At 74.3% G+C, this 56,078-nt stretch carries 53 protein-coding genes (1 of these 53 cut by a window edge); 27 read left to right on the plus strand and 26 right to left on the minus strand.

From position 1 onward, the window contains the following. A protein-coding gene (locus O7609_RS23415; protein ID WP_443072201.1) for an N-acetylglucosamine kinase crosses the window boundary here: on the minus strand, nt 1–160 show its start. 863 nt of this gene lie to the left of the window's left edge; only the first 160 of its 1,023 coding nucleotides appear in the window; its start codon is at nt 158–160; its stop codon lies beyond the left edge, outside the window. A 90-nt stretch (nt 161–250) separates the two neighbouring features. On the opposite strand from O7609_RS23415, the gene O7609_RS23420 reads away from it, so the two are divergent. After that, on the plus strand, nt 251–928 hold the full coding sequence (locus O7609_RS23420) for a uracil-DNA glycosylase (protein ID WP_269735013.1): 678 nt from the start codon (nt 251–253) through the stop codon (nt 926–928). A 107-nt stretch (nt 929–1,035) separates the two neighbouring features. Here the strand turns inward: O7609_RS23420 and O7609_RS23425 are convergent, their stop codons facing one another. Both O7609_RS23425 and O7609_RS23430 read right to left on the minus strand, forming a co-directional pair. Then, nucleotides 1,036–2,142, minus strand: coding sequence for a WD40/YVTN/BNR-like repeat-containing protein (locus tag O7609_RS23425; RefSeq protein WP_269744199.1), 1,107 nt, complete (start codon nt 2,140–2,142; stop codon nt 1,036–1,038). 158 nt (nt 2,143–2,300) lie between these two features. Next, on the minus strand, nt 2,301–3,383 hold the full coding sequence (locus O7609_RS23430; protein WP_269744200.1) for an NADH:flavin oxidoreductase/NADH oxidase: 1,083 nt from the start codon (nt 3,381–3,383) through the stop codon (nt 2,301–2,303). 100 nt (nt 3,384–3,483) lie between these two features. Between O7609_RS23430 and O7609_RS23435 the strand changes: the two genes are divergently transcribed. Continuing rightward, nucleotides 3,484–3,846: an ArsR/SmtB family transcription factor gene (locus O7609_RS23435; protein ID WP_269735010.1), complete on the plus strand. Its 363-nt coding sequence runs from the start codon at nt 3,484–3,486 to the stop codon at nt 3,844–3,846. 12 nt (nt 3,847–3,858) lie between these two features. On the opposite strand, the gene O7609_RS23440 is transcribed toward O7609_RS23435, so the two are convergent. From O7609_RS23440 to O7609_RS23460, 5 genes are all read right to left on the minus strand, one after another. Beyond that, nucleotides 3,859–5,226: an FAD-dependent oxidoreductase gene (locus O7609_RS23440; RefSeq protein ID WP_269744201.1), complete on the minus strand. Its 1,368-nt coding sequence runs from the start codon at nt 5,224–5,226 to the stop codon at nt 3,859–3,861. A 172-nt stretch (nt 5,227–5,398) separates the two neighbouring features. Beyond that, nucleotides 5,399–6,115, minus strand: a complete 717-nt coding sequence (locus O7609_RS23445; RefSeq protein WP_269735008.1) for a TetR/AcrR family transcriptional regulator — start codon at nt 6,113–6,115, stop codon at nt 5,399–5,401. A 227-nt stretch (nt 6,116–6,342) separates the two neighbouring features. Further along, nucleotides 6,343–7,296, minus strand: coding sequence for a M56 family metallopeptidase (locus O7609_RS23450; RefSeq protein WP_269735007.1), 954 nt, complete (start codon nt 7,294–7,296; stop codon nt 6,343–6,345). 83 nt (nt 7,297–7,379) lie between these two features. Further along, complete coding sequence (locus O7609_RS23455) at nt 7,380–7,895, minus strand: DUF5134 domain-containing protein (protein WP_269744202.1); 516 nt, start codon at nt 7,893–7,895, stop codon at nt 7,380–7,382. 107 nt (nt 7,896–8,002) lie between these two features. After that, nucleotides 8,003–8,395, minus strand: a complete 393-nt coding sequence (locus O7609_RS23460; protein ID WP_269735005.1) for a VOC family protein — start codon at nt 8,393–8,395, stop codon at nt 8,003–8,005. 84 nt (nt 8,396–8,479) lie between these two features. Between O7609_RS23460 and O7609_RS23465 the strand changes: the two genes are divergently transcribed. Beyond that, nucleotides 8,480–9,034 carry a GNAT family N-acetyltransferase gene (locus tag O7609_RS23465; RefSeq protein ID WP_269735004.1) on the plus strand — a complete coding sequence of 185 codons (555 nt, stop codon included), beginning with the start codon at nt 8,480–8,482 and terminating at the stop codon, nt 9,032–9,034. Here the strand turns inward: O7609_RS23465 and O7609_RS23470 are convergent. Next, nucleotides 9,018–9,701, minus strand: a complete 684-nt coding sequence (locus O7609_RS23470) for a glycerophosphodiester phosphodiesterase (RefSeq protein WP_269735003.1) — start codon at nt 9,699–9,701, stop codon at nt 9,018–9,020. The genes O7609_RS23465 and O7609_RS23470 overlap by 17 nt on opposite strands. A gap of 302 nt (nt 9,702–10,003) precedes the next feature. Here O7609_RS23470 and O7609_RS23475 point away from each other — a divergent pair, with 302 nt between their 5' ends. The 4 genes from O7609_RS23475 to O7609_RS23490 all read left to right on the plus strand — a co-directional run bounded on the left by O7609_RS23475 (nt 10,004) and on the right by O7609_RS23490 (nt 13,874). Further along, entirely contained in the window at nt 10,004–11,437 is a 1,434-nt protein-coding gene (locus O7609_RS23475; RefSeq protein ID WP_269744203.1) for a DUF6421 family protein, read from the plus strand. Nucleotides 11,438–11,513: 76 nt separating this feature from the next. Next, nucleotides 11,514–12,287, plus strand: coding sequence for an SDR family NAD(P)-dependent oxidoreductase (locus tag O7609_RS23480; RefSeq protein WP_269744204.1), 774 nt, complete (start codon nt 11,514–11,516; stop codon nt 12,285–12,287). Continuing rightward, on the plus strand, nt 12,266–13,381 hold the full coding sequence (locus O7609_RS23485; RefSeq protein WP_269744205.1) for a threonine aldolase family protein: 1,116 nt from the start codon (nt 12,266–12,268) through the stop codon (nt 13,379–13,381). The genes O7609_RS23480 and O7609_RS23485 overlap by 22 nt, the downstream gene beginning before the upstream one ends. Before the next feature lie 58 nt (nt 13,382–13,439). Then, nucleotides 13,440–13,874 (plus strand): transglutaminase domain-containing protein, encoded by a 435-nt coding sequence (locus tag O7609_RS23490; protein ID WP_269744206.1) that lies wholly within the window; start codon nt 13,440–13,442, stop codon nt 13,872–13,874. Here the strand turns inward: O7609_RS23490 and O7609_RS23495 are convergent. Beyond that, nucleotides 13,787–14,497, minus strand: coding sequence for a lysophospholipid acyltransferase family protein (locus O7609_RS23495; protein WP_269734998.1), 711 nt, complete (start codon nt 14,495–14,497; stop codon nt 13,787–13,789). The genes O7609_RS23490 and O7609_RS23495 overlap by 88 nt on opposite strands. A 223-nt stretch (nt 14,498–14,720) precedes the next feature. Between O7609_RS23495 and O7609_RS23500 the strand changes: the two genes are divergently transcribed. From O7609_RS23500 to O7609_RS23525, 6 genes are all read left to right on the plus strand, one after another. Next, entirely contained in the window at nt 14,721–15,074 is a 354-nt protein-coding gene (locus O7609_RS23500; protein WP_443072203.1) for a TlpA family protein disulfide reductase, read from the plus strand. Nucleotides 15,075–15,193: 119 nt separating this feature from the next. Beyond that, nucleotides 15,194–15,724: a flavin reductase family protein gene (locus O7609_RS23505; protein ID WP_443072204.1), complete on the plus strand. Its 531-nt coding sequence runs from the start codon at nt 15,194–15,196 to the stop codon at nt 15,722–15,724. A 200-nt stretch (nt 15,725–15,924) separates the two neighbouring features. Next, complete coding sequence (locus O7609_RS23510; RefSeq protein WP_269734996.1) at nt 15,925–16,710, plus strand: electron transfer flavoprotein subunit beta/FixA family protein; 786 nt, start codon at nt 15,925–15,927, stop codon at nt 16,708–16,710. A 49-nt stretch (nt 16,711–16,759) separates the two neighbouring features. Further along, a complete protein-coding gene (locus tag O7609_RS23515) occupies nt 16,760–17,722 on the plus strand; it encodes an electron transfer flavoprotein subunit alpha/FixB family protein (protein ID WP_269744207.1) in 963 nt (320 codons plus the stop codon). A 221-nt stretch (nt 17,723–17,943) separates the two neighbouring features. Further along, nucleotides 17,944–19,275, plus strand: coding sequence for a DUF6986 family protein (locus O7609_RS23520; RefSeq protein ID WP_269744208.1), 1,332 nt, complete (start codon nt 17,944–17,946; stop codon nt 19,273–19,275). Between the two features lie 163 nt (nt 19,276–19,438). Then, nucleotides 19,439–20,461, plus strand: coding sequence for an NUDIX hydrolase (locus O7609_RS23525; RefSeq protein WP_269734993.1), 1,023 nt, complete (start codon nt 19,439–19,441; stop codon nt 20,459–20,461). Between the two features lie 58 nt (nt 20,462–20,519). On the opposite strand, the gene O7609_RS23530 is transcribed toward O7609_RS23525, so the two are convergent. After that, complete coding sequence (locus O7609_RS23530) at nt 20,520–21,977, minus strand: dipeptidase (RefSeq protein ID WP_443072205.1); 1,458 nt, start codon at nt 21,975–21,977, stop codon at nt 20,520–20,522. A gap of 233 nt (nt 21,978–22,210) precedes the next feature. On the opposite strand from O7609_RS23530, the gene O7609_RS23535 reads away from it, so the two are divergent. Beyond that, nucleotides 22,211–23,383, plus strand: a complete 1,173-nt coding sequence (locus O7609_RS23535) for a geranylgeranyl reductase family protein (protein ID WP_269737139.1) — start codon at nt 22,211–22,213, stop codon at nt 23,381–23,383. A 69-nt stretch (nt 23,384–23,452) separates the two neighbouring features. Here O7609_RS23535 and O7609_RS23540 read toward each other — a convergent pair whose 3' ends face one another. Continuing rightward, nucleotides 23,453–23,962: a DUF4442 domain-containing protein gene (locus tag O7609_RS23540; protein WP_269734992.1), complete on the minus strand. Its 510-nt coding sequence runs from the start codon at nt 23,960–23,962 to the stop codon at nt 23,453–23,455. 175 nt (nt 23,963–24,137) lie between these two features. On the opposite strand from O7609_RS23540, the gene O7609_RS23545 reads away from it, so the two are divergent. Both O7609_RS23545 and O7609_RS23550 read left to right on the plus strand, forming a co-directional pair. Then, nucleotides 24,138–25,370 (plus strand): ROK family protein, encoded by a 1,233-nt coding sequence (locus tag O7609_RS23545; protein WP_443072207.1) that lies wholly within the window; start codon nt 24,138–24,140, stop codon nt 25,368–25,370. Continuing rightward, entirely contained in the window at nt 25,370–25,909 is a 540-nt protein-coding gene (locus O7609_RS23550; protein WP_269734990.1) for a GNAT family N-acetyltransferase, read from the plus strand. Before O7609_RS23545 ends, O7609_RS23550 begins: the two co-directional genes overlap by 1 nt. Here the strand turns inward: O7609_RS23550 and O7609_RS23555 are convergent. The 3 genes from O7609_RS23555 to O7609_RS23565 all read right to left on the minus strand — a co-directional run bounded on the left by O7609_RS23555 (nt 25,875) and on the right by O7609_RS23565 (nt 27,773). Beyond that, nucleotides 25,875–26,657: an alpha/beta fold hydrolase gene (locus O7609_RS23555; RefSeq protein WP_269734989.1), complete on the minus strand. Its 783-nt coding sequence runs from the start codon at nt 26,655–26,657 to the stop codon at nt 25,875–25,877. The genes O7609_RS23550 and O7609_RS23555 overlap by 35 nt on opposite strands. A gap of 85 nt (nt 26,658–26,742) precedes the next feature. Then, the gene (locus O7609_RS23560; protein ID WP_269744209.1) at nt 26,743–27,291 is read right to left on the minus strand and encodes an ATP-binding protein; all 549 of its coding nucleotides are present in this window, start codon (nt 27,289–27,291) and stop codon (nt 26,743–26,745) included. A gap of 110 nt (nt 27,292–27,401) precedes the next feature. Continuing rightward, nucleotides 27,402–27,773, minus strand: coding sequence for a hypothetical protein (locus O7609_RS23565; protein ID WP_269734987.1), 372 nt, complete (start codon nt 27,771–27,773; stop codon nt 27,402–27,404). A 120-nt stretch (nt 27,774–27,893) separates the two neighbouring features. Here O7609_RS23565 and O7609_RS23570 point away from each other — a divergent pair, with 120 nt between their 5' ends. After that, a complete protein-coding gene (locus O7609_RS23570; protein ID WP_269744399.1) occupies nt 27,894–29,057 on the plus strand; it encodes a PLP-dependent cysteine synthase family protein in 1,164 nt (387 codons plus the stop codon). A gap of 219 nt (nt 29,058–29,276) precedes the next feature. Continuing rightward, on the plus strand, nt 29,277–31,766 hold the full coding sequence (locus O7609_RS23575) for a hypothetical protein (protein ID WP_443072208.1): 2,490 nt from the start codon (nt 29,277–29,279) through the stop codon (nt 31,764–31,766). Between the two features lie 60 nt (nt 31,767–31,826). Here O7609_RS23575 and O7609_RS23580 read toward each other — a convergent pair whose 3' ends face one another. Further along, nucleotides 31,827–34,286, minus strand: a complete 2,460-nt coding sequence (locus tag O7609_RS23580; protein ID WP_269744210.1) for a right-handed parallel beta-helix repeat-containing protein — start codon at nt 34,284–34,286, stop codon at nt 31,827–31,829. A 477-nt stretch (nt 34,287–34,763) separates the two neighbouring features. Here O7609_RS23580 and O7609_RS23585 point away from each other — a divergent pair, with 477 nt between their 5' ends. Continuing rightward, nucleotides 34,764–36,185, plus strand: a complete 1,422-nt coding sequence (locus O7609_RS23585; protein WP_443072209.1) for a family 2B encapsulin nanocompartment shell protein — start codon at nt 34,764–34,766, stop codon at nt 36,183–36,185. 49 nt (nt 36,186–36,234) lie between these two features. Next, nucleotides 36,235–37,611 (plus strand): family 2B encapsulin nanocompartment shell protein, encoded by a 1,377-nt coding sequence (locus O7609_RS23590; RefSeq protein WP_269734985.1) that lies wholly within the window; start codon nt 36,235–36,237, stop codon nt 37,609–37,611. A 57-nt stretch (nt 37,612–37,668) separates the two neighbouring features. Here the strand turns inward: O7609_RS23590 and O7609_RS23595 are convergent, their stop codons facing one another. Further along, nucleotides 37,669–40,056 (minus strand): phosphoketolase family protein, encoded by a 2,388-nt coding sequence (locus O7609_RS23595; RefSeq protein WP_269744211.1) that lies wholly within the window; start codon nt 40,054–40,056, stop codon nt 37,669–37,671. 155 nt (nt 40,057–40,211) lie between these two features. On the opposite strand from O7609_RS23595, the gene O7609_RS23600 reads away from it, so the two are divergent. Continuing rightward, complete coding sequence (locus tag O7609_RS23600) at nt 40,212–40,661, plus strand: Crp/Fnr family transcriptional regulator (RefSeq protein WP_269734983.1); 450 nt, start codon at nt 40,212–40,214, stop codon at nt 40,659–40,661. Between the two features lie 71 nt (nt 40,662–40,732). Here O7609_RS23600 and O7609_RS23605 read toward each other — a convergent pair whose 3' ends face one another. Both O7609_RS23605 and O7609_RS23610 read right to left on the minus strand, forming a co-directional pair. Next, on the minus strand, nt 40,733–41,560 hold the full coding sequence (locus O7609_RS23605; RefSeq protein ID WP_269744212.1) for an MOSC domain-containing protein: 828 nt from the start codon (nt 41,558–41,560) through the stop codon (nt 40,733–40,735). Nucleotides 41,561–41,619: 59 nt separating this feature from the next. After that, on the minus strand, nt 41,620–42,114 hold the full coding sequence (locus tag O7609_RS23610) for a DUF6643 family protein (protein ID WP_269744213.1): 495 nt from the start codon (nt 42,112–42,114) through the stop codon (nt 41,620–41,622). 278 nt (nt 42,115–42,392) lie between these two features. Between O7609_RS23610 and O7609_RS23615 the strand changes: the two genes are divergently transcribed. Both O7609_RS23615 and O7609_RS23620 read left to right on the plus strand, forming a co-directional pair. Next, nucleotides 42,393–43,175, plus strand: a complete 783-nt coding sequence (locus O7609_RS23615; protein WP_269744214.1) for a glutamate racemase — start codon at nt 42,393–42,395, stop codon at nt 43,173–43,175. A gap of 36 nt (nt 43,176–43,211) precedes the next feature. Continuing rightward, nucleotides 43,212–43,718: an NUDIX hydrolase gene (locus tag O7609_RS23620; protein WP_269734979.1), complete on the plus strand. Its 507-nt coding sequence runs from the start codon at nt 43,212–43,214 to the stop codon at nt 43,716–43,718. Here the strand turns inward: O7609_RS23620 and O7609_RS23625 are convergent. The 4 genes from O7609_RS23625 to O7609_RS23640 form a co-directional block, all read right to left on the minus strand. Further along, the gene (locus tag O7609_RS23625; protein WP_269744215.1) at nt 43,715–44,122 is read right to left on the minus strand and encodes a PTS-dependent dihydroxyacetone kinase phosphotransferase subunit DhaM; all 408 of its coding nucleotides are present in this window, start codon (nt 44,120–44,122) and stop codon (nt 43,715–43,717) included. The genes O7609_RS23620 and O7609_RS23625 overlap by 4 nt on opposite strands. Continuing rightward, the gene (gene dhaL, locus O7609_RS23630; protein WP_269744402.1) at nt 44,115–44,753 is read right to left on the minus strand and encodes a dihydroxyacetone kinase subunit DhaL; all 639 of its coding nucleotides are present in this window, start codon (nt 44,751–44,753) and stop codon (nt 44,115–44,117) included. Before dhaL ends, O7609_RS23625 begins: the two co-directional genes overlap by 8 nt. A gap of 37 nt (nt 44,754–44,790) precedes the next feature. Next, nucleotides 44,791–45,783 carry a dihydroxyacetone kinase subunit DhaK gene (gene dhaK, locus O7609_RS23635; RefSeq protein ID WP_269744216.1) on the minus strand — a complete coding sequence of 331 codons (993 nt, stop codon included), beginning with the start codon at nt 45,781–45,783 and terminating at the stop codon, nt 44,791–44,793. Nucleotides 45,784–45,848: 65 nt separating this feature from the next. Further along, nucleotides 45,849–46,577 carry a leucine-rich repeat domain-containing protein gene (locus tag O7609_RS23640; protein WP_269744217.1) on the minus strand — a complete coding sequence of 243 codons (729 nt, stop codon included), beginning with the start codon at nt 46,575–46,577 and terminating at the stop codon, nt 45,849–45,851. Between the two features lie 12 nt (nt 46,578–46,589). Here O7609_RS23640 and O7609_RS23645 point away from each other — a divergent pair, with 12 nt between their 5' ends. Then, nucleotides 46,590–46,988 (plus strand): ACT domain-containing protein, encoded by a 399-nt coding sequence (locus O7609_RS23645; protein WP_269734975.1) that lies wholly within the window; start codon nt 46,590–46,592, stop codon nt 46,986–46,988. 22 nt (nt 46,989–47,010) lie between these two features. Then, complete coding sequence (locus O7609_RS23650) at nt 47,011–47,511, plus strand: hypothetical protein (RefSeq protein WP_219089337.1); 501 nt, start codon at nt 47,011–47,013, stop codon at nt 47,509–47,511. Nucleotides 47,512–47,559: 48 nt separating this feature from the next. Here O7609_RS23650 and O7609_RS23655 read toward each other — a convergent pair whose 3' ends face one another. Further along, nucleotides 47,560–49,551, minus strand: coding sequence for an N-acetylmuramoyl-L-alanine amidase (locus O7609_RS23655; RefSeq protein ID WP_443072211.1), 1,992 nt, complete (start codon nt 49,549–49,551; stop codon nt 47,560–47,562). 158 nt (nt 49,552–49,709) lie between these two features. Then, nucleotides 49,710–50,834 (minus strand): aminoglycoside phosphotransferase family protein, encoded by a 1,125-nt coding sequence (locus O7609_RS23660; RefSeq protein ID WP_269734974.1) that lies wholly within the window; start codon nt 50,832–50,834, stop codon nt 49,710–49,712. A 255-nt stretch (nt 50,835–51,089) separates the two neighbouring features. Here O7609_RS23660 and O7609_RS23665 point away from each other — a divergent pair, with 255 nt between their 5' ends. Continuing rightward, nucleotides 51,090–52,574: a DNA-binding protein NsdB gene (locus O7609_RS23665; protein WP_269734973.1), complete on the plus strand. Its 1,485-nt coding sequence runs from the start codon at nt 51,090–51,092 to the stop codon at nt 52,572–52,574. A 170-nt stretch (nt 52,575–52,744) separates the two neighbouring features. Here O7609_RS23665 and O7609_RS23670 read toward each other — a convergent pair whose 3' ends face one another. Beyond that, the gene (locus O7609_RS23670) at nt 52,745–54,187 is read right to left on the minus strand and encodes a PP2C family protein-serine/threonine phosphatase (RefSeq protein ID WP_269734972.1); all 1,443 of its coding nucleotides are present in this window, start codon (nt 54,185–54,187) and stop codon (nt 52,745–52,747) included. A gap of 324 nt (nt 54,188–54,511) precedes the next feature. Between O7609_RS23670 and O7609_RS23675 the strand changes: the two genes are divergently transcribed. Next, nucleotides 54,512–56,002 (plus strand): HEAT repeat domain-containing protein, encoded by a 1,491-nt coding sequence (locus O7609_RS23675; protein ID WP_269744218.1) that lies wholly within the window; start codon nt 54,512–54,514, stop codon nt 56,000–56,002. The last annotated feature ends 76 nt before the right edge of the window (nt 56,003–56,078 follow it).

A 56,078-nucleotide genomic window follows, 5' to 3' on the forward strand; every position in this document is an offset into this window, starting at 1 on the left:
GAGCGGTGACCACGCGGCCGAGCGGTACGGGGCGGTCCGCGCCGACCTCCGTCAGCGCGACCCGCAGACCGGAGCCGCCGGAGTCGACGCCGAGGGCCAGCCCGCCCGCGACCGGTCTCGCTCGCGTGACGGTCCGTCTGCCGGGCTCGAAGCTCTCCACGAGCAGGAGGGTAGCGCCGGGCGCGGCCCCCGCGCGCCGCCTCGGCCGGAGTTCCGGGGACGCGGGGGTGGACCAGTAGAGTGACGCGTCGTGGCACCACGACCCTTGCATGAAGTTGTCGAAGCAGGCTGGGCGAAGGCCCTGGAACCCGTGGGCGGGCGCATCGCCGCCATGGGGGACTTCCTCCGCGCCGAGGTCGCGGCGGGCCGTACGTATCTTCCCGCGGGGAAGAACGTCCTACGCGCGTTCCAGCAGCCGTTCGACGAGGTCCGCGTTCTGATCGTCGGTCAGGACCCCTATCCGACGCCGGGGATGGCGATCGGTCTGAGCTTCGCCGTCTCGCCGGAGGTCCGTTCCCTGCCCGGGAGTCTGGAGAACATCTTCCGGGAGCTGCACACCGACCTGGCTGTGCCCAGGCCGTCCAGCGGGGACCTGACGCCGTGGACGGAGCAGGGCGTGCTGCTGCTCAACCGGGCGCTGACCACGGCGCCGCGCAAGCCCGGCGCGCACCGCGGGAAGGGCTGGGAAGAGGTCACGGACCAGGCCATCCGGGCCCTGGCCGCACGCGGGAAGCCGCTGGTGGCGATCCTCTGGGGCCGGGACGCGCGCAGCCTGCGCCCGCTGCTGGGGGACGTTCCGGTCATCGAGTCCGCCCACCCTTCCCCGATGTCGGCGGACCGGGGCTTCTTCGGCTCCCGCCCGTTCAGCCGGGCCAACGAGCTGCTCGCACGGCAGGGCGCCCAGCCGGTCGACTGGCGGCTGCCCTGAGACGGCGCCCCACGAGACGGCGCCCCACGAGACCGGGCTGTACACGACGCGGCGTGCAGGCCCCGGCCCTGGGCGCGCCGAAGCACGGCCGCCGGGCGGGAGACGGCTCAGGCGAGCGCGGCCCGCACGCACAGGACGTCCGGGAGGTGGGCGGCGACCTGGTGCCATGACTCGCCGTCGTCCGCGCTGGCGTACAGCTCGCCGTTCCGGTTGCCGAAGTAGACGCCCGCGGGGTCGTTGCCGTCGGTACACAAGGCGTCCCGGAGCACCGCGCCGTGATGCTCGGCGGTGGGCAGCCCGGCCGTCAGCCCCGTCCAGGAGCGGCCGGCGTCCTCCGTCCGGTACACGCGGCAGCGGCGGCCGGCCGGTACGCGGTCGGAGTCGGCGTTGAGCGGGAAGAGGTAGGCGGTGTCGGGGCGGTGGGGGTGTGCGAGCACCGGAAAGCCGAACGTGGACGGCAGGCCCGCCTCGATCGCCGACCAGCGACGGCCGCCGTCGTCGCTGCGGAAGACGCCCCAGTGGTTCTGCAGGTAGAGGCGGTCCGGGTCCACCGCGTCCCGGGCGACCTTGTGGACGCACTGCCCGAACTCCGGCTCCTGGTCGGGCAGGAAGACGGCGGACACGCCCGCGTTCGACGCCGCCCAGCTCGCGCCGTCGTCCTCGGAGCGGTACACGCCCCCGGTGGAGACGGCGACCGTCACCCGGCGCGCGTCGCGCGGGTCGAGGAGGACGGTGTGCAGACCGAGCCCGCCACCGCCGGGAGTCCACTGCTCCCGGTGGGGGTGCTCCCACAGCGGGCGGACGAGCTCGAAGGACTCGCCGCCGTCCAGCGAGCGGAACAGCGCGGCGGGCTCGGTGCCGGCGTAGAAGACGTCGGGTTCCACGGCGCTGCCCGGGGCGAGCTGCCAGAGGCGTTCCAGGGAGGCCCCGGTGCCGGCCGGGAACCTGACCGCGGGGCGGCCGGGCTCGTGCCACGAGGCGCCCAGGTCGGTGGAGGAGAACACGGACGGCCCCCAGTGCGCGCTGTCCCCGCCGACCAGCATCCGGGGACGGCCGGAGCGCGTGTCGAGCGTCAGGGCCGAGACCGCCTGGTCGGTGAAGTGCGTGCCGATCCGCTGCCAGCCGCCGCCCGCTGGGACCGGCCCGGCGCCGGCCCGCCGTCGGAAGAGGAACAGGCCTTTGCGCGTGCCGACGGCCAGTAGTACGTCAGTCATGCGAGGACACCTCCGGGACGCCGTCGTCCGTTCACCTTCGGCAGCCGAAGGCGCACCGTGCTAACGCGCGGAGCGCACCTCGGTCGCGCAGCGCGAAACGTGTCGTCGGTGTGCACCCGGCCACTGACAACGGCGCCCCGGGCGGGTGTCCGGGCAGGTCAGGCGGCGCGCCCGTACTGGACGGGTCCGGTGACGTGGCCGGCGCCGAGCTCGCGGGCCGCGCGGCGGGGCCACGAGGGCTCGCGCAGCAGCTGACGGCCCAGCAGGACCGCGTCGGCCTCGCCGCCCGCGACGATCTTCTCCGCCTGGCCCGGCTCGGTGATCAGCCCGACGGCCGCAACCGGCAGCCCGGTCTCGGACCGCACCCGCGTGGCGAAGGGGACCTGGTACCCGGGGCCGGTGGGGATGGACACGTTCGGTGCGTTGCCGCCGCTGGAGACGTCGAGCAGGTCCACGCCGTGCTGCCGCAGCAGGGCCGCGAGGCGCACGGTGTCCGCCACGGTCCAGCCGTCGGGCTCCAGCCAGTCCGTCGCGGAGACGCGGAAGAACAGGGGTAGGTCCTCGGGCCACACCGTGCGGACCGCGTCCACCACCTCCAGCGCGAAGCGGACGCGGTTGTCGAAGCTGCCGCCGTAGGCGTCGGTGCGGTGGTTGCTGTGCGGGGAGAGGAACTCGCCGATGAGGTACCCGTGGGCGCCGTGGATCTCGACGACCCGGAACCCGGCGGTCAGGGCCCGGCGTGCGGAGTCGGCGAACTGCCCGGCGATCTCCTGGATCTGCTCGACGGTCAGCTCGTGCGGCACCGGGTGGTCCTCGTCGAAGGGCACGGGGCTCGGGGCCGAGGGGAGCCACCCCTCCGCGTCCGGCCCGAGCGGTGCACCGCCGCGCCACGGGCGGTCGGTGGAGGCCTTGCGGCCGGCGTGGGCGAGCTGGATGCCCGGCACGGTCCCCTGCTCGGTGAGGAAGTCGGCGATGCGCCGCAGTCCCGCCGTCTGCTCGTCGTTCCACAGGCCGAGGTCGGCGGGGCTGATGCGGCCCTCGGGGCTGACGCCCGTGGCCTCGAGGAGGATGAGACCCGTCCCGCCCGTGGCGCGGGCGGCGTAGTGGGCGAAGTGCCAGTCGCCCGCCACGGACGTCAGCGGGCCCTGGGCCGGGGCCGAGTACTGGCACATCGGAGCCATCCAGACCCGGTTCGGGATGGTGAGGGACCGCAGGGTGCAGGGCTCGAACAGGGCGCTCACGAAGACTCCTCAGGACGGTGTCGCGCTGGGTGGATGCTCGTACGATAAGCATCGTAGTACGCCAGGTGTCAAACTACGATGGCTTTCGTACTATGGAGACGTGACACCGACTTCCTCCCCACCCTCACCGCCCCCCGGCCGCGAGCTGGACCACCCGGACCGCACGGAGATCCGGCTGGAGCACGTGCTGCACGCCTTCGCCGACCCGATGCGGCTGGCCGTCGTCCGCCAGCTGGCGGACGGACCCGCGGAGCAGAGCTGCTCCGCGCTGGAGCTGCCGGTGTCGAAGTCCACCAGCACGCACCACTTCCGCGTCCTGCGGGAGAGCGGGGTGATCCGACAGACCTATCGGGGCACCGCCAAGCTCAACCGGCTGCGCCGCGACGACCTGGACACGCTCTTCCCGGGCCTCCTCGACAGCGTGCTGGCGGCCGCCGGGGCCAACCCGCCGCGGGAGGCCTGAGCGGACGCGCCCTCAGGTGCTCTGCCGGGCTGCCTTCAGCAGCCCGTCCCAGTCGGGGATCTTCGCGGTGGTACGGGCCAGGGAGCTCCCGAGCCGCGCCTCGGCGGCCTCGATGTCCAGCCAGCCCGACCACGGCACCGGATGACGCCCTTCCGCGCTCAGCCGCACGAGCGGGTCCTCCCCGGCGACGGGGCGGGCGGCGAGGGCCTCGGCGTCGGCCATCAGCGCCGTCACCGTCTCCTTGGCGCACGGCCGGTTGGTGCCGATCACGCCGGTGGGACCGCGCTTGATCCACCCGGCCACGTACTCGCCCGGGGAGGGAGCACCGTCCCGGAGTACGCGCCCGCCCGCGTTGGGGACGGTGCCGCTCGCCGCGTCGAAGGGCAGCCCCGCGAGGGGCACGCCCCGGTATCCCACCGAGCGGAGCACCCACTGGGCCTCGATGTCCTCGAACTCGCCGGTGCCGGTCACCCCGCCGTGCCCATCCGGGGCGGTGCGTTCGAAGCGCACGGCGCGCACCGAGCCGCCCGCGGTGCCGAGCACCTCCACCGGCCGCAGGAAGAAGCGCAGGTCGATCCGCGGGCCGGTGGGGAGCGCCGCCGGGTCGTCCGGCCGGCTCCAGCTCTCCAGTACCGCCAGGTTCCGCCGCGCGGCGGCCGGCAGGTCCCCGGGATCGCCGACGGCGGGGTCGCGGGCCAGTTCCGACGCGTGAGTCGTGGTCCGCACGCCGGGCAGCGTGCCCAGCTCCCTCAGCTCCTTGGTGGTGAACTTGGCCTGCGAGGGGCCGCGCCTCCCCACCATGTGCACCGTCCGGGCCGGTCCGGCGGCGAGCGCGTCCAGAGGCGCCTGCGGCATGTCCGTGGTGTGCAGCTCGGCCGCGCCGCGCACCAGCATCCTGGCCACGTCCACGGCCACGTTGCCGACGCCGATCACCACGACCGAGCGGGCGGTGAGGGGGAAGCCGTCCCGGGCGTCGGGGTGCCCGCTGTACCAGGAGACGAAGTCCGTCGCCGAGCAGCTGCCGTCCAGGTCCTCGCCGGGGATGCCGAGCCGCCGGTCGGTGGCCGCGCCGACGCAGTACACCACGGCGTGGTAGAGCCGGCGCAGCTCCTCGGGCGCCACGCCGCCCTCGCCGACGGGCACGTTCCCGATGAACCGCACCCGCGAATCCTCCAGCACGCGCCGCAGGTTGTTCTGGAGCGACTTGATCTTCTCGTGGTCGGGCGCCACGCCGTAGCGGACGAGGCCGTAGGGGCACGGCAACCGGTCCAGGACGTCCACCGCGAGCGTGGACGTGGGGTCCTGGTCCAGCAGCGCCTGCACGGTGTAGACCCCGCTGGGCCCCGAGCCGACGACGGCAACGCGCTGGAGAGTACTCACGGCCGCGGTCTCCCTTCGCCTGGATACGTCCAGCATGGCACCGCGAACGGCCGGTCGGGAGACCGCTCGCGGCGCGGGAAACGGGCTTCGAGACTCCGTCGCGGCCCGCTCCACCGGAATCCGGGCGCGCTTCGTGGTGGCCGCGGGCGCGGGCGCCGGGGAGAGCCGCCGACTACCGCCGGGGTGCGTTCTGCGGCGGGCCGCCGGTGCCATCGCGGGCACCCGGTTCCTCGCAGCGGCAGTCGCCGCGCACCAGCCGCAGCGGGCGGGACCCGCCCGGCGGTTCGTCGCCCGGCGGGTATCCGAGCCGCCAGTCCAGCCCGTACCGGCTGAACAGCTCGGCACGCAGCCGGGGCAGGGGCATCGGGATGCCGGGCAGCAGTGCGGCGACGACGGCGCCCATCAACAGGGCGCGCAGCAGCGGGTAGTCGGTGTCCAGGTCCGTCGAGCCGTAGCCCTCCATCGCGCGGCGCAGCTCGGCCGCCAGGCGCTGCTGCTCCTCGCACTGCACGAAGCCCTCCTGCTGGAGTATGCCCGCCATGTGCGTGCGCATCAGGGTGGGATGCGTGCGGGTGAGCCCGAGGACGGCGTCGATCGCCCGTGCGAGCATCTCGCGGCCCGCGTCGGGCCCGCTCGGCCGCGGCTGCGCGTCCAGGGCCGCGCTGAGCGTTCGGTGCATCAGACGGTGCACGGCGGACTGGAGCAGCTGGCGCTTGCCGGGGAAGTAGTACGAGATCAGCCCGCGCGCGGCTCCGGCGCGGCCCGCGATGTCGCCGAGCGTGGTGGCCTCGTAACCCCGCTCGCCGACCAGCTCCACCGTCGCCTGGAGCAGCCGCTCGCGCGAGCGTCGGCGCAATTCTTCGTTGACCGAAGCGCTCCGAGGGGACATCCTGTAACTCCTGCGTTGACTGGCTCCCAGCCAATATACTCAGCCAGGTGCGGGAGCATGCCTGGTCGGGTCTGCTCCCCGGGGGTTGGTCTCGGGCGACGCGGGGGATCGCCCGAGACCGGCCCCCGCCTTTCGTGTGCTCGCCGTGTGCCGCCGGGGCTTCCGGCCGGCTTTCCGTCGCCGCCCCACCACCGCCGTCCGCTGCGGCGCGGCCGCTCAGCCCGGCCTCAGCCCAGCGCCCGCAGCCCGGGCACGAACGTCACCAGCAACGGGACGACGGGGATCATCGAGGCCAGCGCGCTCACCCGGATCCGCCGGGCGACCGAGAGCCGTTCGGCAGGGCCGAGCAGCCGGTTCACCCGGTGCGGCAGGTGGCCGTGGTGCCCGGGTCCGCCGTGACCGCCGGCGGTGAACACACCCCGGTCCTCGTTGAGGCCCACCAGTGCCAGCGCGGTGGTCAGCCGCCCGCAGCGGCGGGACGCCACGTCGTCGGCCGCCAGCTCCACCAGCCGGTGCATCTGCTGCCGGAACGCCTGGTAGACCGGGACCCGGGGAAAGGCGGAGGCGAGCGCGGAGGAGCAGTACAGCAACCAGTCGTGCCGGGCCCGCACATGACCCTCCTCGTGAGCCAGGACGGCGGCCAGCTGCCGCCCCTCGAGACGCCGCAGGGCCCCCGTCGTGACCACCAGCCGGGGGTCCGTGCCGGGCAGCCACCAGGCGTCGGGCCGCTCGGCCTCCAGCACCGTCAGCTGTCCGCCGCCGGTCTCCTCTTCGCCCGGCAGCCGCGGCGAGCGGGTGCGCAGCTCCGCGCGCCGGGCGCGGCGGGCCGCCCGGGCGCCGAGCACCTCGCGCGTGAGCATCGCCGCCGTCCAGGCGCCGCACGCGAAGAGGGCGATGGCCAGCGTCGCCGCCCAGGGGTCGCCCTCGCCGGAGAGCGCGTACGCCTCGATCACCTGCTGCGGGGCGGGGGCGAACACATGCCCCCTGACCGCCTGCCAGGCCTCGGCGCCGCACAGCGCCATGGCCAGGACGCAGCACAGGAGGACGGCCGCCACGACGCACTGCCACACCCACAGCGCGAGCACCGGTTCACGGTCGGCCCAGGAGCTGCGGGCGAGGAGCCGCGGAGCCAGGGCTGCGGTCAGACCACCCAGCAGGATGAGCGCGAGCGCGACCGTCATGGGCACAGGGTAAGACCGCGCGCTACCGCCCGGTACGGCGGTGTCCCCGAAGTGACGTACACCTCACGGGCTCTGGTGGCCGCTCACCCCAGCACCATGGCGCACATGGCCACCGTGAGCATCAGCCGGCAGGCCTCCGCCACCTCGGCCGTGCCCGAGCCCGGAGGGCCGGCGGCGGGCAGCAGCCGCACGCCGCCGAGCACGGCACGGGCGCAGAAGTAGACCAGTAGCGCACCGGTGACCGCGGGCGGACCGCCGCCGTGTCCCGCGCCGAGCGGCAGCATGAGCCAGGCCATCGCGACGGCCTCGACCAGGTGGTGGAACTGGTGCGGGACGCCGCGCAGCCCCAGGGCGAGCGCCCACAGGGCCAGGGCGCCGAAGACGGCGACGTGGGCGGCGTCGGGCAGCACGCCGCCCGGTATCGCCATCAGGGCCATGGCGAACCCCATCACCGCCTCGGCGGCGGCGGCCTCCGTGGGACGCCGGCCGGCTTCCCGGGCGCCGCCCCGCGCCGCCTGCCGGGCGCGGACGAGGCAGAGCGCACCGGCGAGCGCGCAGACGCCGGCCAGCAGCCAGCCGACCTGTGCCGGGACGTGCATGCCCACCGCTCCCTCCCCGTCCCGGGAAGGTTGCCCGGCACGAGACCGGCACGCGGGGAGCGCACCGGAGCACAAGGGGGCGCTGGGCGGGAACGGCAGGGCGGGCGTCAGATGCCCGGCCGGTAGCGCAGGGGGTGGTCGTCGGGGATCTGGACGACGCACAGCCGCACCTCGTCCGGGGCCGCGACCCACATCTCCACCAGGCCCCAGGGTTCGCGCACCGGAGGGCGCAGGATCTCCACGCCGCGCCCGGCCAGTTCCTCGTGCGCCCCGGCGGCGTCGGCCACCTGGAGCCACAGCCGCAGGCCCGGCGCGGACGGCTGCCCGGCACGACCGGAGACCTCCAGGAAGCCGCCCCCGAGGAAGTACACCGTGCCGCGCTCCGGGCCGGTCCCGAACTCCCGTTGGACGGTGAGTCCGAGCCGGCGTCCGTAGTAGTCGCGGGCCTCTTCCGGGTCGGTCGGCCGCAGCAGCACCCTGCTGCTCAACACATGCACCATGCGGCGACTCTAGGGCCGCGGGCCCCGGTAGCGGGTCAGCCGCGGGCCCGCGGCCTCCCGGCGCGCCGGTTAGGCTCTCCGGTCATGGATGCCGCACACTCCGCCCCGCTCGCGTTCCGGGAGGCCACCGAGGACGACGTCGAGCCGCTGGTCGCCCTCGTCGAGTCCGCCTACCGTGGCGAGGCCAGCCGGGTGGGCTGGACGACCGAGGCCGACCTCCTGGACGGTCAGCGCACCGACCCGGACGGGGTGCGTGCGGGGCTCAAGGACCCGGAGAGCCGGGTGCTGGTGGCCGAGGCGGGCGGAGAGCTCGTCGCCTGCTGCCAGCTGGAGCGCCGCCCGGGGGCCGAGGGGGTGGCGGTCTACTTCGGGATGTTCGCGGTCCGGCCCGGCCTGCAGGGCGGCGGGCTGGGACGCCGGGTGCTGGCCGAGGCGGAGCGCACGGCGGCGGAGCTGTGGGGCGCCCGCGCCATGGAGATGACCGTCATCACGCAGCGCGAGGATCTCATCGCCTGGTATGTGCGCCGCGGTTACACCAGGACGGGCCGGATGAGCCCGTTCCCGTACGGCGACGAGCGCTTCGGCCTGCCGCGCCGTCCCGACCTGCGCTTCGAACTGCTGGTCAAGCCTTTGCGCTGACCGCCTGCCGGATGTCCGGCAGATCGGTGACCACACCGTCCAGGCCCAGCTCGCGGCCGCGGGCGAGCTCTTCCGCGGTGTTGACGGTCCAGCTGATCACCTTCAGGCCCGCGGCGTGGCACCGCTCCACCGTCTCGGCGGTCAGGCGCGGGAGCTCGCAGGAGACCATCGCCGCGCCGAGGCCGACGGCCCGCTCGGGCGCCGTCGGCGTGGACGCGCCGGTGACGAGGGCGACGGGGATGTCCGGGAGGCGTTCGCGGGTCTCCCGCAGGGCCTCGTCGTGGAAGGAGATGACCCAGATCCGCTCGTGCAGCCGGCGGCGCTCGATGAGGTCGGCGAGGACCCGGGCGGCGGCCGCGTCCTTGATCTCGGCCTGCATGGGGACGTCCACCGCGTCCACGACCTCCTCGAAGACCGGCACCCGTTCGCCCAGCCCGGCGTCCAGCCCGCGCAGCTCCGCCAGGGTCATGTCGCCGACCAGCCCCGAGCCGTCCGTGGTGCGGTCCACCTGGGCGTCGTGCATGACGACCAGCTCACCGTCCTTGCTGAGGTGGAGGTCGAGTTCGATCATGTCGAACCCCTCCGCCTCCGCGCGGCGGAAGGACCGCAGCGTGTTCTCCGGCTCGACGCCCATCACCCCGCGGTGTCCGACGGTCAGCAGTGCCACGTGCGCTTCTCCTGTTCGCGTGCCCGGTCCGGCCGCCGGTCAGCCTAGCCGCAGCCCGGCGCGGAACCCCTGAGAGGGCGAACGGCATGAAACGGGCTGTTCTGGTGAACACGGCATAACGGCATCTACTCCTGCGATCTCGGCATACGTGCGTGAAATTCCTGGGGTTCGCAGGGGTGTGACGGAAGAAACCTGTGTTTCCCCCGGTTGTGCGGGAAGATTTCCTGCGTCTCCACTTGAGATGGTCGCGTGACTATGCCTACGGTGAGACTGACAAGATTTTCTTCCGTGGAGGGACGGTTATGGCGGAGATTCTTTCGCGGGTCGGTGTCGAGGATGGTGTTCGTCCTGTGAGTGCCGGGATATCCGCATCGGTGAGCGAGACCGAGCGGATCGTCGAGCGGCCCGAGTGGGCGGCGCTGAAGGAGGCGGTGGAGCGCATCCGCCCCTGGCAGTCCAAGGACGGTTCCATCGACTTCGCCGCCGACGAGGCGCCCACCCGGGAGGCAGCCTCCGCCGAGGTCGGGCGCGTCATCGCCGCCGTCGAGCGGCTGGCCCCCCTGCTGCCGCACAACGAGGCCTACCACCAGGCGCTCGTCGCCGACCTGCGTCGCTGGGCCGACGGCGGCTTCGAGGTGCCGGACTTCCTCGACTCGCTGCTCGCCTTCCAGCCGGCCGGACAGCGTGTCGACGGCCGCCAGCACCTGGTCGTCTTCCCCATGTACACGCAGAACGGCAATCCCGACCGCAACCTCGAGGCCGTCGTCCTGCGCATGGTCTGGCCCGACTGGCTGGCCGAACTGGAGCGCACGCGCTACGACAACCCGCTCTTCCTCGGCATCACCTTCGAGGACTTCACCAGCGGCTACGACACGCACTCCGCCGTCCTCTTCCCGGAGACGATCGCCGTGCGCGAGGCGCCCGAGCGCTTCAGCTGGGGCGGCATCTTCTGTGACCGCGAGGCCGCCCGGTTCCGCCGCGTCGTGCGGGCCGCCTGCGACGTGACCAGCCTGGAGCTTCCCGAGGAGGCCCTGGAGCTGCTCGGCGACCAGGAGCGCACCCAGCAGACCTTCGTGCTGTGGGACATGGTGCACGACCGCACCCACAGCCACGGCGACCTGCCGTTCGACCCGTTCATGATCAAGCAGCGCCAGCCGTTCTGGATGTACGGCCTGGAGGAGCTCCGCTGCGACCTGACCGCCTTCCACGAGGCCGTGAAGCTGGAGGCCGACGGCTTCCCGCAGGGCCGGGACGTGCAGTACGCGGTCATTCTGGAGCGCCTCTTCCGCTTCCCCGTCACCGGTGGGCGCAACCGCAACTACGACGGTCTGGGCGGTCAGCTCCTCTTCGCCTACCTGCACCAGAGCGAAGCGCTGCGCTGGCGCGACAACAAGCTCAGCATCGACTGGGACCGGGCCCGCGAGGTCACCGTGCGGCTCCGCGAGGAGATCGAGACGCTCTACCGGCGCGGCATCGACCGTCCCAAGCTCGTGCACTGGTTCAAGGCCTACGAGCTGGTCTCCACCTACCTCGCCCCGCACCCGGGCTCGACCTGGGCCAAGGGCCCCGACGCCCTGGACCTCACCCTGCCGCCGCGCAAGCTGGTCGACGAGGTGCACCCGGACGAGTTCCCGCTGAGCATGTTCTACGAGGCGCTGGCCAAGAAGCTGCGTGGTGTGATCGCCTCCACCGAGGGCATTCGCGGGAACGCCGCCACCGTTCCCGTGGCGGCGTGAGGACGCCCCACCGGGCGGTGCGAGGGCAGTGGAAGACGGCTCAGGCCGACAGGCAGGCACAGTGGAGGCGAACAGTATGACGAGCGGTACCGCCGGCAACGGAAGTGGTGCGGGATCACTGGAGGGCGCGGTCGTGGCGGTGGCCGGGGCTGGCGGCCCGGCGGGGCACGCCGTGCTGCGGCGGCTCGCCGAGGCGGGAGCCGTCGTGGTGGGCGCGGACGCCGACCCCGAGCGGCTCGCCCAGGGGGTGGACGCCGCCCGCTCCGCGCACGGCGGGGCGACGGTCACCGGTGACACGGTCGACCTGCTGAACCTGGAGGAGACCAGGGAGTGGGCCCGGCGCACGGAGAAGGAGTTCGGCCGGATCGACGGACTGATCCACCTCGTGGGCGGCTGGCGCGGCTCCGCGAGCTTCGCCGACACCGACCTGGCCGACTGGGACGTGCTGGAGCGGCTGCTGGTCCGGACGGTCCAGCACACCTCGCTGGCGTTCGAGGCCGCCCTGAACCGCAGCGGCCGGGGCCGGTACCTCCTCGTGAGCGCCGCCGGGGCCAGCAGGCCGACGGCGGGCAACGCCGCCTACGCGGCGGCCAAGGCGGCTGCCGAGGCGTGGACGCTCGCCCTGGGCGACGCCTTCCGCAAAGCCGGGGGCGAGAGCGGTCCGCAGGCGGCGGCTGGGATTCTGGTGGTCAAGGCCCTGGTGCACGAGGCCATGCGCAAGGAGCGGCCGAACGCCAAGTTCGCCACCTTCACCGACGTCACCGAGCTGGCGGAGGCCATCGTGGACACCTGGACGACGCCCACCGAGGAAGTGAACGGACAGCGCCTGTGGCTCACCCCGAAGCCCTGACGGACGCCGGCTCCGGCCGGATCGACACCCGGACCGAAGCCCGGCGGCACCACGACCCCCTGACGCGCGGTTTCGCCAGCGACAACTACGCGGGCGCGCACCCCGAGGTGCTGGCCGCGATCGCGCTGGCGAACGGCGGCCACCAGACCGCCTACGGCGGAGACGTGTACACCGAGCACCTGCAGCACGTCATACGCCGGCACTTCGGCCCCCGGGCCGAGGCGTTCCCCGTCTTCAACGGGACGGGGGCCAACGTCGTCGCGCTGCAGGCGGTCACCGACCGGTGGGGCGCCGTCATCGCCGCGGACACCGCGCACATCCACGTCGACGAGTGCGGAGCCCCCGAGCGGGTCGGCGGCCTCAAGCTGCTGACGGTCCCCACCGAGGACGGCAAGCTCACCCCCGAGCTGATCGACCGGGAGGCCTACGGCTGGGACGACGAGCACCGGGCCATGCCGCAGGTCGTCTCGATCACGCAGAGCACGGAGCTGGGCACCCTCTACACGCCCGCGGAGATCAAGGCGATCTGCCGGCACGCGCACGAGCGGGGCATGACCGTCCACCTGGACGGCTCGCGCATCGCGAACGCCGCGGCCGCGCTCGACGTCCCCATGCGGACGTTCACCAACGCGGCGGGCGTGGACCTGCTCTCCCTGGGCGGGACGAAGAACGGCGCGCTGTTCGGCGAGGCCGTCGTCGTCCTCAACCCCGACGCGGTGCGGGCGATGAAGCACCTGCGCAAGCTGTCCATGCAGCTCGCGTCGAAGATGCGCTTCGTGTCCGTGCAGCTGGAGGCCCTGCTCACCGGCGACCTGTGGCTGCGCAACGCGCGGCACGCCAACGCCATGGCGCGGCGACTGGCCGAGGGGGTCCGCACGGTCGAGGGCGTGGAGATCCTCTACGCGGTGCAGGCGAACGCCGTCTTCGCCCGGCTGCCGCACGAGGTCAGCGAGCGGCTGATGAAGCACTACCGCTTCTACTTCTGGGACGAGGCGGTGGGCGTCGTGCGCTGGATGTGCTCCTTCGACACGACCGAGGAGGACGTCGACGGCTTTGTGGCGGCTCTCCGAGCGGAGATGACCGCATCCGCATGAATATGCGTGGTTAAGAAAATCTATGCGCACGGTCCATGGCTCCGGCTACGGTCGGGCCATGGACCTCGTGCCCGTGGCCGCACCGGCCGCCTACCTGGCCACCTGTCCGGCCGTCGACCACCACCACCCCGTCGTCCGGGACCTCGCCGCCCGGCTGTGGAGGGACGCTTCCCCGAGTGCTCCGCTTCGCGCGGGCAGGGGGCGCCCCCATGACGCCGTCGCCTTCGCCTCCGCCGCCTTCCACCACGTCCGCGACCGGGTGTGCCACTCGATGGACAGCGGTGAGCAGCACGTCACCTGGCGGGCCTCGGACGTGCTCGCCCGGTCGACCGGCATCTGCTACGCCAAGGCGCACGCCCTGGCCGCCCTCCTGCGCTCCCAGGGGCTCCCGGCGGCGCCGGCGGCTTACGGGTGCTGGGGAGCGGGTGCGGAACCGCCCAGGTGGGCGGGGAGCCACCAGGCGTCCTCCGAGTCCTTGGGCCGTGCCGGATAGGCGCGCTGTGCGGCCTCCAGCAGCTCCTGCACCCGCTCCCGCAGCCGCTCGGTGACGGCGGCGACCGACTCCCCGGCCCGCGGGCGCAGCGGGGCGCCGACGCGGATGGTGATGGGGAAGTGGTTGCGGCCGAAGTCCCGCGAGCGCCCCTTCGTCCACAGCCGCTGCGTGCCCCACAGGGCGACCGGCAGCAGCGGCACGTCGGCCTCCTGGGCCATCCGCGCCGCGCCGCTCTTGAACTCCTTGAGGGTGAACGACTCGGAGATCGTCGCCTCGGGGAACACGCCGACGACCTCACCGGAGCGCAGGGCGCTCACGGCGTGGCGGTAGGCGTCCAGCCCGGCCGAGCGGTCGACGGGGATGTGCTTCATGGCGCGCATCAGCGGCCCGGACACCTTGTGCCGGAAGACCGACTCCTTGGCCATGAAGCGCACCAGGCGCTTCGCCGGCAGCGCGGCCTTGCCGGCGAAGATGAAGTCGAGGTAGCTGATGTGGTTGCTGACCAGGACCGCGCCCCCGTCGTGCGGCACATGCTCGGTGCCCTCGATGTCGAATCGCAGGTCGAGCGCCTTGAACCAGGTGAGTGCCGCGCGGACGACGGGCGGGTAGACCAGCTCAGCCATGTGGGTCCTTCGTGGGGTGGAGAGTGCCAGGGAGGTGTACCCGGCCAGAAACGGAACTTACGCGTGCGTAACTTCACCGGCCAGCCCGGGGCGGGGAGATCCCGGTCACGTTCCCCGTGGCGCCGCCCGGGAACCCGCACCCGTCACGCGGACGTTCTGCCGGGGGCGTGGCTGTGGGGCCGGAACGGCCGCGCGGAACGGGAGCAGGGAAACGGAGCACGGGATGCGGGCGGCCGGGAGGAGCGGCGGAGTGCGCGACGAGGACGGGGCGCTGCTGGGCCCCGGCGACATCGGTGTGGCACGGCTGGGGCGGCGGGCCACCCTGGTCCAGTTCTCCACGGCCTTCTGCCAGCCGTGCCGGGGGACGCGCGGGGTGCTGCGCCGTGTGAGCGCGATGGTGGAGGGCGTCCGGCACGTGGAGGTGGACGCTGAGGACAACCTGGAGCTCGTCCGCCGTCTGGGGGTGTCCGCCACGCCGACGGTCCTCGTGCTCGACGCGCGGGGCCGGATCGTGCGCCGAGCCGCCGGTATGCCCCGCACCTCGGACGTGATCGCCGCGCTGGGCGAGGTGTTGTGAGCGCCGCGTGACGGATCTCGCACCCGGTGCGGCCCGTGACCGCTTGACGGGGGGAGGCATGCGTCGTCAGGGTGACGTGAGGTGATGACCATGGGTGAGGGACGGCATGGAGGCCGCCGGTGACGGTGTCCGGCGCGGTCGGCGCCGTGGTGCGCGAAGGCGGTCCCGAGCTGCTGCGGGCGGCGTTCCGGCGCCATCCCGCGGGGGTGGCCGTGATCACTGCGGCGGAGGACGCGGGCCGGGGCGGTTCGTCCCGGCCGGTGGGCTTCACCGCCACGTCCCTGGCCTCGGTGGCCGCCGAGCCGCCGCTGCTGTCTTTCGGGATCGGCACGGGCTCGTCGAGCTGGCCCGCTGTCGCGGGGGCCGCCCATGTGGGTGTCCATCTGCTGGGTGAGCACCAGCAGGAGATCGCGGCGACGTTCGCCCGCAGCGGGGCGGACCGTTTCGCCCCGCCGCTGCGCTGGTTCTCCGGCCCGTTCGGCGTACCGGTTCTCCAGGAGGTGCCGGCCTGGCTGGTGTGCCGGGTCACCGCGCGCGTGCCCGCGGGGGACCACCGCGTCGTCATCGCCGAGGTGGTCGCCGGAAGTGCCGGGGGGTCGGGACGCCCTCTGCTCTATCACCAGGGGCGCTTCACGGCGTTGCGTGATTGAGTCGTCCCACAGGGTGGTGTCGCTTCCCGCGTTGGCAAGGTCACAGTTGGTCGGCCTTGATTAGCGGGAATGTGATGGATGTACTGACGAGTAATAAACTGGTCGGAGGGTCCGGCCCACCCGGCCGGAACCCGCCCCAGCAGGCGCCTATGCTGCCTGCACGAGGCAGCCCGTAAAGACGATGCAGTAGGAGAGCCGGCGTGAGCTTGAGGATCGTTGTCTGTGTGAAGTACGTGCCCGACGCCACCGGCGACCGGCACTTCGCCGAGGACCTGACCACCGACCGTGACGCGGTGGACGGTCTGCTCTCGGAGCTCGACGAGTACGCCGTCGAGCAGGCGCTGCAGATCGCCGAGGATGCCGACGACGCCGAGGTCACCGTCGTCACCGTGGGCCCGGAGGACGCGAACGACGCGCTGCGCAAGGCGCTGTCCATGGGCGCCGACAAGGCCGTCCACGTGGAGGACGACGACCTGCACGGCACCGACGCCATGGGCACCTCCCTGGTCCTGGCCAAGGCCATCGAGCACACCGGGTACGACCTGGTGATCTGCGGTATGGCCTCCACCGACGGCACGATGGGCGTGCTGCCCGCGCTGCTGGCCGAGCGCCTGGGTGTGCCGCAGGTCACGCTGCTGTCCGAGATCTCCGTGGCCGACGGCAAGGTGAGCGGGCGCCGCGACGGCGACGCCGCCACCGAGCAGCTTGAGGCCGCCCTCCCGGCCGTCGCGTCGGTCACCGACCAGTCCGGCGAGGCCCGGTACCCCTCCTTCAAGGGCATCATGGCCGCCAAGAAGAAGCCGGTGGAGTCCCTGGACCTGGACGACCTCGACGTCGAGGCCGAGGAGGTCGGCCTGGAGGGCGCCTGGACGAAGGTCGACGAGGCCGCCGCGCGCCCGGCCCGCACCGCCGGCACCGTCGTGAAGGACGAGGGCGAGGGCGGCAAGCAGCTCGCCGAGTTCCTCGCGGGCCAGAAGTTCATCTGAGCCGCGCAGCCCGCCCCCAAGCCCGCACATTCCTCGCAGGAGCAATCCCATGGCTGAAGTCCTTGTCTACGTCGACCACGTGGACGGTGCCGTCCGCAAGCCCACCCTGGAGCTGCTGACCCTGGCCCGCCGCATCGGCGAGCCGGTCGCGGTCCACCTCGGCGCCGGTGCCGACGCCGCCGCCCCGACCCTCGCCGAGTACGGCGCGGTGAAGGTCCTGGCCGCCGACGCCCCCGAGTTCGCCGACTACCTCGTCGTGCCCAAGGTGGACGCGCTGCAGGCCGCGTGCGAGGCCGTCTCGCCCGCCACCGTGCTGCTGCCGTCCTCCGCCGAGGGCAAGGAGATCGGTGCCCGCCTCGCGCTGCGCCTGGGCTCCGGAATCATCACCGACGCGGTGGACCTGGAGGCCGGTGACGAGGGCCCGGTGGCCACGCAGTCCGTGTTCGCCGCGGCCTTCACCACCAAGTCCCGCGTCTCCAAGGGCACCCCGGTCATCACCGTCAAGCCCAACTCGGCCGCCCCCGAGGCCGCCGCCGCGGCCGGTGCCGTCGAGCAGCTCTCCGTCTCCTTCGGTGCGCTGGCCACCGGCACCAAGGTCGTCTCGCGCACGCAGCGCGAGTCCTCCGGCCGTCCCGAGCTGACCGAGGCCGCGATCGTCGTCTCCGGCGGCCGTGGTGTCGGCGGCGCGGAGAACTTCAACGTCGTGGAGTCGCTGGCCGACTCCCTCGGTGCCGCCGTCGGCGCCTCGCGCGCCGCCGTCGACGCCGGCTGGTACCCGCACACCAGCCAGGTCGGCCAGACCGGCAAGACCGTCTCGCCGCAGCTCTACATCGCGGCCGGCATCTCCGGCGCGATCCAGCACCGGGCCGGCATGCAGACGTCGAAGACGATCGTCGCCGTCAACAAGGACGCCGAGGCGCCGATCTTCGACCTGGTCGACTACGGCGTCGTCGGCGACCTCTTCGAGGTCGTCCCGCAGCTCACCGAGGAGGTCAAGTCTCGCAAGGGCTGACCCCTCCCGAGGCCGACGGCCGGGGCCCGCGTGGTGCACACCGCGCGGGCCCCGGCCGTTTTCGCGCACCCGCCGCCCGTGCGGCGGCGCCCCGCCCGCCTGCCGGGCGGGGTGTTGACGCACGGGGAGGCGGAGGCATAGCGTCCCAACAACTTCAACGTTTTGTTGATTGCCGGTGTGTGCGGCCGCCGCGGGGCGGCCGGGAAGCAGAGGGAGTGCAGATGACGCAGGGCCGACCGGAGGCGAACGGCACCCAGGCGGCGGTCACCACGACGTTCACGGGCGGCGTGGCGGAGCGGATCGGGGCCGCGCTGGCCGCCGTCGACGCCGAGCTGGACCGGCGCTACCCCGGCGACCCCGGCACCCGTCAGCCCGTCCACACCGTCTACGTCCCCGGTGACGTCTTCGCCGCCGACACCGCCCGCTCCTGGGGCGACCAGGCCCTGGCACTCCTGGACGAGCACGCGCCGGACGCCGGGGCGCTGGGCGCCGTCCTCGGACTGGACGACGCCCTCGCCGAGGGCGTCCACGACCGGGTGCGCGCCAAGCTGCGCCGGGAGCCGGTCGAGGACCTGCGCATCGACTTCGAGGACGGCTACGGCAATCGGCCCGACGCCGAGGAGGACGCCGCGGCCGCCCGCGCCGCCCGGCTGGTCACCGAGGCCTTCGCCGACGGCGAGCCCTCCCGGGTGCCGCCCTTCCTCGGCATCCGGCTCAAGTGCATGGAGGCCGCGGTGCGCGACCGCGGCATCCGCACCCTGGACATCTTCCTCACCGGGCTCCTGGAGGCCGGTGCCCTGCCCGAGGGGCTGGTCCTCACCCTGCCGAAGGTGACGTACGCCGAGCAGGTCACCGCCATGGTGCGGTTGTGCGAGGAGTTCGAGAAGGCGCGGGACCTCACCCCCGGGCGGATCGGGTTCGAGATCCAGATCGAGACCAGCCAGTCCATCCTGGGCGCCGACGGGCGGGCCACCGTCGCCCGCATGATCGACGCCGCCGAGGGCCGGGCCACCGGCCTGCACTACGGCACCTTCGACTACAGCGCCTGCTGCGGCGTGAGCGCCGCCCACCAGTCTCTGGACCACCCCGTGGCCGACCACGCCAAGGCCGTCATGCAGGTGGCCGCGGCCGGCACCGGCGTGCGGCTGTCCGACGGCTCCACCAACGTCCTGCCCGTCGGCCCTGCCGAGCAGGTGCACGCCGCGTGGCGGCTTCACCACGACCTCGTCCGCCGCTCCCTGGCCCGCGCCTACTACCAGGGCTGGGACATGCACCCCGGTCACCTGCCGACGCGCTACGCGGCCGTCTACGCGTTCTACCGCGAGGGTTACGAGCGGGCCGCCGCCCGCATCGCCGCCTACGCCGGCAACGCCGGAGGCGCGGTCATGGACGAGCCGGCCACCGCCAAGGCCCTGGCCGGCTACCTCCTGCGCGGTCTGGACTGCGGCGCGCTGGGTGACGACGAGGTCGCGGCCGCGACCGGCCTGACCCGCTCCGACCTGGAGGGCTTCGCCTCGCCGCGGCGCAGCGCGCTGACCGTCTCGGTGAACTGACCGCCCTCCCCGCGCCTCCTTCGGCCCGGCCGTGTGGTGCGGCCGGGCTGTACAAGCCGCGAGCGGCGGGTGACCATACCCGCCGACGGGCCGCGGCACGCGACGCGTTTCCCGGGTGGGCCGAACCGGGCACGGAAGCAGGGGGCTATGAGGAGGGGGACGCGTGATCGTCTGGTTGAACGGCGCGGTCGGCGCCGGCAAGACCACCGCTGCCCGGGAGCTGCTGAGGCTGCTGCCGGGCAGCAGCCTGTTCGACCCGGAGCTCGTGGGCTCCCAGCTGCGTGCGCTGCTGCCGGGGGAACGGGCGGCCGGGGGGACGGCGTGCCACGAGCTGGCCGGCTGGCGGCGTCTGGTGGTGGAGACGGCCGCCGCGCTGCTCGGGGAGGTGCCCGGCCCGCTGATCACCCCGATGGCGCTGCTGCACCAGGAGCACCGTGACGAGATCTTCGGGGGGCTCGCCTCCCGCCGTATCCCGGTGCGCCACTTCCTCCTCGACGTCGATGAAACGATCCTCCGCAGCCGTCTCGCCGTCGGCACGGCACCCGGCGCGGATCGTGGTCACCAGGTCCGGCGGGAGCGGGAACTCACCGCCTACCGGCGGGCCCTCACCTGGCTGGCCGCCGACGCCCACACCGTGGACGCCAGCGCCCTGACGCCGCGCCAGACGGCCGAGCAGGTGGCCAAAGCGGTCCAGGACGGCGCCGGCGCGTGCGAGATCGTCCAGACCCCGGAGCCCACGGGCGAGACCGTGGCCGCCGGTGTCCTCCTCTTCGACGAGCGGGACCGGGTGCTCCTCGTCGACCCCACCTACAAGCCCGGCTGGGAGTTCCCCGGCGGCGTCGTCGAGCCGGGCGAGGCCCCGGCCCGGGCCGGCGTGCGGGAGGTCGCCGAGGAGCTGGGTCTGCGCCTGACGGAGGCGCCCAGGCTGCTCGTCGTGGACTGGGAACCGCCCGCGCCGCCGGCCTACGGCGGGCTGCGGCTGCTCTTCGACGGCGGCCGCCTGGAACAGGCCGCCGCCCGCGGACTCCTGCTGCCCGGAGCCGAACTGCGCGGCTGGCGCTTCGTCTCCGAGGACGAGGCCGCGCGGCTGCTCCCGCCGGTGCGGCTGGAGCGGCTGCGCTGGGCGCTGCGCGCCCGGGCGTGCGGACGCCCGCTGAACCTCGAAGCGGGCGTCCCGGTCGGCTGAGCACCCGAAGCCGTGCCCGGCGCCGTGCCCGAAGTCGGCGGACGGCGCCGGGCACGGCTCAGCCGGCGGACGGGCCCCCGTGGCGCTCGGCGTACTTGCGCAGGAAGAGCGCCTCTACCACGGACATGCGGCGCAGTTCGTCGGGTGACACGCTCTCGTTCACGGCGTGGATCTGCGCCTCCGGCTCACTCAGCCCGGTCAGGAGGATCTCCGCCCCGGGGTAGAGCGCTGCGAGCGTGTTGCACAGCGGGATGGAGCCGCCCATGCCCGCCACAGCCATCTCGGCGCCGTCGTACGCCTCGGCCATCGCCTCGCGCATGGCCGCGTAGGCGGGGCTGGCGGTGTCGGCGCTGAAGGGCTGGCCCTCGCCGACCTGCTCCACGCTCACCCGGGCGCCCCACGGCGCCCGCTTGCGCAGGTGCGCGGCGAGCAGCCGGTTCGCCTCCACGGCGTCCGTACCCGGCGGGATGCGCAGGCTCACCACGGCGCGGGCGCTCGCCTGCACCGAGGGCGTGGCGCCGACGACCGGCGGGCAGTCGATGCCCAGCACGGTGACCGCCGGGCGGGCCCACAGCCGGTCGGATACCGTGCCGGAACCGATCAGCCCGACGCCGTCGAGCACCCGGGCGTCCCGGCGGAAGTCCTCCTCGGGGTACTGCAGGCCCTCCCACACGGCGTCGGCCGCGAGCCCGTCCACGGACGTCGAGCCGTCCTCGGCCCGCAGGGAGTCCAGCACGCGGATGAGGGCGCCCAGCGCGTCCGGCGCGGCACCGCCGAACTGCCCCGAGTGCAGGTTGCCCTCAAGCGTGTCCACCCGCACGCGCAGCAGCGTCATGCCGCGCAGCACGCTGGTGACCGTGGGCTGGCCGGCCCGGAAGTTCCCCGAGTCCCCGACGACGATCGCGTCGGCCGCCAGCAGCTCCGGGTGGGCCTCCGCGTAGCGCTCCAGCCCGCCGGTGCCCTGCTCCTCCGAACCCTCCACGATCATCTTGACGGTGACCGGGATCCCGCCGTGCTCCCGCAGAGCCCGCAGCGCGAGCAGATGCAGGACGAAGCCGCCCTTGCAGTCGGCGGTGCCCCGGCCGTACCAGCGGCCGTCCCGCTCGGTCAGCTCGAACGGGGGCGAGTCCCAGTCGGCGGTATCCAGCGGCGGCTGGACGTCGTAGTGGGCGTAGAGCAACACGGTGGGCGCGCCGGCCGGGCCGGGCAGGAGCCCGTAGACCGAGCGGGTGCCGTCGGGCGTCTCCAGCTCGGCCACTTCGGTGAACCCCTCGTCGCGCAGGGCGTCCGCGATCCAGCGGGCGGCGCCGTGGCACTCGCTGACGGGGAACTGCTCCGGGTCGGCCACGGACTGGAAGCGCACCAGCTCCGTGAGCTCCTCGCGGGCCCGCGGCAGCAGCGCGGCCACGGTGGCGGCGACGGCGCCGGGTGCGATGACGTCTGCCGGGCCGGTGGCGTGCCCGTCGGCCGGTGCGGTGGCGTCGTGCGCGGGGTCGTGCGCCGTCTCGTGCGCCATGCGGGATGCTCCTCCTGGGGTACCGGGTGGGAGCCGGAGCGCGGGATCGCCGCACATCCGGCGGTACGGTGATCCTCCCATAGCACCTCGCCGTGATCGCTGGCCGTAGGATGCCGCAGGGGCCAGGCGCTTCCTGGCCGGTCGGTCGAGCGGGAGCAGAAGAGATCGTGAGCAGCGAGAACACGCCCAGGGCAACCGACGCCAGCGGGAGTGACGAGCGGGAGGCGGCCCCCGTGTGGGACGTGGTCGTCGTCGGCGCCGGTCCGGCGGGCGCCTCGGCCGCCCACGCGGCGGCCGTGACGGGCCGTCGCGTGCTGTTGCTGGAGAAGGCGGAACTGCCGCGCTACAAGACGTGCGGCGGCGGCATCATCGGGCCGTCGCGCGACGCGCTGCCGCCCGGCGTCGAACTGCCCCTCCAGGACCGGGTGCACGCCGTGACGTTCTCCCTCGACGGCCGCTTCGCCCGGACGCGGCGCTCGCGCCGGATGCTCTTCGGGCTGGTGAACAGGCCGGAGTTCGACCAGGCGCTCGTCGAGGCGGCGCAGAAGGCGGGCGCCGAGCTGCGGACCGGGGTCACCGTCACCCGCGTGGAGCAGCACGGTCCCGCGGTCCCCGACCGGCGCACGGTCGCGCTCGTCCTCTCCGGCGGGGAGACGGTGCTGGCCCGGGCCGTGGTCGGCGCGGACGGCAGCGCCAGCCGCATAGGCGGCCACGTCGGGGTGAAGATGGACCAGGTCGACCTGGGCCTGGAAGCGGAGATCCCGGTGCCGGCCACCGTCGCCGAGGACTGGGCCGGGCGCGTCCTCATCGACTGGGGCCCCCTGCCCGGCTCGTACGGCTGGGTGTTCCCCAAGGGCGACACCCTCACCGTCGGCGTCATCTCGGCCCGCGGCGAGGGTGCGGCGACCAAGCGCTACCTGGAGGACTTCATCGCCCGGCTCGGGCTGGCCGGTTTCGAGCCCGAGGTCTCCTCCGGGCACCTGACCCGCTGCCGGGCCGACGACTCCCCGCTGACCCGGGGCCGGGTGCTCGTGTGCGGGGACGCCGCCGGGCTGCTGGAGCCCTGGACGCGCGAGGGCATCTCCTACGCCCTGCGGTCCGGCCGGCTGGCGGGGGAGTGGGCGGTGCGCATCGCGGAGGCGGCGGACGCGGTCGACGCGCGGCGCCAGGCGCTGAACTACGCCTTCGCGATCAAGTCGGGGCTCGGCGTCGAGATGGGGGTGGGACGCCGGATGCACCAGGCGTTCTCCCGCCGCCCCGGGCTGCTGCACGCGACGCTGACGGGGTTCCGGCCGGCCTGGAACACGTTCGCCGGGATCACGCGCGGCTCGACGACGCTCGCCGAGATGATCCGCACCCATCCGCTGGCCCGTCGCGCCCTGACGGCTCTGGACCGCACACCCTGAGTCCGCCGGTCCGCCGTCCACGCGCCCGGGCCGCGGTGGCCCCGGAGCAGCGCGACCCGGGCGCGGCGGTCAGCGCCGGGCAGGGGCCGGCGGTCGTACGCCGTCGCTGCCGGCCTCCCGCCGGGCGGGCTTGCGGCGGACGTAGAGCTGCTTGCGGACCTCGGCCACCGTGCTGCCGTCCTCCGCGGTGACCGTGCAGGTGAACCAGGGGAGGGCCTTGGCGCCGTCGGCCGTGGCGGCCTTGATCTCGGCCAGCCGCCCGGGGTCGAGGACGAAGTCGGCGAAGACGTCGCCGCGGCCGGGCGCGACGAAGTCGATCTCGCTCGCCTTGTCCCAGACGATGTAGTCCCGGCCCAGCGCCGAGACGACCATCAGGGCCCAGAACGGGTCAGTCATCGAGAAGAGCGAGCCGCCGAAGTGGGTGCCGAAGTAGTTCCGGTTGAAGCGGCCGAGCCGCAGGCGCACCCGGGCGCTGCTCCAGTCGTCGGCGAGGTGCAGGACCCGGATGCCGGCGAAGAGGAACGGCGGCCACAGGTTCATGCCGCGGCGCAGTGTGGCCGCACTCAGTCGTCGTGCCATGCGGTCAGGCTAACAGCCTTGTTACTCATCGGTAGTGTGTGTGGTGCCGGTGGGGGTGAAGGTCACATCCCCGCCGGCGGGGCGCCTGGGTGCGGTGGCGTCACGCACCCTCGTCTGGTCGGTAGCCGCCACCCCCGCCTTTGTTTATGGTTCTGACAAAGTCAGAATGGATACCGTGATCCACAACCGAACCCGTCCGGACCGGGGGCGCAGCGTGCTGGGCCCCGCGCTCCAGCTCGTCCACACCGGCCGGGCCCCCACCCGTGCCGTACTCACCGCCGAGTTGGGCGTCACCAGGGCCACGGCGGGCGCCGTCGCCGCGGACCTCCAGGGGCTCGGCCTCATCACGGTCGACTCCCGCCCCGCCGGATCGGCGGCCGGGTCCCAGGGCCGCCCCTCGCACCGGCTCGCCGTCGAACCGAACGGCCCGGTGGTGCTGGCCGCCCAGGTGCACGCCGACGGCTTCCGCGCCGCCCTCGTCTCCCTCGGCGGCACCGTCGTCGCCACCGCGCCCGGCTGCGGTGACATCGACGCCGACCCGGTCCACGTGCTGCGCGAGGTGGTGGAGGAAGGCGTCGGGCTGCTGCGCCGGACCGGGCGCCGCTGCGTGGGGGCCGGGCTCGCGGTGCCCTCCGCCGTCGCGGAACCCGAGGGCACCGCGCTCAACCCGCTGCACGTCCCCTGGCCGCCCGGCGCCCCGGTGCGGGCCGTCTTCAGCCAGTGCCTCGCCGAGGCGGGGATCAGCGGGCCCGTGCCCGGCAGCGTCGCCGTCGGGCACGCGGCCAACGACGTCAACCTCGGCGCGCTCGCCGAACACCGGCACGGCGCAGGGAGAGGCGCCCAGCACCTCCTGTGCGTGGCGACCGGCCACCGCGGTGTGGGCGGGGCCCTGGTACTGGACGGCCGGCTGCACACGGGCAGCTCCGGACTGGCCCTGGAAGTCGGGCATCTGACGGTGGATCCGCAGGGCCGCCCGTGCCACTGCGGGGGCCGCGGCTGCCTGGACGTGGAGACGGACCCGCTGGCGCTCCTGGAGGCCGCGGGGCGCGAGGCGGGGCCCGAGGTCTCCCTCCTGGACCAGGCCAGGGACCTGCTGCGCGCCGCACACCCCGGCGACCCGGCGGTACGCGAGGCGGTGCACCGGCTGATCGACCGGCTGGGGCTGGGGCTGGCCGGGCTCGTCAACATCCTCAACCCCGACCGCATCATCCTGGGCGGCCTCCACCGTGAGCTGCTGCGGGCCGACGAGGAGCGGCTGCGCGCCGTCGTCGCCGAACGCAGCCTGTGGGGCCGCAGCGGCGCGGTGCCCGTGCTGGCCTGCACCCTGGACCACAACTCCCTGGTCGGAGCGGCGGAGATGGCCTGGCAGCCCGTCCTGGACGATCCGCTGCTGCTGCAGGAGGCGTGATGCGACTGCGCCCGGGCGGGTCCGGCGACCTGCGCCGCTGCCAGGAGATCGAACGTGCCGCCGGCGATCTCTTCCGCGCCGTGGGCATGGCCGGGGTCGCCGACCACGCCCCGCCCACACTCGAGGAGCTGGAGGGCTACCGGGCCGCGGGCCGCCTGTGGGTGGCCGAGGAGCCCGGGGGCTCCCCGGAGCCCGTGGCCTACCTGCTCGCCGAGCCCGTCGACGGCCGCACCCACATCGAGCAGGTGTCCGTGCATCCGCGGGCGGCCCGCCAGGGCATCGGCCGGCTGCTGATCGACAGGGCCGCGGCCGAGGGCGGGGGAGCGTCCCTCACCCTGACCACGTTCCGCGACGTGCCGTGGAACGCCCCGTACTACGCCCGCATCGGCTTCGCCCCCCTGGCCGAGGGCGAACTGACGCCCGGGCTGCGCGCGATCAGGGCCAGGGAGGCGGAGCTGGGCCTCGACCGCTGGCCGCGGCTGTGCATGAGCCGGGCCGCGCGCCTCAGTTCCGCAGGAAGTCCCCCAGCACCCGGTTGAACTCCTCGGGCCGCTCCACCATCGGCAGGTGGGCGGCGTCATCGATGACGGCGAGCCGGGAGCCGGCGATGTGTTCGTGCAGGAACTCCGCGTCCGCCACGGGCGTGTAGGTGTCCTCCCGCCCGACGACCACCAGCGTCGGAACCCGGACGCGCGCCAGCACGGGCGTGTAGTCCGGGCGTTCGGCGCGACCGCGCAGGGCGGCCGCGGCACCCTGGGGCGAGGTGGCGAGCATCATCGCCCGTACCCGCCGGGAGGCCGCGACGTGCCGCGGGGCCACCATCCGGTCGATGACCTCCTCCGTATAGCCCCCCATGCCCTCCCGCAGGAGCCGCTCGGCGAGCTGCCGCCGCCCGGCCCGGCCCGCCTCCGTCTCGGGATGGGGCGCGGTGTCGCACAGGACGAGGCGGGAGACGCGGTCGGCGAAGAGACGGAAGAACTCCAGGGCGATCTGACCGCCCATCGACACCCCGGCCAGGGTGGCCCGCTCCACCCGCAGGCGGTTCAGCAGCAGGGCGACGTCCGTGGCGAAGTCGGACAGCGGGGCCACCCCGGGGATGACCTCGCTGGCCCCGTAGCCGCGGAGGTCGGGGGCGATGACGCGATACCCGGCGGACGCGAACTGCGCCGTCTGGGCGGCCCACAGCGTGTGGTCGAAGGGGTGCCCGTGCACGAGGACCAGTGGTTCCCCCGCGCCCTCGTCCAGATACGCCGTCCGGACCCCGCTGAGTATCGCCTCGTTGACCATGGCGCGATGTTACGCCCTGTCACCGTGCGGCGAGCCGCCGACCACCCCGCCGCTCCGGGCCGTCACGGTCCGGGGCACGGCTGCGTCATCCGGGTACCGCGCTCACCCGGTCGGGTGCGGTGGCCGGGGTGCCCACGTCGGCCCCGAGGGCCTCGGCGGCCGTGGCCGAAACCTCGGGCGCGGGGGCCGGGCGGACGGCCCGGCCGGCCCCGCCCAGGCACCGTCGCGGCGGCGGAGCGGGCAGCGTGAACCAGACGACCTTGCCCTCCCCGCCCTGCTGGGCCCGCATGCCCCAGCTCTCGCTCACCGCGGCGACGAGCGCCAGCCCGCGTCCGCTGGTGGCCGACGACCCCGCCGACCGGATCTCCGGCAGCCGCGGGTCGTGATCACGCACGGAGACCGTCAACCGGTCCCACAGCAGGACGATTTCGACGGTGCACTGCTTGTCGGCGCCGGTATGCCGGTGCACGTTGGCCAGCAGCTCGGTGACGCCGAGCGCGGCGGTGTCGACGAGGTGGGGCAGGTGCCAGTAGCGAAGCTGGGCGGAGACGATGCGGCGGACCTGACCGATGCGCGAAGGCAGGGCCTGGAACTCGACCGCGCAGTGCCTGCTGGGGGCGGGGTGACTGATCACGGCTGCGACTCCCTGGGGCCGGGGGCGACGTGCGTGGCGGTGGACGCGTCGGGCCGCGGGAGGGCCGAGGAGACGCTGCCGCTACGGACCCGACGACTTACCAGCGTGATTCAGCTCACATGGTTGCGCAAATCGGGTGGTGTCCAAGGGTGCACGATGCGTCGATCCGAGGCGATCTTCGCCGCCCGCTCCCGGGCGTCACCGAGGGCCGCGGACAGCCGTTCGCGCTCCCCGGGGGAGAGGCGCAGAACGTACCGGGTGCCGCCGAGCACCAGCACCGTGCGCCGGCTGCCCGCACGCCGCAGCGGTGCCCAGGGGCGCAGCAGCCGTGCCCGCGTCACGGGAGCGCCGTCGAACTCCCGGCCGTAGCTGGTGAGCAGGGCCAGCCGGCCCGAGTGCACCACCACCCGGCCCGCCCGGGTGAGCGAGCGCAGCAGCCGACGCACCGGTACTCCCTCGGCCTCGAACTCGGGATCGGTCATCGCGCACCGCCTCCGCCGCGCGGCCGCCCGTCGGCGGCCGCTCTCCTCCACGCAGTGTGCCCGGGCGTCCCCGGGCCCCGCCAGAGGCCGCATATCATCGCACCCGTGAACAGCGAGAACGTGCCCCGAACCGCCTCCGCCGCCGCGGCGGCGCCGCCCTCCGCCGGGCCGGCGGACACCGTGGACGTGGACCGCAGCGACCCCGGCTACCGGGCCTGGCTGAAGGACGCCGTCCGCAGGGTGCAGGCCGACGCCAACCGCAGTGCCGACACGCATCTCCTGCGCTTCCCCCTGCCCGAGGCCTGGGGCATCGACCTCTACCTCAAGGACGAGTCGACGCACCCCACCGGCAGTCTGAAGCACCGGCTCGCCCGCTCGCTCTTCCTCTACGGGCTGTGCAACGGCTGGATTCGCCCTGGCAAGCCCGTCATCGAGGCCTCCAGCGGCTCGACCGCCGTCTCCGAGGCCTATTTCGCTTCGCTGATCGGCGTCCCGTTCATCGCCGTCATGCCCCGCTCGACCAGCCGGGAGAAGACCCGGCTCATCGAGTTCCAGGGAGGCCGCTGCCACCTCGTGGACGACCCGCAGACCGTCTACGAGGTCTCGGCCCGGCTCGCGGCCGAGTCCGGCGGCCACTACATGGACCAGTTCACCTACGCCGAACGCGCGACGGACTGGCGGGGCAACAACAACATCGCCGAGTCCGTCTACCACCAGCTGAGGCTGGAGCGTTACCCCGAGCCCGCCTGGATCGTCGCGGCGGCCGGAACCGGCGGCACCTCCGCCACCATCGGGCGCTACGTGCGCTACATGCAGTACGACACCCGCATCTGCGTTCCCGACCCGGAGAACTCCTGCTTCTTCGACGGCTGGGTGCACGGCGACCCGGAGGCGGCCAGCACCTGCGGGTCCCGGATCGAGGGCATCGGACGCCCTCGCATGGAACCCAGCTTCGTGCCCGGGGCCATCGACCGGATGATGAAGGTGCCCGACGCGGCCAGCGTCGCCGCCGTCCGCCTGCTGGAGAGCCACGTGGGACGCCGGGCCGGCGGCTCGACCGGCACCGGGCTGTGGAGCGCGCTGAAGATCGTCGCCGAGATGGTCGCCACCGGCGAGCGCGGCTCCGTCGTCACCCTCATCTGCGACCCAGGCGAGCGCTACCTGGACAAGTACTACTCCGACGTCTGGCTGGCCGAACAGGGCCTGGACATCACGCCGTACCACGAGGCGCTCACCGCCTTCCTCGCCACGGGACGCTGGCCCCGGCCACCGCAGACCGTCTGAACGCTCCGGCCCCTCCGCCCGGCCGCGCCCACCCGCGCGACGCGCCGGGCGGAGCCGGTGGATGACGGCGGGTCGCCTCTCCGACAGATTGTGCTCCGACACCACCACCTCACCGGCGAGGACGACGATTTCGTCCCGCATTCACCGCGCGGGGCTGGTCCGGCGGGCCCGGCGGTCCGATGCTGGGACGGCGACACCGGCACCCCGGGGGGACCGACGATGGCTGACGTACCGCACATGCGCACACCGGGCTCGCTGCCCCGGCACCAGGCCGGAGCACCTGTCGGCCCGTCACTGGAACTGCTGGTGCACGGGGTCGGCGGGGCCACGCCCGAGCGCATGCTGGAAGACCCGCGCACGGTGCGGGTCACCGGCGACGACACGGCCGGAATCCACCGCCGGGCCGAGGACGCCGAGGCCGAGCGCCGCCGCGGGCACGGTGGCCGCCCGGTCCGGGAGGCCTACTGCTGGTCGGGTCTCACCTCGGGTGACGGGGCCCGCGCCCTGTGGCTGGTCCTGCTGCCGTTCATGATCGTCAACCTGGCGCACTGGATGCGCCCCGCGGCGCCCCGCGGTCACCCGGCGCACCGCCTCTACTCCGTGCTCGTCCGGCTCACCGCGCTCTCCCTGACGGTGCTGCTCACCGCTGCGGCCTGCGAAGTCGCCCTCGATCTCGTGGCCTGGCAGTGCGCCGGCTCGGCGGGCTGCGCGGACGGCGCCTCCTGGCTGGCGTTCCTCGCCGAGAGCGACGGCGGCTGGTGGAGCCTGCCGGGCCGCCGCCTGGTCGTCGCCGCCGTCGTGCCCCTCGCCGTCACCGCGCTGCTGTGGTGGCTCTCCCGCCGCACCTGGGGGGAGTACGAGTCGGTCACCCCACCCGCCGCCGACGCACCGGCGGCGGCCGCCCAGGCCGCGCGGGAGCAGGACGGACGGCAACCGCTGAGCCTTCCGGGCTTCTGGTACGGCCGCCGCCTCGTGGCCCGCCTGCGCGCGGCCCACACCGCCGCGTCCCTGCTCACGGTCGCCACCGCCCTGCAGGCGGCCGCGGCCCAGCACGACGCCGGACACGGCGGGGTGCTGCGGACGACGGGGCTCGTGCTGGCCGCGCTGTGCGCGACGGGCTGGGCCGCCGTGGGCGCGGTGGTGGTCCGGCGCGGCCGGAGCGAACGCCGCACCGACGACCGGATCGAGACGCTCTGCGCGCGGCTGCTGCCCTGGGCCGCTCTGGCCCTGCTCGGGCTGACGGCCGTGCACACCGGCTGGGACCGGACCGGCTGGCGGGCCAGCGCCCAGCTCCCCGGCACCGGGTACTTCGGCGCCTCCACCGTCGTGCAGGGCGCACTCGTCCTCGCCCTCGCCGCCACCGCCCTCGTGCTGCACCGGCGGGCACCGGCCGGGCGGCGCAGCGCCCTGCACGGCCTGGGCGGGCCGGCGGTCGCCCTCCTGGCCTGCGCCCTGGGGGAGTTGATGAGCGGCGGTGTCGCCCAGCGGGTGGCCGAGGCGCTCGGCCCCGGCTCGTCCGCGGACCGGCCGGGCGCCGAGATCGCCGGCCCGCCGGTCGTGCTGACGTGGCAGGCCGCCGTCATCCCCGTCGTCGTCCTCGCCGTGGCCGTCTTCGCCGCCGTCTGCGCGGCCCGGGTGTGGCGGCTGGGACGACGGCTGGTCCCGGACGTCGCCCGGGGATACCCCGACGAGGACACCGCCCGGCTGCCACGCCGCAGCGCCCGCATCGCCGCCGCCGTCGCCCGCGCCGGCGTCACCGACCAGGGCCCCGTCCTCGTCGGAACGGTCGCCTCCCTCACCGCTCTGCTCGGCGCGGCGGCGGTCGCCGGCGCCCTGGTGAGCGGCGACGTCCCGCAACGGGCCCTGGAGGGCGCGCCGCCGCCGCTGGCCGCGACCGCCGACCTGGCCCAGGGCGTGGGCTCCTGGCTGATGGGCGGGCTCGTCCTGCTGCTCCTCACCACCGGCCGCCGCGCCTACACCGATGCCGGAGCCCGCCGCACCGTCGGCATCCTGTGGGACGTCGGAACGTTCTGGCCGCGCGCGTCGCACCCCTTCGCCCCGCCCTGCTACGCCGAGCGGGCGGTTCCCGACCTCACGTGGCGGATGCGCACCTGGACCGAACTGACGGGGGGCCGGCTCGTCATCTCCGGGCACTCGCAGGGCAGCGTGCTGGCGGCTGCGGCCGTGTGGCAGCTCGACCCGGAAACCCGCAGCCGCGTCGCCCTGCTGACCTACGGCTCACCGCTGGAGCGGCTCTACGGGCGCTGGTTCCCCGACTCCTTCGGTCCCGCACCCCTCCGGTCGCTCGCCGGGCAGGTCGACCACTGGCGCAACCTGTGGCGGCTGACGGACCCGATCGGCGGGCCGGTCAAGGTGGCCGACGTCGACCGCGGTCCCCTGCCGGACCCGCGGAGCTTCGGGCGGACGCTGCACGACCCGCTGCTCGCCCCGGTCCTGGGGCACAGCGACTACCACCTGGATCCCTGCTTCGCCGACGAGCGGGCGGAGCTCCTCGCCCGGCTCGGCACCCGGCGCCGCCCGGCCTGCCGCACGTCTCCCGGGGCCCCTCGCCCGCCCCGGGCCCGGACGGCACCCGGGCCGGTGGCGGAGGACGCCGGGCGCGAGGCCCGCCGCGAGGCGGCCGGGGAGAGCCCGCCCGAGGGCCGTTCCGGGGGCGGGGAGCCGCCGTCCGAGGAGGACCGGCCATGAACCCGTCCCCTCCGCGCCCACGCGCCGGGAACGCCGGTGCGGCCCGGGCGGTCCCGGCGGTCAGGGCAGGGCCGGCAGGTCCTCGGCGTACAGCAGCGTCAGCTCCTCCGTGCTGGGGTCCGGCAGCCCCGCCACCCGGCCCGCGTGCCGCTCGACCATCGCCTCGAAGGTCTGCCGGGCGGTGCGGCCGTTGCCGAAGGACGGGCCGCGCGGCACGTTCTCGAAGTACTTCAGGAGGGCCTCCGCCGTGCCGTCGCCGAGGTGGTACTCGTGCTCGTCGGCCTGCTGCTCGACGATGTGCAGCAGTTCGTCGGCCGTGTAGTCCCCGAACGCGATGGTCCGGGAGAAGCGCGAGGCCACACCGGGGTTGACGGCCAGGAAGCGCTCCATCTCCGCCGTGTACCCGGCGACGATCACCACGACCTCGTCGCGGTGGTCCTCCATCAGCTTGACCAGGGTGTCGATGGCCTCGCGGCCGAAGTCCCGCCCGGCGTCCTCGGGGGAGAGGGCGTACGCCTCGTCGATGAACAGCACGCCGCCCCGGGCCCGTTGGAACGCCTCCTGGGTGCGCTGGGCCGTGGAGCCGATGTGCTCGCCCACGAGGTCGACGCGGGAGACCTCCACGAGGTGACCGCGTTCGAGGACCTCCAGGGCGTGCAGGATCTCGCCGTAGAGCCGGGCCACGGTGGTCTTGCCCGTCCCCGGCGAGCCGGTGAACACCAGGTGGCGGCGGACCGAGGCCGCCTTGAGCCCCGCGCGCTGCCGCCGGCGGCCGACCTCGATCATGTCGGTCAGCGCCCGCACCTCGCGCTTGACGCTCTCCAGCCCGACGAGGGCGTCGAGTTCGGCCAGCACCTCCGCGGCCGGGCGGGCCGCGGGCCGCGGCGGTGCGTCCTCCGCGGTGGCCGTGCCCGTCGCCGCCCCCGGGGCCGCGGCCGTCGGCGTGCCCGCCGTGAGCGCGGGGGCGGGCAGTGGCACGGGCGTGAGCAGGCCCACCCCGCCTCCGGCCTCCGTCCGCGCGGGCTCCGGTCCGGCCGCGGCGGCCGTCTCGTCGCTGGTGCACTCCTCGGCCCGCGGGCCGTCCTCGGCGAACTCGTAGCCGCCGCGTGCGCAGCGCTCGGTACGGCAGCGGCTCAGCGTCGTCCGGCAGCCGTCGATGATGTGGAACCCGTAGCCGCGCGAGCCGGTCACGCGGCACCGCGTGAACGTGCCACGGCCCTCGGCGGAGACGTAGAAGCCGGCCTCGGAGGGGCTCGTGACCGTGCAGTGGTCGAGGACGGGGTCGGCGCCCTTGGTCACGATGACACCGGTGGCCGCGCCGTCGATCGTGCAGCCGGCGAGCGTCCCGCCGCTGCCGTGGTCGCGGAACCACGCCCCGGTGGACGCCTCCCGGATGCGGCAGTCGTCCAGCTCCACGGTGGCGCCGTCGCTGACCGACACGGCGGTGCCGCGCACCTGCGTCAGATCGCTGTCGACCACGTCGGCGCGCGAACCGCGGTCGAGCACGAACAGCGCGTCGGGAACGGTGTGCACGCGGCAGGCCTCCAGGACGGCCGACGCGCCGTCGCTGACCCAGACCGCGGGGTAGTCGCCGGTGCTCTCGTGGATCTCGCAGTGGTTCGCGTCCACGCGGGTTCCCGGGTCCCACACCGACAGCCCGTTGCGGCCGAAGCGGCGCACCGACGAGCGGACGAGCGTCAGCACCGAACGGGACCGCAGATCGACGGCGTTCTCCGGGATGTCGTGGATGTCGCAGTCGGTGAGGATGAGGACGGCGTCGGTGTCCAGCGTCAGGCCGTCGGACGTCGTGCGGTGCACGTGGCAGTCCGTCAACTGGCCCAGGGCCCGCGCCGTGACGTGCACCCCGCTGCCGCGCACCTCGTAGAACTCGCAGCCCACGGCCTCCACGGCGGTGTTCTCACCGCTGAGCGCGAGCCCCGCCCCGCCGGTGTGGTGCACCCGGCAGCGGTCGAGCCGGGGGTGGGCGGCCCCGCGTATGTCGAAACCGGCCTGCCCGGCCGCCACGATCTCGCACTCCTCGAACAGCCCGCCCGCGGCCCCGGACAGGGCGATGCCGACGCCCGCCGGGTTGTCCACGACGCAGCGCCGCACGGTGGGACGCGCGCCGCCGCGCACCTCGATACCGCTGGCCGAGCGCGTCACCACACGCAGCGCGGTCAGTTCGGGGGTGCCTCCGGCCCCCTCCTCCACGAGCAGGGCGGGCGCCGACTGGTCCTGCCCCTCGATCTGGAGGTCCCGGACGTCGGCGGGGGCCCGGAGGGTCAGCGGCACGCCGTCGGGCGGGCTGATACGCACCGAACCGGCGCCGGCCCGCTCGGGGCCGCGCAGGGTGATGGCGTGTTCGATGACCAGGTTCTCGCGGTAGGTGCCGGGAGCGACCGTCACCACGTCTCCGTCGCCCGCGACGTCGAGCGCGGCCGCCAGCGAGGAGAAGTCCCCGGTGCGGCGCCGCCACCGCGACGTGCTGGTGTACGTCACCTGGACCGAGCCGTGAGCCATGGACCGTCGTGCCCCAAACCTCGTGCGATGCGTGCGAGAGCGCGTCGCCCACGGGGGAGCGGCGCAGGGTCCGCCGACGCGGGCGGCGGGGCACCACCGTAGCGTGTAACCGCGGTGTGCCCGACACGCGTTCCCCCTGGACAGACACCGCCCGGCCGGGCACCGGTGGCGTCATCGGGCGCCTGGGCGAGCGCCCTGGCATGCGCCGCATGCGCCCCCCGTGCAACCAGCGGGGATCCGGGTGGTGTTGGGCCGAACGTCACAGCACGTCACCGCCGGGGGTTTCCCGGTCACGGACGGTGGATATGCGTCGGATTGGTGTGAGGCGATACCCGGTTCACCAGATCCGTATTCACGCCGACCGCGATTCTTTTGAGTGATTGCCGCGCTCCTTCCCGGCTGGTTAGTTTCATCGCGCACGGCGGGCGGAAGATCGCCCGCGCTCACATTCATGGGTATTGATAGGTGGTGTCCTGCGTGACGACTTCGGTCGATCCGATCGAGACGCGTTCCGGCAACAACGGCTCCGACACGCGGCTCAGCCTCGCCACGGCCGCGGCGCGGCAGCTGGCGACGACGACGAAGACGCCGCCGCAGATGCAGGGCATCACCTCGCGGTGGCTGTTGCGCGTCCTGCCCTGGGTCCAGGTCTCCGGCGGCACCTTCCGGGTCAACCGCCGCCTGACGCACACCCTCGGGGACGGCCGGGTGGAGTTCACCAGCACCGGCAGCGAGGTCCGCGTCATCCCCGGGGAACTGCGCGAGCTACCACCGCTGCGCGGCTTCTCCGACCCGGAGGTGCTGGCCCACCTCGCCGACCGCTGCGTGCAGCGCGACTTCGGTCCCGACGAGGTCATCGTGGAGGCGGGCACCCCCGTCGAGCACATCGTGCTCATCGCCCACGGCAAGCTGCGCAAGCTCGGCGCGGGCCTCTACGACGAGGCGTCCGCCCTCGGCCTGCTGGCCGACGGCGGCCACGCCGGCTCCCGCGAGGTGGCCGCCCAGTCCCCGGGCACCTGGGACGTCACACTGCGGTCCGTCACCAGCGGCACGGTCCTCCTGCTGCCCGGGGACGCCCTGGCGCAGGCCGCCGAGCGCTCCTCCGACCTGCGCGAACACCTCGCCGCCTTCCGCAGCGCCGTCCCCGGGCAGCGCAACACCGAGGGGGAGAAGGCGATCGAGCTCGCCGCCGGCCACGAGGGGGAGCCGGATCTGCCGGGCACCTTCGTGGACTACGACGTCGCGCCGCGCGAGTACGAGCTGAGCGTGGCGCAGACGGTGCTGCGGGTCCACAGCCGCGTCGCCGACCTCTACAACGAGCCCATGAACCAGGTCGAAGAGCAGATCCGGCTGACCGTCGAGGCCCTGCGCGAGCGCCAGGAGCACGAGATGGTCAACAACCGGGACTTCGGCCTCCTGCACAACGCCGACCTCAGCCAGCGCGTGCACACCCGCACCGGTCCGCCCACCCCGGACGACATGGACGAACTCCTCGCCACCGTGTGGAAGGACCCGAGCGTCATCCTCGCGCACCCCAAGGCCATCGCTGCCTTCGGCCGGGAGTGCAGTCGCCGCGGGATCTACCCCTCGACCTTGGACGTCCAGGGGCACCAGGTGCCCGCCTGGCGCGGGGTGCCCGTCCTGCCCTGCAACAAGATCCCGGTGACGGCGCAGGGCAGCAGCTCCATTCTGGCCATGCGCACGGGGGAGAAGGCCCAGGGCGTCGTGGGGCTGCATCGCGCCGGAATTCCCGACGAAATTCAGCCGAGCCTTTCCGCGCGATTCATGGGAATCAACGAGAAGGCCGTTATCTCGTATCTCGTCAGCGCATATTTCTCCGCCGCGGTACTCGTTCCGGACGCCCTGGGAATTCTTCAGGACGTGGAAGTGGGCAACTGATGTGCTCCGGCTCGACACCCCACCGCCCGCGAACGAAGGCTGACGCGACATGACGACACCCCACACGACGGAACTCACGAGTCTCGCCACCGGTGCGGCCCGGCAGCTGGCGACGACGACGAAGACGCCCCCGCAGATGCAGGGCATCTCCTCGCGCTGGCTGCTGAAGATCCTGCCCTGGGTCCAGGTGTCCGCCGGCACCTTCAGGGTGAACCGGCGCCTGTGCCACACCCTCGGCAACGGCCGCGTGGAGTTCCTCGTCACCGGTACCGAGGCCCGCGTCGTCCCGGCGGAGCTGACCGAACTCCCCGCCCTGCAGGGCTTCGAGGGCAGCGACGAACTCTCCGCTCTGGCCGACCGCTGCGTCCAGCGCGAGTACGGCCCGGGGGAGCTCCTCGCCGAAGAGGGCCGGCCGGTCGACGAGGTGCTCCTCATCGTCCACGGCAAGATCGGCAAGCGGGCCGCGGGCGCCTACGACGACGAGACCGACCTCGGCCGCCTGGCCGACGGAGAGTGGGCGGGTGACGAGGCGCTGAGCGGTGAGCCCGGCACCTGGGGCCACACGCTGCACGCCCTCACCCGCTGCACCGTGCTGGTGCTGCCCCTGGCCGAGGTCCGCCGCGTCGCGGAGAACTCCGAAGCCCTGCGCGAGCACCTGGCCGGCAGCTCGCGGCCGGCGATCCCCCGGCAGAACAAGCGGGGTGAGGCCGACATCGCCCTGGCCTCGGGCCACCAGGGGGAGCCGGATCTGCCGGGCACCTTCGTGGACTACGAGATCGCGCCGCGCGAGTACGAGCTGAGCGTGGCACAGACGGTGCTGCGGGTCCACAGCCGCGTCGCCGACCTCTACAACGAGCCGATGAACCAGGTCGAGGAGCAACTGCGGCTCACGGTCCAGGCCCTGCGCGAGCGCCAGGAACACGAGATCGTCAACAACCGCGAGTTCGGGCTGCTGCACAACGCCGATCCCCGTCAGCGTCTGCACACCCGCTCCGGGCCGCCCACGCCCGAGGACCTGGACGACCTGATCTCCCGGCGCCGCAAGACGCAGTTCCTCCTGGCCCACCCCCGCACCATCGCGGCGATCGGCCAGGAGTGCAGCGCGCGGGGAATCTACCCGGCGCAGACGGAGGTGGACGGGAGCACGGTGCGCGCCTGGCGCGGCATCCCGCTGCTGCCCTGCAACAAGATCCCCATCAGCCCCGCCAACACCAGCTCGGTCCTCGCCATGCGGGTCGGGCAGGAGAACCAGGGCGTCGTCGGCCTGCACCAGGCGGGCATCCCCGACGAACTGGAACCCAGCCTCAACGCCCGGTTCATGGGCGTCGACGAGAAGGCGATCATCTCCTACCTGGTCAGCGCCTACTTCTCGGCCGCCGTCCTGGTCCCCGACGCCCTCGGCATCCTGGAGGACGTGCAGTTGTAGGCATCCGAACGTGTGGTGGTCCCGGCAGCACGGCCGGGGCCACCACGCCCCTTCCGCTCAGGCTCCGGGCTCCGGCCAGCGCCACTCCGACACCTCGGGCAGATCCGTCCCGTGCTCGCGCACCCAGGCCCGGTGGCGGTTGCGGACATCGGCCATGTCCTGCCGCACCCCGCAGGCCCGCGCGGCGAGCCCGGGAATCCGGTCGATCACGTCCATCATCAGGCGGTACCGGTCCAGCCCGTTGCGCACCACCATGTCGAACGGCGTGGTCGTCGCTCCGGACTCCCGGTAGCCGTGGACATGGAAGCGATCGTGCGCGGCCCGCCCGTGGCTGATCCGGTGGATCAGCCACGGATAGCCGTGATGGGCGAAGACGACGGGGCGGGAGCCGGTGAAGACGGCCTGGAACTCCCGCTCGGTCATGCCGTGCGGATGCCGGTCCGCCGGGATCAGCCGTGTCAGGTCGACGACGTTGACCAGCCGCACGGCGAGCCCGGGCAGCCGGTCGCGCAGCAGGGACGCCGCGGCGAGCGCCTCCTCGGTCGGCACGTCCCCCGCGCAGGCCAGGACGACGTCCGGCTCCCGCGTGCCGTCCTCCGTGCCGGCCCACTCCCACACGCCCACGCCCCGGTCGCAGTGCGCCCGTGCCTCCGCCGGGTCCAGCCAGTCGAAGCACGGCTGCTTGCCCGCGACGACGACGTTCACGACATCGGTGCTGGAGAGCACCTGCTCCGCGACGCACAGGAGGGTGTTCGCGTCCGGCGGGAGGTAGACGCGTACCACCTCGGGGCTCTTGGTCAGCAGGTGGTCGACGAAGCCGGGGTCCTGGTGGGAGAACCCGTTGTGGTCCTGCCGCCAGACGTGCGAGGTGAGCAGATACGTGAGCCCCGACACCGGCATGCGCCAGGCGACCGCGCGCGCGTTCTGGAGCCACTTCGCGAACTGGGTCGCCATGTCGGCCACGATTCCGGCGAACGCCTCGTAGCTGGCCAGCACCCCGTGGCGCCCGGTGAGCAGATAGCCCTCCAGCCACCCCTGGCACATGTGCTCCGACAGCACTTCCATGATCCGGCCGTGCGGTCCCAGATGCTCGTCGCCCGGGCGGCTCTCCCCCTGCCAGGCCCGCGGGGTGGCGGCGTAGACCGCGTCGAGCCGGTTGGAGTCCAGCTCGTCGGGTGAGAAGACCCTGAAGTCGCGCCTCTCGGCGGAGGCGGCCAGCACGCGCCGCAGCAGTCCGCCGAGCACCCGCGTCGGCTCGTGCCGGGTCGCGCCGCGGCCCTCGCCCGGCACGCTGAACGCCGCGAGTTCGGGCAGGGGGAGCGAGCGCCGCAGGCGGCCGCCGTCGGCGTGCGGGTTCGTGCCCAGCCGCAGATCCCCGGGCGGCACGCAGGCGAGCACCTCGGGCCGGGGACCGCCGTCCGGCGCGAAGAGTTCCAGTGGCCGGTAGGAGCGCAGCCACCGCTCGAGCCGGCGCCGGTGGTCCCGGTCCTCGCGGACCGAGGAGAGCGGGATCTGGTGGGCCCGCCAGGTGTCCTCGATCCGCACACCGTCCACGGTGTACGGCCCCGTCCAGCCCTTGGGGGTGCGCAGGACGATCATCGGCCACCGCGGCCGGGCGGCGCTCCCCCCGCCGCGGGCCGCGCGCTGGGCGGCGTCGATCCGGTCCGCCGCGTGGTCCAGGGCGGCGGCCAGCTCCCGGTGCACGGCGAGCGGGTCGCTGTCGGGGCCCGCCGTCACGAAGAGCGGCTCGTGGCCGTAGCCGCGCAGCAGCTCGGCGAGCTCCGCCTCCGGGACGCGGGCCAGCACCGTCGGTCCGGCGATCTTGTACCCGTTCAGATGCAGGATCGGCAGCACCGCACCGTCGTGCACGGGATCCAGGAACTTGTTCCCGTGCCACGCCGTGGCCAGCGGCCCGGTCTCGGCCTCGCCGTCGCCGATGACGCAGACCGCGAGCAGGTCCGGGTGGTCGAACGCGGCACCGTAGGCGTGGGAGAGGCAGTGCCCGAGCTCGCCGCCCTCCTGGAGGGAGCCGGGCACCTCGGGCCCGGTATGGCTGCCCAGGCCGCCGGGACGGGAGAACCGGCCGAACAGCTCGGCCATGCCCGCCGCGTCCCGGGCGAGGTCGGGGTCCCGCTCGCCGAGCGAGCCGTCCAGCCAGGCGCCGGCCAGCACGCCGGGTGCGCCGTGCCCGGGGCCCCAGACGCACAGCGTCGGCCGCTCACGCTCGGTGATGAGGCGGTTGAGGTGGGTGTAGACGAGGGTGAGCCCCGGACACGTGCCCCAGTGGCCCAGCAGCCTGGGCTTCACGTGCTCGGGGCGCAGCTCCTCGTGGAGCAGGGGATTGCCGGTCAGGTACAGCTGCCCGGCCGCCAGGAAGTTCGCTGCGCGCCAGTGCGCATCGAGCTGCTCGCAAGCACGTTCGGTGAGACGATGGGAGTTCGTCATGGGCCCCTCCGGCCAGGGTGCGCGTCTCGGCCTTCCCCGAGGGCGGGTTTCCGCGCTCGCGCCGCTCACACTCCGGCGTCCGCCGCATCTCGCAGCGTGTGCCGACCGGGGGTCCGGCGGATCGCACCTGGCCGGTGACGCGAGGAGGAGCGGCGATGAGGACCATGACCGGACTGCTCGGTTCCCTGCCCCGGGAGCTGAGCGAACGCCTCCGCGCACTCGGCCGGCCGGTGTCCTTCCCGGCCGGTGTGCGGATCTTCGAAGAGGGCGCCAGGGCCGACCGGTTCTGGATCATCCACACCGGTTCGGTCACCCTCGACCAGCACATCCCGGGCCGGCGCCCGCAGCCCGTGGAGACGGTGGGCCACGGGGAGCTGCTCGGCTGGTCCTGGCTCTACCGCCCCTACACCTGGCACATGGGGGCCGAGTCGGGCAGCCCCGTGCGCGCCCTGGAGTTCGACGCGGCCGAGGTCCGGCGCCTGTGCGAGGAGGACCACGAACTGGGCTACGCGATGGCGCTGGCCGTCGGCGAGGTCATCTCGGAGCGCCTCCAGCGCTCCCGGAGCCGTCTCATCGAGACCTTCGCCCACGGAGGCCTCGGCTGACCTCCGGCGGTGAGGCGCCCGGCCGGGCCCACCGGACGCCTGCCGCCCTCGCCGTGCCCGGCGGACCGGCGTCAGCCGAGGACCCGCAGCTCGTCTCCGCTGCGTACGCGGCCCGGGTTCTCGGGGATCAGGTTCTGCCCGAACGCCAGGAGGTCCCCGAAGCGGCGGTGGCGGGCCAGGGTGCGCAGCGGCTCCTTGCCGCGCTCTGCGGTCCGCTGGTCCGTCGTTGTGACCACGCACCGGCCGCACGGCCTGGCCACCCGGAAGCCGACCTCGCCGACGCTGATCCGCTTCCAGCCGTCCTCGGCCCACGGCGTGGTGCCCCGCACGACCAGGTTGGGACGGAAGCGGCTCATCGGCAGCGGCCCCTCGTCCGCGTGGTCCCCCTGGGCGATCAGTGAGTTCAGCGCGTCCAGCGAGGCGACGGTGGTGAGCAGCAGCGGGTACCCGTCGGCGAAACTGACCGTGTCCCCCGGGGCGCCGAACTCCGGGTCGACGGGGCGGTCCCGTTCCGGCTCCCCCATCCACACCAGCCGCGCGGGCTCCCCCAGACAGCGCGACAGCCAGGCGTCCGCCGCCGGCGCCGCCGAACGGGCCCGAACCGCCGAGCCGAAGACCCGTACCCGGGTCACCGCTCCGGCCGGCCCGGGTGCGTCCACCGCGAGCTCCGGCATGCCGGGGGCGGCCAGCACCACGCCGCCGTCCGCCCGCAGGCGCGCCGTGGCGAGGGCCAGGCCCGGGGCGTCCCGCTGGGTGAGCTGGCGTCCCTCGCGGCCGACCGCCATCCAGCGGCGGTCGCCCGCCAGCCCCCACGGTTCGACGACGGCCTCGTCCAGGGCCGTGCCGGTGAACGACTTCACCGGGTAGACGTGCAGCGCTGCGAGTGTCGGCGTCGGCATGCCCGCCATCCTGCCAGTCGCCCCGGACGAGCGGGAGCGTCAGGTGGGGGCGGGCGGCCTCAGTAGCCGGGGCTGGGGTGCTGCCGCCCGTACGGGTCGCTGTACAGGCCCGGCGCCGGCATCTGCCGGGGCGCGGCGGGCCGGGGGGCGACCGGCCGCATCTGCGGCTGCTGCGCGTACGGCTGGGCCGGAGCCGGGGCAGGCGCGGCATGCCCCGGCTGTGGGCCGGGGTAGCCGTACCCCCGCTCCCCGGTGTTCTGCTGCGGCACGTACGGCGCGGGTGCCTGCTGAACGGGGGCGGGCTGCGGCGCGGGCTGCTGTGGGTAGGCGTAGCCGCGAGGCGGGACGGGCTGTGGGCCGGGCCCTGCCGTGAGCGCGGGCCGGGCCGCGGGCAGGGCGGGGAGGTTGCCGCCGGTGTCGTAGGCGGCGGGCACCCTGATGGGGGCTATCTGCGGGGTGCCCCGCTCGGCCACGAGGCTGTCGTAGATCGGGGTGTCAGCAAAGGCGGGCGCACCGTAGTAGCCACCGCCGTAGGCGCTGCCGGGGGAGGTCATGCTCCATAAGTTAAGCCGAAGATGTGCCCTGTGAGGAGCCTGGTAAGGGGGACTTTTCGAGCGCCGTCCGTGACGGGCCCTGCTACATGCGAGCGAAACCCAACAAACCGGTCAATTTGCCTCGTTGAGATGTTGTGAAGCGGGCCTTCCCGGCACGGGAAACGCCGGGCGCGGCGTGCCGTGGGGACCCGCGACCGGGGGCCGCCGTCCGGCTTCCGGTGCTCGCGCCGCCGCACCGGGCGCCTCGGGATTCGCGATTTCCACGTACGCTTCTCCGCGTGAAGATCGCGCTTGTTGACTCGGGGATCGGGCTGCTGCCGGCCGCCGCGGCGGTGCGCCGCGCCCGCCCGGACGCCGACCTCGTCCTGTCCAGCGACCCGGGTGGCATGCCCTGGGGTCCGCGCAGCACCCGCGACATCGCCGACCGAGCCCGGGCCTGCGCACGGGCCGCCGCGGCGCTCGGCCCCGACGCGCTGATCGTCGCCTGCAACACGGCCTCCGTGCACGCCCTGCCCGCCCTGCGGGCCGAGCTGGAGCCGGCGCTGCCGGTCGTCGGCACGGTTCCCGCCGTCAAGCCGGCCGCGACCGGCGGCGGCCCCCTCGCGGTCTGGGCCACCCCGGCCACCACCGGCAGCCCCTACCAGCGACGGCTCATCGCGGACTTCGCCGACGGTGTCGACGTCACCGAGGTCCCCTGCCACGGTCTCGCCGACGCGGTGGAGCGCGCCGACGAGGCAGCCATCGACGCAGCCGTGCGGGCCGCCGCGGCTCTGACCCCGCCCGGAGTGCGGTCGCTCGTGCTCGGATGCACGCACTACGAACTGGTGGGTGCCCGGATCCGGCAGGCCGTCCTCGGCGCCGGCGGCCGCGAACCCGTCCTCTTCGGCTCGGCGGACGCCGTCGCGGCACAGGCCCTCCGCCGCGTGGGCGACGCCGGCCCCGCCGCCGCGTCCGCCGCGCCCTCGCTCGTCGTCCTGCACGGAGGACACCCCGCGGAGCTGACCGAGGCGGCGCTCGGCTATCTGGAGGGCCGCGGCCTGGCGGCGGTCAGCCCCGCCTGACCGGGACGACGGCGGGCCGCACCGTACGCTCACCGCATGGCCACTCCCGAATTCATCCGTGAGCTGCGCGCCGCCGTCGGACAGCGGCCGCTCTTCCTCGCCGCCGTGACCGCGATCGTCCAGGACGACGCCGGGCGCGTCCTGCTCGGCCGCCGCGCCGACTCCGGCCGCTGGGCGGTCATCGGCGGCATCTGCGAACCGGGGGAGCAGCCCGCCGAGACCGCCGTGCGCGAGGTCCACGAGGAGACGGGCGTGGACTGCGTCGTCGAACGGATCGTCCTCGTCGAGACGAGGGAGCCGGTGCGGTACCCGAACGGCGACGTCTGCCAGTTCCTCGACATCACCGTGCGCTGCCGTGCCGTGGGCGGCCAGGCGAGGGTGAACGACGACGAGTCCCTGGAGGTCGGCTGGTTCGACGTCGACGCCCTCCCGCCCCTGGAGGAGTTCGGGCGCTTCCGGATCAAGCAGGCCGCGAACGAGGGTCCGGCCTGGTTCGCCCCGGCCGGCCCGCTTCCCGAGGCTTCCCCGGGCGTACCCGACTAGAGCTTGCGGTAGGTGTAGGCATCCTCCGCCGCGGCCACCACGGCAGCCGGGTCGGCACCCGCCGAGGCCGCGACGACGGCGGCCACCGCCCCCTCGACGAACGGCGCGTCGGCCAGCCGGGCGCCGGTGGGCAACTCCTCCTCCACTAGCAGCGTCCGCACGGTCAGCACGGCACTGCCCAGATCCGCCAGCAGCACCACTCCGGCGCCACGGTCCGCCCGGGCGGCGCAGGCGGTGATGAGTTCGGCGCTCGTGCCCAGCCCGCCGTCCGGGGTACCCCCGGCCGCCACGACCGGGGCCGTGGCCCCGCCCGCCGCCAGCCGGGTCGCGAGCCGGGCGACGGAATCCGCCACCTCGCGACTGTGCGAGACGAGCACGACCCCCACCAGCGGCTGGTCAGCCATCCCGGACCTCCCCGGTGTCCGGCGCCGGCCCGCCGCCCTGTCGCCCCGTGCGGGCCAGGGCGGCCAGCAGCAGGGCGGAGGAGGCCGCCCCCGGGTCCTGGTGCCCGACGCTGCGTTCGCCGAGGTAGCTCGCCCGGCCCTTGCGCGCCCGCATCGGCACCGTCGCCTCCGCACCGCGTTCGGCGGCGGCGGAGGCGGCCTCCAGCCCCTCGCCGAGCGCCGCCACGGCCGGGACGAGGGCGTCCAGCATGGTCTTGTCCCCGGGGGCGGCGCCGCCCAGCCGGGAGACGGCGTCCACCCCCGCCCGCAGCGCCGAGGCGAGCTCGGCGGGCCCCACCTCGGGAGCCTCGCCCAGGGCCTTGCCCGTGCGGCGCAGCAGCGTCCCGTACAGCGGCCCGGAGGCGCCGCCCACCGTCGAGACCAGGGTGCGGCCGGCCAGCGCCAGCACGGCTCCCGGGCTGGCGGGCCGCTGCTCCCCGACCGCCGTGACCACGGCGGTGAACCCGCGCCGCATGTTGGTTCCGTGGTCGGCATCGCCGATCGCCGAGTCCAGCTCGGTCAGCCGGTCGGCCTCCGCGTCCACGGCCGAGGCCGCCTCCGTCAGCCAGCCGCGGAAGAACGCGGCGTCCATGGGCACGTGCCCCGCCTCCTGACCTCCCACGCGGCCGTCACCTGCCCCAGCGCAGCGCCGGGGTGGACACCGGTGCGTCCCACAACCGCAGCATCTCCTCGTCCACCTGGCACAGCGTCACCGAGCAGCCGGCCATGTCGAGCGAGGTCACGTAGTTCCCGACGAGTGTGCGCGGAACGGCGACGCCGCGTTCGCCCAGGGCGCGCTGCACCTCGGCGTTGAAGCCGTACAGCTCCAGCAGCGGGGTTCCGCCCATGCCGTTGACGAGGACGAGCACCGGGCCGTGCGGCCGGTGCTCGGCCAGCAGGGCGTCCACGGTCGCGTCGGCGATCTCCCCGGAGGTCATCATCGGCCGCCGCTCCCGGCCCGGCTCCCCGTGGATGCCGATGCCCAACTCCAGCTCGCCCTCGGGCAGGTCGAAGGTGGGACGGCCCTTGGCGGGCGTCGTACACGCGGTCAGGGCGACACCGAAGCTCCGGCAGGACGCCGCCACCCGGCGGGCGATGCGCTCCACCCGCTCCAGCGGCGCGCCCGCCTCCGCGGCGGCGCCGGCGAGCTTCTCCACGAAGAGCGTGCCGCCCGTCCCGCGGCGTCCCGCGGTGAACGTGCTGTCGGTGACCGCCACGTCGTCCTCCACCAGCACGCTGGCGACCTGGACGCCCTCGTCCTGCGCGAGCTCGGCGGCCATCTCGAAGTTGAGCACGTCCCCGGTGTAGTTCTTGACGACGAACAGCACGCCGCGGCCGCTGTCCACCGCCGCCGCGGCCCGCGCCATCTGGTCGGGTACCGGTGACGTGAAGACCTCACCCGGGCACGCGGCGTCCAGCATCCCGGGGCCGACGAATCCCGCGTGCAGCGGTTCGTGGCCGCTGCCGCCGCCGGAGACGAGCGCCACCTTGTCCAGCACGGGGGCGTCGCCCCGCAGGACGACCCGTTGCTCCACGTCCACCGTCAGCTCCGGATGGGCCGCCGCCATGCCGCGCAGCGCGTCCGCCACCACCCGTTCGGGCACATTGATCAGTTGCTTCACCGCGAGGCTCCCGTCCAGTCCCTGGCGTCCCGGTCACGGGCCACACTTCCACCCGGGCGGCCGCCTCACCACAGCACCACGCAGCCCCGCCGCACGAGTTCGCCGAGCGCCCGGGAGCCCTCCCCGCCTTCCGTCAGCGGATTCCAGCGCAGGTCGAGCTTCTCCAGCCGGGGCAGCTCCGCGAGCCACTCCGGCAGCTCCCGCACCCGGTTCCCGCGCAGGTCGAGGCGGGCCAGCCGCGGCAGACCCCGCAGGACACCGGGTACCGCCTCCAGCCGGTTGTTCCGCAGGTCGAGCAGGCGCAGCTCCGCCAGGCGGCCGAGGGGGCCGGGCAGCGTGCCGAGGGCGTTGTCGCCGAGCCACAGCTCCCGCAGCCGCCCCAGTGCGCCGACGGACGGGGGCAGGGCCGTCAGCCCGCAGCCCCGGGCCCGCAGTTCGACCAGCCCCGCCATGGCGCCCAGCCCGTCCGGCAGCCGGGTCAGGGGGTTCTCGCCGACGTTGAGGTACGCGAGCGAGGCCAGCCGCGTCAGGGTGTCCGGCAGCGAGCGCAGCCGGTTGTCGTGCACGTAGAGGAAGCGGTCGAGGGCGGGCAGCGCGCCGATCTCCGCGGGCAGCTCCGTGAGGGCGTTGTGCCCCAGGTCGAGGGTGTGCAGCCGGCGCAGCGCGGCGATGCCCGGCGGCAGCCGGGTGAGGCCGTTGCCCGCCAGGACGAGGGACTCGAGGCCGGTCCGCGCCCACAGGTCCTCCGGCACGCGGCCCAGGCGTGCGTTCCACAGGTTGAGTGTGCGTGTCATTAGGGTGGCAGGGTGTCAGGCGAACGTGATCTGTCGAAACTGCTCAGCGGCATGCGGCCGGAGCTGAACCCGGGCTCCTACGTGTTCACCACCCTCACCGGCCCGCCGCCCGACGGGGTGCGGCCGGTGGCCTCGGTCACCGAGCCCGAGGGCCTCACGCTCGTGCTGCCCCGCCAGGAGGCCGACGCCGCCGGGCTCCACTACGACTACGTGGCCGGGTGGATCACGTTGCGGGTGCATTCGTCCCTGTCCGCCGTCGGGCTGACGGCCGCCGTCTCGGCGGCCCTCGCCGAGGCGGGGATCAGCTGTAACGTGATCGCCGGATACCACCACGACCACCTCTTCGTGCACCACGAGCTGGCCTCCGTCGCCGTCGCCGTGCTGGAGGACCTGGCGGCCCGTCCGCGCTAGTCGGCCGCGTACCATGGGGCGCATGTCGTTCCTCCGCCGCCGTAGTCCTTCCTCGCCCGCCGGTCCGGACTTCGACGTTCTCGCGATGGATCCCGAGGACTGGCCGGGCAACCTCGGGGCCGGGCTGCTGCCCGCCGCCGACGGAAGCTGCCAGGGCGTGTTCCTGCGCTACGACCTGTTCGGCGGCCGCGGCCCTGCCATGATCATCGGCAACCTCCCGGAGGGATCGCCCGCCCGGGAGACGGCGGACGACGAGGTGCCCTTCGAGGTGGCGCAGCTTCTGGCCGCCCTGGAGATGGACGACCCGGTCACCGTCACCGGCACCGAGGACTGTCCCGTCATGCACGAGGGGAACCTGCTCATCGTGCGCCGTGTCACCTGCAGCGAGCGCCGGATCGCCTGTGTGCAGTTCGACCGCAGCGACGGCGTGCTCGTGACGATCGCCAGCTGGGACCGCCCGATCACGGACGACCTCTACCAGCTGCTCAAGCCGCTCCCGGCGGAGCTGTTCCAGCAGAAGTAGCGCCGTCGGCGGCCGTCGCCGAGGCTTCCGCGTCACGGCGCTCCCGCGTCACGGCGCTTCCTCGACCCGCACGTCCGCGGCCCTGACGAAGGCCACCCGGTGGCCGAGCTGGATCTGCCAGTACGCCTCGCCCCGGACCACGACGTGCTGCGCGGGGTCGAACGTCGTCGCGTGGTAGTACTCGCTCGGTGTCCTCGGGCCCGCCGCGTACCGCTGTCCTGCGCGCAGCCGGTAGGGCAGGGGCGCGAGCTCGCGCACCTCGACGCCCTCGGGGTAGGCGGAGGCCTCCGGGTAGGCGCGTCCGTACACCGGAACGGAGTCCCGGCCCGGCGCCGGGGTCACCGTGCGGCCGGCGGAGGGAACCGCCGTCGGCCGCTCCACGGGGTTGTGGAACCACGCCTTCTCGCCCAGGTACCAGATCGCCGTCCAGGCGCCGCGGCGCTCGGCCACGGCGTAGGTCTGGCCGGTCGAGGCGCGGGCGCCGATGTCGCTCACCCCGGTCGTCGCGTGGCCGCCGTCCGGGTGCAGACCGACGTCGCGCACGAGCGGCGCCCCCGGGCCGGGCGCCGTGCGCAGCCGCACCGCGCCCGAGCCGTGGGCGGGGCAGGCCGCACCCGTCCCGTCACAGCGCGTGTACACGGGGCGGTGCGTGGCGTAGTCCGGGGCGATGGTCACCAGACCGCCGTCCGGGGTGCCGGAGGCCGTGAACGGCGCGCCGAGCAGGTCGAAGTAGTGGGCCCAGTCCCAGTAGGGGCCGGGGTCGGTGTGCATGCCCCGGATGGCGGAGGCGGTGACGCCGGGCACGTTGTCGTGGCCGAGGACGTGGTGCCGGTCGAGCGGGATGCCGTACCGCCCGGCCAGATGGCGGACGAGCCGCGCCGACGCGCGGTACATCGCCTCCGTGTACCAGGCATCGGGGTCGGTGAGGAAGCCCTCGTGCTCCAGCCCGACTGAGGTGGTGTTCAGGTACCAGTTGCCCGCGTGCCAGGCCACGTCCTCGGTCTCCACGTGCTGGGCGACGTGCCCGTCGGTGGCGCGCAGGGTGTAGTGCCACGAGACGTACGTCGGGTCCTGGACGAGGGAGACCGCGCCCTCGTAGTAGCCCTCGACGTCGTGGATGACGATGTGCCTGATCCGCTGACCGCGCGGACGGTCGGCCTGGTCGTGGTTGCCGTAGTCCGGCGTCCCGTCGGTGCCCGTGAACTCCTCGTACGGGGCGGGCACCCAGGAGCATGCGAGCGAGGACGGGCAGTCGACCCGTGCCGCGCCGCCGGCCCCGCTCCCGGCCGCCTTCCGCCGGCTCCGGTCGGGGCGCAGCCCCGGGCTCGCCGGGAGGGTCACCCGCTGCCCCGCGTCGGTGGTACGGGTCGCGCCCTCCCGCAGCAGAGCGAAGACCTGCTCGGCGAAGGCCGCTCCGGCCCCGGGCTCTGCGGCGCCGGTGGAGCGGGCCACGGCGTCGAACCAGCGCTGTGGCGGCGCGTCCAGCGGCCTGCCCAGCTCCCGTTGGGCCGCGGCCAGCAGCGCGGCCCCGCCGTGAACGTTGGCCTCCGGACTGGTGCGCAGTGTCGAGGCCGGGAGACCGGTCAGCCGTGCGGCGCGCTCCAGAGTGCGCAGCCGGGCGGGGAGGCGGCGTGGAGCGGGCGCGGCGTGGGCCGCGGCGCGCGGGGGACGGGCGTCGTCCCCACGGGCGTCCTCCTGCTCGGTGTCCCCGCCCTGGTGCGGGGCGGAGCGTGCCAGCGCGGTGCGCAGGTCGGTCAGGTGCATCGGCCCGTAGCCGCCCGAGACGCTGGGACGTCCGGCGTGCTGGTCCCAGCGGGACTGCAGGTACGCCATGCCGAGGAGCACGCTCTCCGGCACGCCGTGGCGCTCGGCGGCTTCCGTGAACGCCGTCTGCAGGGCGTCCGTGCCGTCCCCGCCGGGTGTCCGGGCGGCCACCAGCGGAACGAGCAGGGCCGTGGCGAGGCAGCCGACGAGGGCGCGGCGCAGACGGTGCCGGCCCGACAGGCCGCGGCGGCCGGCCGGGGAAGCGGAACGTGACACGTCGGCCTCCTGACGCGGGCCGGGGTTCGGGGGTGCCCGCGCCTCACAGGTAGCGTCCGGCCGACGGGCCGTCAAACACCGGCGGTGCCGCGCCGCGCACGCGGGCGGCCCGTTGCGGAACGTTTCCGCAACGGGCCGCGGTGCCACGGGCGCCTGGGTCAGCGGGTGCCCACCGCGGCCCGCACCGCCCCCCGGGTGAGTGTCATGTCGTCGTGCAGACGGCGCAGCAGCAGCCGTTGTTCCTCGCCCGCCGACAGGGTGCCCCCGCGTTCGGCCGCCGCGCCGGGCGTCGGGACGGGGCCGCGCATCGTCCGCTGGACCGCGGTCTCGCAGGTGCGGATCTCCTGGGTCAGGACGAGCATGAGATTCACCAGGAAGGCGTCCTGGGCGGCGGGCCCGGCCGCCTGGGCGGCGAGGCTGATCTGACGCCGTGCCATGGGCGCCTCGCCGAGTACGGACCACAGGACGGCCAGGTCGTAGCCGGCCAGGTACCAGCCCGCGTGCTCCCAGTCGACGAGTACGGGTCCGCTCGGCGCCAGCAGGGTGTTGGCCGGCAGGGCGTCCCCGTGGCAGAACTGCCACGCGGCCTGCGGACCGCCGGATCCGTGCAGGACGCCGTGGAGCAGTTTGTGCACGTCACCGATGTCCCGGTCGGTGAGGAAGCCCAGCTCGTGGTAGCGGGCCAGCCGGGCCCCGTAGTCCAGTGGCCGGTCGAAGAGCCCCGCGGGCGGCTGCCAGGCGTTCACCTTGCCGATCGCCCCGAGCACCGCGCGCACGTCGCAGCCCGGCACCGGGTCGGCGGGGTGCCGCTGGAGCGCGGCCGGACGGCCGGGCAGCCGCTCGATGACGAGCGTGCAGCTCTCCGGGTCCGCGGCGATCAGCCGCGGTACCCGGACCGGCGGGCGGTGCCGGACGAACGCCCGGTACGCCGCTATCTCCTGCCGGTACCGCTCAGCCCACGCCGGGGAGTGGTCGAGCAGGCACTTGGCCACCGCCGGGGTGCGCCCGATGTCTCCCACCAGCAGGACCGACCGGCCGCTGCGCCGCAGTGCCTGCACGGGCCGGAACTCCGGGCAGACGCGGTGGACGAGGGCGAGGGCGGAGCGCAGACGTGCGCCCTGGGCACCGGACAGATCGAGCCTCCCGCTGATCGGCTGCCGGACGCCCGGCGCGGCGCCTCCGCGGGCCCGGCGCGAGCGCTCCGGAGTGGCGGCGGTGCCCGTGAAGTACGGCGTCGGTCCGGTCCGGGGCGGGGCGGTCACGGGGGACGTTGCGTGATACATGCGCGAGCCAGATCCCTTCGTGCGCCGACAAGATCGTGCGCTGTCCCGGACCGGCCCCCTTCCGGCGGTTCCGCACCCTGGGGAATGCCGGCCGACCGGTCCGGACGGTGACAGGGCCGGGGCAGCGCACTTCTACACCACACCCCCGCACGGGTGGCAGACCACGTGGCGAACCCTGGCGAACCCTGGCGAATGCTCGCAGCCCCCGGTTGTGGACCGTTACTGTCAACTCAGCCGAGAACCTGGGGGCTTGACGTGAGCAAGGGACCGAACACCCGACTCGCGGAGCTGTTCGAGCTGACCGGATGGTCCAAGGGCGAGCTCGCCCGGACGGTCAACCGGCACGCTGCGGCCATGGGACATCTCCAACTGGCCACGGACACTTCGCGGGTGCGGCGCTGGATCGACCTGGGGGAGACCCCCCGCGATCCCGTGCCCAGGGTGCTGGCCTCGCTGTTCACCGAGCGACTCGGCCGTGTCGTGACCATCGAGGACCTCGGGTTCGGCAGATCAGGCCCCACGGCCCGCAGGCAGTCCGTCGACGGACTGCCCTGGGCCCCTGACCAGACCGCCGCGGTCCTCACCGAATTCACGGGAATGGACCTCATGCTCAACCGACGCGGCTTGGTGGGCGCGGGTGCCGCGCTCGCCGCAGGCTCAGCACTCCACACCTCCCTGCACGACTGGCTGCGGACGGCCCCGGCCCCGCGGACCGCCGTCCGTCCGGCCACCGCCTCAACCGCCGTCTTCGACCACGACGAGATCCCACCGGTCGGCTCCCAGGAGATCGAGGCCCTGGAGAAGTCGGTGGAGGTCTTCCGCGCCTGGGACGCCTCCCGCGGCGGCGGGCTGCAGCGCAAGGCCGTCGTCGGCCAGCTCAACGAGGTCGGGGGGATGCTCGCCGTTCAGCATCCCCCGCACCTCCAGCGGCGGTTGTGGGGCGTGGCGGCCAACCTCTCGGTGCTCGCCGGGTGGATGTCGCATGACGTCGGCCTCGAACCCACCGCCCAGAAGTACTTCGTCCTGGCCGCCCACGCCGCCCGGGAGGGCGGCGACCGGCCGCGCGCGGGTGAGGCTCTCTCCCGGGCCGCCCGTCAGATGGTCCATCTCGGGCGCCCGGGAGACGCGCTCGACCTGATGAAGCTCGCGCGCTCCGGCGCGGGTGAGGCCGTGCTGCCGCGTACGCAGGCCATGCTGCACACCGTCGAGGCGTGGGCACAGGCGTCCATGGGCCAGGGGCAGGCGATGCGGCGCACGCTCGGCGAGGCCGAGGAGCTGTTCGCCTCCGACCGGGGCGACGTCCCGCCGCCCAACTGGATGCAGAGCTTCGACGAGGCGGACCTGCACGGGATGCAGGCGCTCGCCTTCCGCACGCTGGCCGAGCACGACCCCTCCGCCGCCACGACCGCCGAGCACCATGCCAAGCGGGCACTGGAACTGCGCGGAAAGGGCTACCAGAGGTCGCAGATCTTCGACTACATCTCCCTGGCCTCCGCGTGCTTCATCGCCGACGACCCGGAACAGGCCGACCGCTACGCCCGGCTGGCGCTGGTCTCCATCGGGGAGAACTCCTCCCACCGCACGTGGGACCGGCTGCGTGAGATGTACCGGCTGACCGCGCAGTACGCCGACTTCCCGAAGATCGAGAGCCTGCGTGAGGAGATCGAGCACGTGCTGCCGAAGGCCCCGGCCAAGCCACCGGCCGGGGCCGTCAAGAGCCCGGGGAGCCTGAAGGTGTAGGAGCGGCGCCGGTGGGAACGGCCGGGGTGACACCAGGTCACCGCGGCCCGCTGCCCAGGGCGTTGCCGCCCTCGGACGGCGCCCCGCCAGGTTTCCGACGCGGGCTCGTGTTCCGCCGCGCTGGCCGGGCGCGCTCCGCCGGTGGCCCGCCGCCCGCCAGGGGCCGGGGCTCAGCCGGAGACCTTCGCGACCAGCGCGCAGGCGTCGTCCTCGCGGCCCGTCTCGCCGAACGCGTCGACGACGGTGCGCAGGCACGCCTGCGCCGTACCCGCCGTGGCCAGCCGCCCGCCCAGCTCCACGATCCGTTCGCCGCGCTCGCCCGCGTCGTCCGACGGCGCCGAGGCGTGCGGGGACAGCCCCTCGGTGTGCAGCAGCAGGACGTCGCCCGGGCCGAGCCGTTCCGTGCGCTCCTCGTAGACGGCGCCGGTGGTGGCGCCCAGCAGGACGCCCTCGGGCGGGTCCAGCCGCCGGCCCCGGCCCGCGCGGTACAGCACGGGCGCGGGGTTGCCGGCCTGCGCCCAGGTGAGGGCCTCCGTGTCCGGCGTGTAACGGCAGCAGACGGCGCTGCCCAGGGCGGGCTGGGCGGCGCTGTCGAAAAGCTGGTTCAGGTGCTTCATCAGCGCGCCCGGCCCCACGCCGGCCAGGGCCATCCCGCGTACCGCCCCGAGGACCATCGCCATGCCGGAGGTCGCCTCCACCCCGTGACCGGTCAGGTCGCCCACGGTCAGCAGGGTCGAGCCGTCTGCCAGTGCCATCGCGTCGTACCAGCCGCCGCCGATCAGCGTGCCCGTGGCGGCGGGCAGATAGCGGGCCGCCAGCTCCAGGCCCGTGCACGCCCCGCCCGGCAGCCGCAGCTGGCCCCGCCAGGGCGGCAGGACGGCCTCCTGCATCTCGACGGCCAGCCGGTGCTCGGTGCGGGCGAGCTGCCGCTGCTGGCGCACCAGGTCGCGGGTCTCCCTGACCTGGTGCTCGCCCCGGCGCACGGAGCTGACGTCCTGGACGACGGCCCACACCGAGGCCGTCCTGCCCTCGGCGTCCAGCACCGGTTCGCCGCGCATGTGCAGCGTCCGCACGGTGCCGTCGTCGCGCAGGATCCGGAACTCCCCGTCGATGGGGCGCGCGTCGACGAGGCAGTCGGTGACCGCGCCCATGAGCCAGACCTGGTCGTCGGGGAGCAGCCACGTCGGCAGCTCGTCCAGGGAGAGCGGACCGGCCTCGGGCGTGCGTCCGAAGATCGCGTACAGCTCCGGGGACCACTCGACCTCGTCAGTCAGGAAGTCCCACTCCGCGCTGCCCACCCGGCCCTCGGCCGGGGCGATCTCGGCGGGGGCCGGTGCCGGGGCGGGGGCGGCGGGCGGCTCCGGGACCAGCCCGTCGCGCAGCTGGCCGAGTCTGCGGCCGAGGTCGTCCAAGTGCAGCACGGCCAGATCGCACAGTGCCCTGCGCCAGCGGTACTGGGGGTCGACGCCGCCGTCCTCCTCGCCCTGCGCGGTGCCCCGGCGGACGGCGGCGACGTTGCCGCGCAGGCTGTGGGTCTGCGAGATCAGCGTGTCCAGGGCGCCGCGGCCGGGCGCCGGAGCGGCCTGGCCGTCCGCGGGGGGGTGTGAGGGCATCGCGTACTCCGATACGAGCGGTGAGCGGCGGTTGCCGGGCAGGAGTCCGGGTAACGACTCTTGCACAGTCCGCGACGTGCTGTAAGCCGTTTGGCAACACCCGATACGGTGTTGCCTGAGGCATATGTCAAAGGTCACCCCGCTGCGAGGCCACCCCCGTGCGCCCGGAATCCCGCCTTCACCAGTAGGCTGCGGCGTCGGATCCGCCCCCTTGCGAGGGGGGTCCGCCTTCCGACGAGGCATGGGTGGCCGTCCCGGCGGCAAGAAGCCCTCCGACGGAAATCCCGTTGCCAGCCCCAGACCCCGCACCGGATGCTGACCACTATGTTCGCGGAGAATCTCGGCCAATACGCCGAACCAGACATAGCGCCCAGCGGCACGCTGCTCGGCCTGCTGCAGCGTGGCCGCGGCGACGGCACGCTGCACGCGCTGGCGGCGCCGCGCCCCGAAGCGCTGGCGGCGCTGCACCGCTGTCTGGCCGACGATCCGCGCCGCAACTGGCAGGTCGAGCACCGCTCCCTGTACTACGCGCGCCTGCACCGGGACCTCGACGCCGGCCTCGACGCCGTCGCCGAGCACCTCTTCTCCCCGCAGGACCACACCGACCCGCGCGAGGAACGCACCGGGCTCGCCCTCTCCGTCCTCGGCCACCTGGCCTCCTACGGCAACGTGGGCGCGCTGCGGCTGCTCCGCGAGTACGCGGCCCGGGGCACGAACTGGCAGTGGGCCCTGGACGAGCTCGCTGTCCGGGACGACGACGCGGCCCTGCGCCGCCTCGGCCCCGCCGTCCTCGCCCGCTTCCCCCGCACTGCCGAGGGCGAGGCCGAACTGGCCCTCGCCCTGCGGGACAGCTTCGAGCCCCGGCCCTGGCGGCTGTGGGGGGAGGACCCGGCCCGACCCGAACAGCGGGAACGACTCGCCAGAGCCCGCGAGCAGCACGCCTTCGACCGCTGGTCCCGCCAGCTCCGCTCGGCGGCCCCGAGGCCCGGCTGGAGCGTCCGCGAGGTCCTGGCCTGGGCCGAGGAGACGCCCCTGCCCCCCGAGGACGACGCCGCCCGGCGCGACTTCGACCCCGAGCACGCCCGGCAGCAGCGCGAGGCCGCAGCGGCCCGCTGCCTGGCCGCCGTCGCGGGCCCCGAGGACCGCCCCGGACTGCTGGCCGCCGCCCGCGGCAGCGCCGACGCCGCCCGCGTGGCGGCCCTGCGGCACCTCGCCGAGCGCGGCGACCCCGAAGCCCTCGACCTCATCGAGGCGGCCGTCGCCGACGGCACCCCGCAGGTCGCCGGGCGCGCCGCCGAGGCGTTCGCCCGCATGCGCGGGCTCCCCGCGCTGGAGCGCGCCCGGCGCTGGGCCGGCCGCGACGACGTCCTGGGCGCCGAGGCCGCCGCCATGCTGGCCTGCCGCGGCAGTGGAGGGGACGCGCGGACCGTCCTGGCCGCCCTGCGCCGCACCGTGCGGTCCGAGGGCTGCGACACCGAGGCCCTGTGGCCGCTGGTCGACGGCGTGGGACGGCTCAACGTCACCTGCGCCGCACCGGTCCTGCGGCACATCTACCGGGAGACGACGTCCTCCCAGCTCCGTGGCCGCACCGCGCGCGCCCTGGCCGCCACCGACTCGTCCTTCGCGGCCTCCTTCGCCGTCGAGTGCCTGTGGGACTGCGAGGAGTCCACGCGGGAGCTCGCCGCCCACGCGGCCACCACCGGGGATGACCGCGTGGTGGAGAGACTGCGCCGCCTGGCCGCCGACCCGGCGGAGGAGGCCGGGGTGCAGAGCGCCGTCCTCGGCCGCCTCCGCCCCGGCACCGAGCCCCGCTGACCCCGGCGGCGGGCAACCGCTCATGGGCCGTTCCGCTGCCGGACACGCCGCCGTGACCCCGGGCTCGCCCGGGGCG

The organism is Streptomyces sp. WMMC1477 (assembly GCF_027460245.1).
Classification (GTDB): domain Bacteria; phylum Actinomycetota; class Actinomycetes; order Streptomycetales; family Streptomycetaceae; genus Streptomyces.

Excerpts from the sequence above, each read along its gene's own strand:
- O7609_RS23550 (WP_269734990.1), top strand. The coding sequence starts at position 25,370 with ATGCGACTGCGCCCGGGCGGGTCCGGCGACCTGCGCCGCTGCCAGGAG.
- O7609_RS23450 (WP_269735007.1), bottom strand. The coding sequence starts at position 7,296 with ATGACGGTCGCGCTCGCGCTCATCCTGCTGGGTGGTCTGACCGCAGCC.
- O7609_RS23455 (WP_269744202.1), bottom strand. The coding sequence starts at position 7,895 with ATGCACGTCCCGGCACAGGTCGGCTGGCTGCTGGCCGGCGTCTGCGCG.
- O7609_RS23445 (WP_269735008.1), bottom strand. The coding sequence starts at position 6,115 with ATGTCCCCTCGGAGCGCTTCGGTCAACGAAGAATTGCGCCGACGCTCG.
- O7609_RS23575 (WP_443072208.1), top strand. The coding sequence starts at position 29,277 with ATGGCTGACGTACCGCACATGCGCACACCGGGCTCGCTGCCCCGGCAC.
- O7609_RS23620 (WP_269734979.1), top strand. The coding sequence starts at position 43,212 with ATGGCCACTCCCGAATTCATCCGTGAGCTGCGCGCCGCCGTCGGACAG.
- O7609_RS23590 (WP_269734985.1), top strand. The coding sequence starts at position 36,235 with ATGACGACACCCCACACGACGGAACTCACGAGTCTCGCCACCGGTGCG.
- O7609_RS23425 (WP_269744199.1), bottom strand. The coding sequence starts at position 2,142 with ATGACTGACGTACTACTGGCCGTCGGCACGCGCAAAGGCCTGTTCCTC.
- O7609_RS23660 (WP_269734974.1), bottom strand. The coding sequence starts at position 50,834 with ATGTATCACGCAACGTCCCCCGTGACCGCCCCGCCCCGGACCGGACCG.
- O7609_RS23495 (WP_269734998.1), bottom strand. The coding sequence starts at position 14,497 with ATGGCTGAGCTGGTCTACCCGCCCGTCGTCCGCGCGGCACTCACCTGG.
- O7609_RS23605 (WP_269744212.1), bottom strand. The coding sequence starts at position 41,560 with ATGCCGACGCCGACACTCGCAGCGCTGCACGTCTACCCGGTGAAGTCG.
- O7609_RS23640 (WP_269744217.1), bottom strand. The coding sequence starts at position 46,577 with ATGACACGCACACTCAACCTGTGGAACGCACGCCTGGGCCGCGTGCCG.
- O7609_RS23670 (WP_269734972.1), bottom strand. The coding sequence starts at position 54,187 with ATGCCCTCACACCCCCCCGCGGACGGCCAGGCCGCTCCGGCGCCCGGC.
- O7609_RS23520 (WP_269744208.1), top strand. The coding sequence starts at position 17,944 with ATGACGCAGGGCCGACCGGAGGCGAACGGCACCCAGGCGGCGGTCACC.
- O7609_RS23565 (WP_269734987.1), bottom strand. The coding sequence starts at position 27,773 with ATGACCGATCCCGAGTTCGAGGCCGAGGGAGTACCGGTGCGTCGGCTG.
- dhaL (WP_269744402.1), bottom strand. The coding sequence starts at position 44,753 with ATGGACGCCGCGTTCTTCCGCGGCTGGCTGACGGAGGCGGCCTCGGCC.
- O7609_RS23625 (WP_269744215.1), bottom strand. The coding sequence starts at position 44,122 with ATGGCTGACCAGCCGCTGGTGGGGGTCGTGCTCGTCTCGCACAGTCGC.
- O7609_RS23675 (WP_269744218.1), top strand. The coding sequence starts at position 54,512 with ATGTTCGCGGAGAATCTCGGCCAATACGCCGAACCAGACATAGCGCCC.
- O7609_RS23465 (WP_269735004.1), top strand. The coding sequence starts at position 8,480 with ATGGATGCCGCACACTCCGCCCCGCTCGCGTTCCGGGAGGCCACCGAG.
- O7609_RS23595 (WP_269744211.1), bottom strand. The coding sequence starts at position 40,056 with ATGACGAACTCCCATCGTCTCACCGAACGTGCTTGCGAGCAGCTCGAT.
- O7609_RS23480 (WP_269744204.1), top strand. The coding sequence starts at position 11,514 with ATGACGAGCGGTACCGCCGGCAACGGAAGTGGTGCGGGATCACTGGAG.
- O7609_RS23530 (WP_443072205.1), bottom strand. The coding sequence starts at position 21,977 with ATGGCGCACGAGACGGCGCACGACCCCGCGCACGACGCCACCGCACCG.
- O7609_RS23555 (WP_269734989.1), bottom strand. The coding sequence starts at position 26,657 with ATGGTCAACGAGGCGATACTCAGCGGGGTCCGGACGGCGTATCTGGAC.
- O7609_RS23515 (WP_269744207.1), top strand. The coding sequence starts at position 16,760 with ATGGCTGAAGTCCTTGTCTACGTCGACCACGTGGACGGTGCCGTCCGC.
- O7609_RS23460 (WP_269735005.1), bottom strand. The coding sequence starts at position 8,395 with ATGGTGCATGTGTTGAGCAGCAGGGTGCTGCTGCGGCCGACCGACCCG.
- O7609_RS23475 (WP_269744203.1), top strand. The coding sequence starts at position 10,004 with ATGGCGGAGATTCTTTCGCGGGTCGGTGTCGAGGATGGTGTTCGTCCT.
- O7609_RS23610 (WP_269744213.1), bottom strand. The coding sequence starts at position 42,114 with ATGACCTCCCCCGGCAGCGCCTACGGCGGTGGCTACTACGGTGCGCCC.
- O7609_RS23500 (WP_443072203.1), top strand. The coding sequence starts at position 14,721 with ATGCGGGCGGCCGGGAGGAGCGGCGGAGTGCGCGACGAGGACGGGGCG.
- O7609_RS23490 (WP_269744206.1), top strand. The coding sequence starts at position 13,440 with ATGGACCTCGTGCCCGTGGCCGCACCGGCCGCCTACCTGGCCACCTGT.
- O7609_RS23580 (WP_269744210.1), bottom strand. The coding sequence starts at position 34,286 with ATGGCTCACGGCTCGGTCCAGGTGACGTACACCAGCACGTCGCGGTGG.
- O7609_RS23540 (WP_269734992.1), bottom strand. The coding sequence starts at position 23,962 with ATGGCACGACGACTGAGTGCGGCCACACTGCGCCGCGGCATGAACCTG.
- O7609_RS23650 (WP_219089337.1), top strand. The coding sequence starts at position 47,011 with ATGTCGTTCCTCCGCCGCCGTAGTCCTTCCTCGCCCGCCGGTCCGGAC.
- O7609_RS23600 (WP_269734983.1), top strand. The coding sequence starts at position 40,212 with ATGAGGACCATGACCGGACTGCTCGGTTCCCTGCCCCGGGAGCTGAGC.